The organism is Pseudomonas extremorientalis, assembly GCF_024584605.1.
Taxonomy (GTDB): Bacteria; Pseudomonadota; Gammaproteobacteria; order Pseudomonadales; family Pseudomonadaceae; genus Aquipseudomonas; species Aquipseudomonas extremorientalis.
This window is the reverse complement of sequence record NZ_CP089519.1, coordinates 1372457-1428134: the sequence shown is the minus strand read 5'-3', so window position 1 is coordinate 1428134 and position 55678 is coordinate 1372457. Positions and strand designations below refer to the sequence as shown.

The 55678-nt window shown below is 59.3% G+C and carries 64 protein-coding genes (2 of these 64 cut by a window edge); 28 read left to right on the top strand and 36 right to left on the bottom strand.

Annotated features, from left to right (window positions below):
- From LUU92_RS06250 to tsaA, 3 genes are all read left to right on the top strand, one after another.
- Positions 1–624: the 3' portion of an rRNA pseudouridine synthase gene (locus tag LUU92_RS06250; RefSeq protein WP_222541088.1), read on the top strand. The gene continues 87 nt to the left of window position 1, outside the view; 624 of the gene's 711 nt are visible here — the last part of the coding sequence; its start codon lies beyond the left edge, outside the window; its stop codon occupies positions 622–624.
- Positions 625–691: 67 nt separating this feature from the next.
- A complete protein-coding gene (locus tag LUU92_RS06245) occupies positions 692–1153 on the top strand; it encodes a YehS family protein (protein ID WP_010212675.1) in 462 nt (153 codons plus the stop codon).
- Positions 1154–1156: 3 nt separating this feature from the next.
- On the top strand, positions 1157–1852 hold the full coding sequence (gene tsaA / locus LUU92_RS06240; protein ID WP_071488748.1) for a tRNA (N6-threonylcarbamoyladenosine(37)-N6)-methyltransferase TrmO: 696 nt from the start codon (positions 1157–1159) through the stop codon (positions 1850–1852).
- 146 nt (positions 1853–1998) lie between these two features.
- Here the strand turns inward: tsaA and fpr are convergent, their stop codons facing one another.
- Positions 1999–2778, bottom strand: a complete 780-nt coding sequence (fpr, locus tag LUU92_RS06235; RefSeq protein ID WP_003189055.1) for a ferredoxin-NADP reductase — start codon at positions 2776–2778, stop codon at positions 1999–2001.
- 123 nt (positions 2779–2901) lie between these two features.
- Between fpr and LUU92_RS06230 the strand changes: the two genes are divergently transcribed.
- Complete coding sequence (locus LUU92_RS06230) at positions 2902–3828, top strand: LysR family transcriptional regulator (RefSeq protein ID WP_010212678.1); 927 nt, start codon at positions 2902–2904, stop codon at positions 3826–3828.
- Positions 3829–3831: 3 nt separating this feature from the next.
- On the opposite strand, the gene LUU92_RS06225 is transcribed toward LUU92_RS06230, so the two are convergent.
- The 3 genes from LUU92_RS06225 to LUU92_RS06215 form a co-directional block, all read right to left on the bottom strand.
- Complete coding sequence (locus LUU92_RS06225; RefSeq protein WP_058423756.1) at positions 3832–4194, bottom strand: diacylglycerol kinase; 363 nt, start codon at positions 4192–4194, stop codon at positions 3832–3834.
- Positions 4195–4269: 75 nt separating this feature from the next.
- Positions 4270–4920 (bottom strand): response regulator transcription factor ErdR, encoded by a 651-nt coding sequence (gene erdR, locus LUU92_RS06220; protein ID WP_071488746.1) that lies wholly within the window; start codon positions 4918–4920, stop codon positions 4270–4272.
- A gap of 138 nt (positions 4921–5058) precedes the next feature.
- Positions 5059–5778, bottom strand: coding sequence for a tRNA-uridine aminocarboxypropyltransferase (locus LUU92_RS06215; protein WP_071488745.1), 720 nt, complete (start codon positions 5776–5778; stop codon positions 5059–5061).
- Positions 5779–5957: 179 nt separating this feature from the next.
- Between LUU92_RS06215 and LUU92_RS06210 the strand changes: the two genes are divergently transcribed.
- Together LUU92_RS06210 and LUU92_RS06205 are read left to right on the top strand one after the other, a co-directional pair.
- Entirely contained in the window at positions 5958–6398 is a 441-nt protein-coding gene (locus tag LUU92_RS06210) for a PA3611 family quorum-sensing-regulated virulence factor (protein ID WP_071488744.1), read from the top strand.
- A gap of 290 nt (positions 6399–6688) precedes the next feature.
- On the top strand, positions 6689–7801 hold the full coding sequence (locus LUU92_RS06205) for an LOG family protein (protein WP_257103311.1): 1113 nt from the start codon (positions 6689–6691) through the stop codon (positions 7799–7801).
- A gap of 219 nt (positions 7802–8020) precedes the next feature.
- On the opposite strand, the gene recX is transcribed toward LUU92_RS06205, so the two are convergent.
- The 24 genes from recX to LUU92_RS06085 form a co-directional block, all read right to left on the bottom strand.
- Entirely contained in the window at positions 8021–8488 is a 468-nt protein-coding gene (gene recX / locus LUU92_RS06200; protein ID WP_093119393.1) for a recombination regulator RecX, read from the bottom strand.
- 8 nt (positions 8489–8496) lie between these two features.
- Positions 8497–9555 (bottom strand): recombinase RecA, encoded by a 1059-nt coding sequence (gene recA, locus LUU92_RS06195; RefSeq protein ID WP_003189042.1) that lies wholly within the window; start codon positions 9553–9555, stop codon positions 8497–8499.
- 84 nt (positions 9556–9639) lie between these two features.
- A complete protein-coding gene (locus tag LUU92_RS06190; protein ID WP_257103310.1) occupies positions 9640–10140 on the bottom strand; it encodes a CinA family protein in 501 nt (166 codons plus the stop codon).
- 81 nt (positions 10141–10221) lie between these two features.
- Positions 10222–10683 (bottom strand): lysis system i-spanin subunit Rz, encoded by a 462-nt coding sequence (locus tag LUU92_RS06185; RefSeq protein WP_257103309.1) that lies wholly within the window; start codon positions 10681–10683, stop codon positions 10222–10224.
- Positions 10671–11228 (bottom strand): glycoside hydrolase family 19 protein, encoded by a 558-nt coding sequence (locus LUU92_RS06180; protein WP_257103308.1) that lies wholly within the window; start codon positions 11226–11228, stop codon positions 10671–10673. Before LUU92_RS06180 ends, LUU92_RS06185 begins: the two co-directional genes overlap by 13 nt.
- A gap of 55 nt (positions 11229–11283) precedes the next feature.
- Complete coding sequence (locus tag LUU92_RS06175) at positions 11284–12291, bottom strand: phage late control D family tail protein (protein ID WP_257103307.1); 1008 nt, start codon at positions 12289–12291, stop codon at positions 11284–11286.
- Positions 12292–12300: 9 nt separating this feature from the next.
- On the bottom strand, positions 12301–12513 hold the full coding sequence (locus tag LUU92_RS06170) for a tail protein X (protein ID WP_071488737.1): 213 nt from the start codon (positions 12511–12513) through the stop codon (positions 12301–12303).
- Positions 12506–12889, bottom strand: coding sequence for a phage tail protein (locus LUU92_RS06165; protein ID WP_071488736.1), 384 nt, complete (start codon positions 12887–12889; stop codon positions 12506–12508). Before LUU92_RS06165 ends, LUU92_RS06170 begins: the two co-directional genes overlap by 8 nt.
- Complete coding sequence (locus tag LUU92_RS06160; protein ID WP_257103306.1) at positions 12889–14460, bottom strand: glycine zipper domain-containing protein; 1572 nt, start codon at positions 14458–14460, stop codon at positions 12889–12891. Before LUU92_RS06160 ends, LUU92_RS06165 begins: the two co-directional genes overlap by 1 nt.
- A 5-nt stretch (positions 14461–14465) precedes the next feature.
- On the bottom strand, positions 14466–14591 hold the full coding sequence (locus LUU92_RS06155) for a hypothetical protein (protein ID WP_017844653.1): 126 nt from the start codon (positions 14589–14591) through the stop codon (positions 14466–14468).
- Positions 14588–15160 (bottom strand): phage tail assembly protein, encoded by a 573-nt coding sequence (locus LUU92_RS06150; RefSeq protein WP_214496544.1) that lies wholly within the window; start codon positions 15158–15160, stop codon positions 14588–14590. Before LUU92_RS06150 ends, LUU92_RS06155 begins: the two co-directional genes overlap by 4 nt.
- Positions 15161–15211: 51 nt before the next feature.
- Entirely contained in the window at positions 15212–15718 is a 507-nt protein-coding gene (locus tag LUU92_RS06145) for a phage major tail tube protein (protein WP_071488733.1), read from the bottom strand.
- A complete protein-coding gene (locus LUU92_RS06140; protein ID WP_257103305.1) occupies positions 15718–16884 on the bottom strand; it encodes a phage tail sheath protein in 1167 nt (388 codons plus the stop codon). The genes LUU92_RS06145 and LUU92_RS06140 overlap by 1 nt, the downstream gene beginning before the upstream one ends.
- Positions 16885–16886: 2 nt before the next feature.
- A complete protein-coding gene (locus tag LUU92_RS06135; RefSeq protein WP_175486651.1) occupies positions 16887–17060 on the bottom strand; it encodes a hypothetical protein in 174 nt (57 codons plus the stop codon).
- 83 nt (positions 17061–17143) lie between these two features.
- A complete protein-coding gene (locus LUU92_RS06130) occupies positions 17144–17401 on the bottom strand; it encodes a phage tail assembly chaperone (RefSeq protein WP_093119414.1) in 258 nt (85 codons plus the stop codon).
- On the bottom strand, positions 17402–18019 hold the full coding sequence (locus LUU92_RS06125; RefSeq protein ID WP_093119416.1) for a hypothetical protein: 618 nt from the start codon (positions 18017–18019) through the stop codon (positions 17402–17404).
- Positions 18020–18082: 63 nt separating this feature from the next.
- Positions 18083–18616, bottom strand: coding sequence for a hypothetical protein (locus tag LUU92_RS06120; protein WP_093119418.1), 534 nt, complete (start codon positions 18614–18616; stop codon positions 18083–18085).
- Positions 18613–19251 (bottom strand): phage tail protein I, encoded by a 639-nt coding sequence (locus LUU92_RS06115; protein ID WP_257103304.1) that lies wholly within the window; start codon positions 19249–19251, stop codon positions 18613–18615. Before LUU92_RS06115 ends, LUU92_RS06120 begins: the two co-directional genes overlap by 4 nt.
- Positions 19251–20246, bottom strand: coding sequence for a baseplate J/gp47 family protein (locus LUU92_RS06110; protein WP_257103303.1), 996 nt, complete (start codon positions 20244–20246; stop codon positions 19251–19253). Before LUU92_RS06110 ends, LUU92_RS06115 begins: the two co-directional genes overlap by 1 nt.
- Entirely contained in the window at positions 20243–20575 is a 333-nt protein-coding gene (locus tag LUU92_RS06105) for a phage baseplate protein (protein ID WP_071488728.1), read from the bottom strand. Before LUU92_RS06105 ends, LUU92_RS06110 begins: the two co-directional genes overlap by 4 nt.
- Positions 20576–20587: 12 nt before the next feature.
- The gene (locus tag LUU92_RS06100; protein ID WP_257103302.1) at positions 20588–21196 is read right to left on the bottom strand and encodes a phage baseplate assembly protein V; all 609 of its coding nucleotides are present in this window, start codon (positions 21194–21196) and stop codon (positions 20588–20590) included.
- A gap of 3 nt (positions 21197–21199) precedes the next feature.
- Positions 21200–21715, bottom strand: coding sequence for a hypothetical protein (locus tag LUU92_RS06095; RefSeq protein ID WP_071488726.1), 516 nt, complete (start codon positions 21713–21715; stop codon positions 21200–21202).
- Between the two features lie 21 nt (positions 21716–21736).
- Positions 21737–22081, bottom strand: coding sequence for a phage holin family protein (locus LUU92_RS06090; RefSeq protein ID WP_071488725.1), 345 nt, complete (start codon positions 22079–22081; stop codon positions 21737–21739).
- A 603-nt stretch (positions 22082–22684) separates the two neighbouring features.
- Complete coding sequence (locus LUU92_RS06085) at positions 22685–23419, bottom strand: LexA family transcriptional regulator (RefSeq protein ID WP_071488724.1); 735 nt, start codon at positions 23417–23419, stop codon at positions 22685–22687.
- A 125-nt stretch (positions 23420–23544) separates the two neighbouring features.
- On the opposite strand from LUU92_RS06085, the gene LUU92_RS06080 reads away from it, so the two are divergent.
- The 3 genes from LUU92_RS06080 to fdxA all read left to right on the top strand — a co-directional run bounded on the left by LUU92_RS06080 (position 23545) and on the right by fdxA (position 27727).
- Complete coding sequence (locus LUU92_RS06080) at positions 23545–24474, top strand: AraC family transcriptional regulator (protein ID WP_197678248.1); 930 nt, start codon at positions 23545–23547, stop codon at positions 24472–24474.
- A 195-nt stretch (positions 24475–24669) separates the two neighbouring features.
- Positions 24670–27261 (top strand): DNA mismatch repair protein MutS, encoded by a 2592-nt coding sequence (gene mutS, locus LUU92_RS06075; RefSeq protein ID WP_257103301.1) that lies wholly within the window; start codon positions 24670–24672, stop codon positions 27259–27261.
- 142 nt (positions 27262–27403) lie between these two features.
- A complete protein-coding gene (gene fdxA / locus LUU92_RS06070; protein ID WP_071488721.1) occupies positions 27404–27727 on the top strand; it encodes a ferredoxin FdxA in 324 nt (107 codons plus the stop codon).
- A gap of 494 nt (positions 27728–28221) precedes the next feature.
- Here the strand turns inward: fdxA and apbC are convergent, their stop codons facing one another.
- Complete coding sequence (apbC, locus tag LUU92_RS06065) at positions 28222–29316, bottom strand: iron-sulfur cluster carrier protein ApbC (RefSeq protein WP_071488720.1); 1095 nt, start codon at positions 29314–29316, stop codon at positions 28222–28224.
- Positions 29317–29487: 171 nt separating this feature from the next.
- On the opposite strand from apbC, the gene metG reads away from it, so the two are divergent.
- The 4 genes from metG to LUU92_RS06045 all read left to right on the top strand — a co-directional run bounded on the left by metG (position 29488) and on the right by LUU92_RS06045 (position 33605).
- Positions 29488–31539, top strand: coding sequence for a methionine--tRNA ligase (gene metG, locus LUU92_RS06060; protein WP_071488719.1), 2052 nt, complete (start codon positions 29488–29490; stop codon positions 31537–31539).
- Between the two features lie 121 nt (positions 31540–31660).
- Positions 31661–32617 (top strand): electron transport complex subunit RsxB, encoded by a 957-nt coding sequence (gene rsxB, locus LUU92_RS06055; RefSeq protein ID WP_257103300.1) that lies wholly within the window; start codon positions 31661–31663, stop codon positions 32615–32617.
- Between the two features lie 62 nt (positions 32618–32679).
- Positions 32680–33318 carry an endonuclease III gene (gene nth / locus LUU92_RS06050; protein ID WP_071488717.1) on the top strand — a complete coding sequence of 213 codons (639 nt, stop codon included), beginning with the start codon at positions 32680–32682 and terminating at the stop codon, positions 33316–33318.
- A gap of 107 nt (positions 33319–33425) precedes the next feature.
- The gene (locus LUU92_RS06045) at positions 33426–33605 is read left to right on the top strand and encodes a PA3496 family putative envelope integrity protein (RefSeq protein ID WP_071488716.1); all 180 of its coding nucleotides are present in this window, start codon (positions 33426–33428) and stop codon (positions 33603–33605) included.
- A gap of 84 nt (positions 33606–33689) precedes the next feature.
- On the opposite strand, the gene LUU92_RS06040 is transcribed toward LUU92_RS06045, so the two are convergent.
- The 3 genes from LUU92_RS06040 to LUU92_RS06030 all read right to left on the bottom strand — a co-directional run bounded on the left by LUU92_RS06040 (position 33690) and on the right by LUU92_RS06030 (position 37200).
- Positions 33690–34322, bottom strand: coding sequence for a response regulator transcription factor (locus LUU92_RS06040; RefSeq protein WP_058423776.1), 633 nt, complete (start codon positions 34320–34322; stop codon positions 33690–33692).
- 622 nt (positions 34323–34944) lie between these two features.
- Positions 34945–36162 carry an argininosuccinate synthase gene (locus tag LUU92_RS06035; protein WP_010212738.1) on the bottom strand — a complete coding sequence of 406 codons (1218 nt, stop codon included), beginning with the start codon at positions 36160–36162 and terminating at the stop codon, positions 34945–34947.
- Positions 36163–36291: 129 nt separating this feature from the next.
- Positions 36292–37200: a flagellar protein MotY gene (locus LUU92_RS06030; protein ID WP_071488715.1), complete on the bottom strand. Its 909-nt coding sequence runs from the start codon at positions 37198–37200 to the stop codon at positions 36292–36294.
- A 156-nt stretch (positions 37201–37356) separates the two neighbouring features.
- On the opposite strand from LUU92_RS06030, the gene pyrC reads away from it, so the two are divergent.
- Complete coding sequence (gene pyrC / locus LUU92_RS06025) at positions 37357–38403, top strand: dihydroorotase (protein WP_071488714.1); 1047 nt, start codon at positions 37357–37359, stop codon at positions 38401–38403.
- The gene (rnt, locus tag LUU92_RS06020) at positions 38400–39071 is read left to right on the top strand and encodes a ribonuclease T (RefSeq protein ID WP_010564138.1); all 672 of its coding nucleotides are present in this window, start codon (positions 38400–38402) and stop codon (positions 39069–39071) included. Before pyrC ends, rnt begins: the two co-directional genes overlap by 4 nt.
- 64 nt (positions 39072–39135) lie before the next feature.
- Here rnt and LUU92_RS06015 read toward each other — a convergent pair whose 3' ends face one another.
- Positions 39136–39738 (bottom strand): peroxiredoxin, encoded by a 603-nt coding sequence (locus LUU92_RS06015; protein WP_003172097.1) that lies wholly within the window; start codon positions 39736–39738, stop codon positions 39136–39138.
- Between the two features lie 244 nt (positions 39739–39982).
- Between LUU92_RS06015 and LUU92_RS06010 the strand changes: the two genes are divergently transcribed.
- Positions 39983–40201 (top strand): bacterioferritin-associated ferredoxin, encoded by a 219-nt coding sequence (locus LUU92_RS06010; protein ID WP_083351544.1) that lies wholly within the window; start codon positions 39983–39985, stop codon positions 40199–40201.
- Between the two features lie 201 nt (positions 40202–40402).
- Positions 40403–40873, top strand: a complete 471-nt coding sequence (gene bfr / locus LUU92_RS06005) for a bacterioferritin (protein WP_071488713.1) — start codon at positions 40403–40405, stop codon at positions 40871–40873.
- Between the two features lie 69 nt (positions 40874–40942).
- Here the strand turns inward: bfr and grxD are convergent, their stop codons facing one another.
- Both grxD and LUU92_RS05995 read right to left on the bottom strand, forming a co-directional pair.
- Positions 40943–41281 carry a Grx4 family monothiol glutaredoxin gene (gene grxD / locus LUU92_RS06000; protein WP_016970749.1) on the bottom strand — a complete coding sequence of 113 codons (339 nt, stop codon included), beginning with the start codon at positions 41279–41281 and terminating at the stop codon, positions 40943–40945.
- 77 nt (positions 41282–41358) lie between these two features.
- On the bottom strand, positions 41359–43467 hold the full coding sequence (locus LUU92_RS05995; RefSeq protein ID WP_071488712.1) for a molybdopterin oxidoreductase family protein: 2109 nt from the start codon (positions 43465–43467) through the stop codon (positions 41359–41361).
- 435 nt (positions 43468–43902) lie between these two features.
- Between LUU92_RS05995 and argF the strand changes: the two genes are divergently transcribed.
- Both argF and LUU92_RS05985 read left to right on the top strand, forming a co-directional pair.
- The gene (gene argF / locus LUU92_RS05990) at positions 43903–44823 is read left to right on the top strand and encodes an ornithine carbamoyltransferase (RefSeq protein ID WP_010212747.1); all 921 of its coding nucleotides are present in this window, start codon (positions 43903–43905) and stop codon (positions 44821–44823) included.
- Complete coding sequence (locus tag LUU92_RS05985) at positions 44820–45926, top strand: ABC transporter ATP-binding protein (protein WP_071488711.1); 1107 nt, start codon at positions 44820–44822, stop codon at positions 45924–45926. Before argF ends, LUU92_RS05985 begins: the two co-directional genes overlap by 4 nt.
- Positions 45927–45933: 7 nt before the next feature.
- Here LUU92_RS05985 and ybaK read toward each other — a convergent pair whose 3' ends face one another.
- Positions 45934–46404 carry a Cys-tRNA(Pro) deacylase gene (gene ybaK / locus LUU92_RS05980; RefSeq protein WP_071488710.1) on the bottom strand — a complete coding sequence of 157 codons (471 nt, stop codon included), beginning with the start codon at positions 46402–46404 and terminating at the stop codon, positions 45934–45936.
- 329 nt (positions 46405–46733) lie between these two features.
- On the opposite strand from ybaK, the gene LUU92_RS05975 reads away from it, so the two are divergent.
- From LUU92_RS05975 to aauS, 9 genes are all read left to right on the top strand, one after another.
- A complete protein-coding gene (locus LUU92_RS05975) occupies positions 46734–47591 on the top strand; it encodes an MIP/aquaporin family protein (protein WP_071488709.1) in 858 nt (285 codons plus the stop codon).
- Positions 47592–47669: 78 nt separating this feature from the next.
- Entirely contained in the window at positions 47670–49175 is a 1506-nt protein-coding gene (gene glpK, locus LUU92_RS05970) for a glycerol kinase GlpK (RefSeq protein ID WP_071488708.1), read from the top strand.
- Positions 49176–49258: 83 nt separating this feature from the next.
- On the top strand, positions 49259–50014 hold the full coding sequence (locus LUU92_RS05965) for a DeoR/GlpR family transcriptional regulator (RefSeq protein ID WP_034118315.1): 756 nt from the start codon (positions 49259–49261) through the stop codon (positions 50012–50014).
- Between the two features lie 269 nt (positions 50015–50283).
- Positions 50284–51822: a glycerol-3-phosphate dehydrogenase gene (glpD, locus tag LUU92_RS05960; protein WP_257103299.1), complete on the top strand. Its 1539-nt coding sequence runs from the start codon at positions 50284–50286 to the stop codon at positions 51820–51822.
- Between the two features lie 324 nt (positions 51823–52146).
- On the top strand, positions 52147–53073 hold the full coding sequence (locus LUU92_RS05955) for a glutamate/aspartate ABC transporter substrate-binding protein (RefSeq protein WP_071488706.1): 927 nt from the start codon (positions 52147–52149) through the stop codon (positions 53071–53073).
- A 193-nt stretch (positions 53074–53266) separates the two neighbouring features.
- Positions 53267–54013 (top strand): amino acid ABC transporter permease, encoded by a 747-nt coding sequence (locus LUU92_RS05950; RefSeq protein WP_071488705.1) that lies wholly within the window; start codon positions 53267–53269, stop codon positions 54011–54013.
- Positions 54013–54684, top strand: coding sequence for an amino acid ABC transporter permease (locus tag LUU92_RS05945; protein WP_071488704.1), 672 nt, complete (start codon positions 54013–54015; stop codon positions 54682–54684). Before LUU92_RS05950 ends, LUU92_RS05945 begins: the two co-directional genes overlap by 1 nt.
- Complete coding sequence (locus LUU92_RS05940) at positions 54681–55415, top strand: amino acid ABC transporter ATP-binding protein (protein WP_071488703.1); 735 nt, start codon at positions 54681–54683, stop codon at positions 55413–55415. Before LUU92_RS05945 ends, LUU92_RS05940 begins: the two co-directional genes overlap by 4 nt.
- A gap of 217 nt (positions 55416–55632) precedes the next feature.
- Positions 55633–55678 carry the start of a two-component sensor histidine kinase AauS gene (gene aauS, locus LUU92_RS05935; RefSeq protein WP_257103298.1) on the top strand. It continues 1856 nt past the right edge of the window, so the window shows 46 of its 1902 coding nt (coding positions 1–46); its start codon is at positions 55633–55635; the stop codon falls past the right edge of the window.

The window sequence follows — 55678 nt, the reverse complement described above, 5'->3', positions numbered from 1 at the left end:
TGGGTCTCGGTGGACGGTGAAGTGATCGACGAACCGCAGTTCAAGGTCACCACCCAGAAGGTCGAACTCGACCCCGAGGCCAAGGCCACCGCGCCCGAGCCGGTGACCATCCTGCTGCACGCCCCGGTCGGCGTGGATGCCGAAACGGCCATGGCGTCGATCAGCGCCGAAACGCTCTCGGAAGAACACCGCTTCGGCAAGCGCCCGCTCAAGGGCCACTTCCTGCGCCTGACCGCCAGTGCCGACCTGCAGACCAAGGCCAGCGGCCTGCTGGTGTTCACCCAGGACTGGAAGATCCTGCGCAAGTTGACCGCCGATGCCGCCAAGATCGAGCAGGAATACGTGGTGGAGGTTGAAGGCGACATGGTTGCCCACGGCCTCAACCGCCTGAACCACGGCCTGACCTATAAAGGCAAGGAACTGCCGGCCGTCAAAGCCAGCTGGCAGAACGAAAACCGCCTGCGCTTTGCGATGAAAAACCCGCAACCGGGAGTGATCGCACTGTTCTGCGAAGCGGTTGGCCTGAAAGTCATCGCCATTCGCCGTATCCGCATCGGTGGCGTGTCCATCGGCAAGGTGCCAGTCGGCCAATGGCGTTACCTGTCCGGCAAAGAGAAGTTCTAAGCCGCCGCACTTTTTCCGACACCGCCTGACTGGCGGTGTCCTCAGTTGAATACCAGGATTGCCCACCATGATTCACAACGACGTACTGCGCAGCGTGCGCTACATGCTCGACATCAGCGACAACAAGATGGTCGAGATCATCAAGCTCGGCGGCATGGACGTGACCAAGGACGACCTGCTCACCTACCTCAAGAAGGACGAGGAAGAAGGCTTCGTGTTCTGCCCGGACGAAGTCATGGCGCATTTCCTCGATGGGCTGGTGATCTTCAAGCGCGGCAAGGACGAAAGCCGTCCGCCGCAGCCGATCGAAACCCCAGTGACCAACAACATCATCCTCAAGAAACTGCGTGTGGCCTTCGAACTGAAGGAAGACGACATGCACGCCATCCTCAAGGCCGCCGAGTTCCCGGTGTCCAAGCCGGAACTGAGCGCGCTGTTCCGCAAGTTCGGCCACACCAACTACCGTCCATGCGGCGACCAGTTGCTGCGTAACTTCCTCAAGGGCCTGACCCTGCGGGTTCGTGCGTAAGCCATGAGTTACCAGGTCTCGCCCGTCGGGTTCGTGCGTTCCTGTTTCAAGGAGAAGTTCGCCATTCCGCGCCAACCGCAGTTGGCGCCAGCCGCCCGTGGCGTATTGGAGCTAGTGGCGCCGTTCGACAGCGGCGAGGCGGTGCAGGGCCTGGAGCAGGTCAGTCATGTGTGGTTGCTGTTTCTGTTCCACCAGGCCCTGGAAGACAAGCCTCGCCTGAAAGTGCGCCCTCCGCGCCTGGGCGGTAACACGTCCATGGGCGTGTTTGCCACCCGAGCCACGCACCGCCCGAATGGCATTGGCCAATCAGTGGTGAAGCTGGACAAGGTGGAACCGGGACGCCTGTGGATTTCCGGGATCGATTTGCTGGATGGCACGCCGATCCTGGATATCAAGCCGTATGTGCCGTATGCCGACATTGTCGACACGGCCACCAACAGCATCGCCAGCGCAGCGCCGCAGTTGATCCCCGTGCAGTGGCTGAAGACTGCGCTGCAGCAGGCACAAGGGCATGCTCAGCGCCTTGGCGAGCCCCTGGTGGAACTGATTGATCAGTGCCTGGCGCAGGATCCACGACCGGCGTATCAGGTGCCGGGACCGGAGCGCGAATACGGGGCGCAGTTCTGGGATGTGGATGTGCGTTGGCACTATCCCGAGGCGGGGGTGATTTGTGTGTTGGAAGTGCTACCGGCTGGATAAACCGAAAACCCAATGTGGGAGGGGGCTTGCCCCCGATAACAGTGTGTCAGCTACAGATGTATCAACTGACACGCACTCATCGGGGGCAAGCCCCCTCCCACATTTGGATCTTCTGTGTGGCCCAGTCAGCATATGGCCCGGCTATCTTACTTCTCGACGAACGCGCGCTCGATCAGGTAATCACCCGGCTCACGCATGCGTGGCGAAACCTTCAGGCCGAAGCTGTTCAGCACTTCGCTGGTTTCATCCAACATGCTTGGGCTGCCGCACAGCATGGCGCGGTCGTCCTCGGGGTTGATCGGGGGCAGGCCAATGTCGCTGAACAGCTTGCCGCTGCGCATCAGGTCGGTCAGGCGGCCTTCGTTCTCGAACGGCTCGCGGGTCACGGTCGGGTAATAGATCAGCTTGTCACGCAAGGCCTCGCCGAAGAATTCGTTCTGCGGCAGGTGCTCGGTGATGAATTCGCGGTAGGCGACTTCGTTGACGTAACGCACGCCGTGGCACAGGATCACCTTTTCGAAACGCTCGTAGGTTTCCGGGTCCTGGATCACGCTCATGAAGGGAGCAAGGCCGGTACCGGTGCTGAGCAGGTACAGGTGTTTGCCTGGCTTCAAATCGTCAAGCACCAGGGTGCCTGTCGGTTTTTTGCTGATGATGATCTCGTCGCCTTCCTTCAGGTGTTGCAATTGGGAAGTCAGCGGGCCATCAGGCACCTTGATGCTGAAGAACTCCAGGTGCTCTTCCCAGTTCGGGCTCGCAATGGAGTAGGCGCGCATGAGCGGGCGGCCGTTGGGCTGTTGCAGGCCGATCATCACGAACTGACCGTTCTCGAAGCGCAGGCCCGGATCGCGGGTGCACTTGAAGCTGAACAGAGTGTCGTTCCAGTGATGAACACTGAGGACACGCTCGTGGTTCATGTTGCTCATGTACGGGGGACTCCTGGAAATGGGTCTGCGCCAAATGTAGTTGCGCAATTGCACAGCATTCTAATGGCGGCGACAATATCTGTTAACTGGATTATTAAGATAAGGGTTATCGGTTATATCGATATGCGATTTACTCTCCGTCAACTGCAAGTCTTCGTCGCCGTCGCCCAGCAGGAAAGCGTCTCCCGCGCTGCTGGCCTTCTGGCCTTATCTCAATCCGCCGCCAGCACTTCCATTACCGAGCTGGAGCGTCAATCCAGCTGCCAATTGTTCGACCGTGCAGGCAAACGCCTGAGCCTCAACGCGCTCGGTCATCAACTGTTGCCCCAGGCGGTAGCGCTGCTGGACCAGGCCAAGGAGATCGAAGATCTGCTCAACGGCAAGTCCGGCTTCGGCTCCCTGGCGGTCGGCGCCACCCTGACCATCGGCAACTACCTGGCCACCCTGCTGATCGGCAGCTTCATGCAGCAGCACCCCGAGAGCCAGGTGAAACTGCATGTGCAGAACACTGCCCATATCGTGCACCAGGTTGCGCATTACGAAATTGACCTGGGTCTAATCGAAGGCGACTGCAGCCACCCGGATATCGAGGTGCAAACCTGGGTGGAAGATGAACTGGTGGTGTTTTGCGCGCCGCAGCATCACCTGGCCAAGCGTGGTGTGGCGAGCATGGATGAGTTGACCCACGAGGCGTGGATCCTGCGGGAGCAAGGCTCGGGCACACGCTTGACCTTCGACCAAGCCATGCGCCATCACCGCAGCGCGCTGAATATCCGCCTGGAGCTGGAACACACCGAGGCGATCAAGCGTGCGGTGGAATCAGGACTGGGGATTGGCTGCATTTCGCGGCTGGCGCTGCGCGACGCGTTTCGCCGCGGCAGCCTGGTGCCGGTGGAAACCCCGGACCTGGACTTGGCCCGGCAGTTCTACTTCATCTGGCATAAACAGAAGTACCAGACCTCGGCCATGCGCGAGTTCCTGGAGTTGTGCCGCGCCTTCACCGCCGGGGTTCAGCGCAGCGACGAGATCGTGCTGCCGAGCATTGCCTGAGGCTCAGATCAGGATGACGGCCCACACCAGGGTGATCATGGTCAGGGCCACGAATTGCGCAGCGCTGCCCATGTCCTTGGCGTTTTTCGACAGTGGGTGGCGGTCCAGGGAGATGCGGTCGATCGCCGCCTCTACCGCTGAGTTGAGCAACTCGACGATCAACGCCAGCAGGCACACGGCGATCAACAACGCTCGCTCGACCCGGCTGACATTCAGGAAGAAGCTCACCGGGATCAGGATCACGTTGAGCAACACCAACTGACGGAACGCCGCCTCGCCGGTGAACGCTGCGCGCAGGCCATCCAGGGAATATCCCCCAGCATTGAAGATACGTTTGATACCGGTTTGACCCTTGAAAGGCGACATAGATGTAGGCAACTGAACCAAAGAAGTGGGGAAACTAGATCACGCAAAGTCAAAATAGCGTGAATCGGTAACAAGCTAGTGCTGCGAAATTGACTCAAGTTGTTGCAAGAGCAGCGCCGCCTGGGTGCGTGTACGTACGCCCAACTTGCGGAAAATCGCCGTCACATGCGCCTTGATCGTCGCTTCCGAGACGCTCAGCTCATAGGCAATCTGCTTGTTCAACAGGCCTTCGCAGACCATGGTGAGCACCCGGAACTGCTGGGGCGTCAGGCTGGCAAGGCCATCACGGGCAGCCTTGGCTTCGTCGGACACGTTGATTTGTTCAAAAGCCTGCGGCGGCCAGGACACATCGCCATCCAACACTGTGCGCACGGCTTTCTGGATATCTTCCATCGCACTGGACTTGGGAATGAAACCGCTCGCGCCGAACTCCTTGGAGCGCACAACCACGTCGGCTTCTTCCTGGGCCGAGACCATCACTACGGGGATCTGCGGGTATTGGCCGCGCAACAGCACCAGCCCGGAGAAACCGTAGGCGCCCGGCATGTTCAGGTCGAGCAGCACCAAGTCCCAGTCGGACTTTTCGGTGAGGCGGGCTTCCAACTCGGCAATGCTGGCCACTTCAACCAGGCGCACGTCCGGGCCGAGGCCCAGGGTCACGGCCTGGTGCAACGCACTGCGAAACAGCGGGTGGTCATCGGCTATCAGGATTTCGTATGTGGCCATTGATTAAATGATCCTGTTTTCAGGGGTGCCCTGATCGGCGCCCAGCATGCCCAGCGTAGCCTGGAGGGTCAAGCACTACGCCCGTGGGCATTTTAGCGGGTTGCGGGTGCGTGGTGCCATCATGCAAACGTCGTCTGGTTATGCCGTCGGAATATAGGGCGCAAGGCGCGTATGCACAGTGTCCGCAGGATCCAGCGGCATCTGGAACTTGGCGGCCAGGTAATGGGTGCTGAAGACATCCAGATAGGCGTCCAGGACTTCACTGGCTGCCAGATCATCGGCCAACTCAAGGCACAGGGCAGCGACTTCAGCGGTACAGAAATGGTCGTCGCGCTTGGAGCGGCGCAATTTGTAGCGCGACAGTTGTTCCGGCGCCAGGCTGAGTACCGGCAAATGCTCCAGGTAGGGGCTTTTGCGGAACATCTTGCGCGCTTCACTCCAGGTGCCGTCCAACAGGATGAACAGCGGGCGCTTGCCCTCCTCCACCTTCACTTCACTCACAACGCGCTCGGGCACGACGAATTCGCCGGGGAACACGATATAGGGCTGCCAATGCGGATCGGCCAGCAAGGTGAGCAGTTCAGGGTCGACCTCAGTGCGCGACCAGGCGAATGCCGTGGTGTCCTGGATGACATCGGCGATCAACCAACCGGTGTTGCTGGGTTTCATCGGCTCAACGTCATGCATCAGCAGGCACATGGCGGAGCGCGCTTCGACCTTGGGCCGCCAGGCGCATAGGCAGTATTCGGGGATGACTCGGCAGCCAGGGCAGCGTTCGGCACGCGAGCCACGATTGAGGAACGGCCGCACAGCACGGGCCAGGCGCTGGGTGCGCAGGCGGGAAACGGCGTGGCTCATCGGCTGTGCCGTAGGGACGGGTAAATCGACACGGTGAAAACTCGTGGAAGGCGGAAGTGGCCGCAGTTTACCAGCGATACGCCTGGCTGTAGTGGCAACGGCTCACCTATAATTGCGCGCCACTGAACGCACAGCGCAGTGGCTGGTCTATGCACCAGTAACCGAATCAGGAGAGTTTCATGCTGCGTTCCATGCTGCGTCTTGTCGCCCCATCCGTCGCCCTCGCGCTGGTATTGCCCGTGTGCGCCCAGGCGGCCTCGCTGCTGGAGGCCCAAATGAACCGGAAGCTGCAAAGCGTCGCGGCCGAAAGCAACAAGGACCTGCCCCGGGAAATCGACGAAAAAACCCTGGAAGTGGCCTACACCGTGGAAGGCATGCAACTGATCGATCACCTGAGCGTCCTGCCTGACCGCGCCGAACAAATGCGCGCCAACCCCAAGGCGGTGTATTTCCAGCTGGGCCAGAGCGTGTGCCTGAACAAGGGCTACCGCGAGCTGATGGCCAAGGGCGCAGTGATGCGTTACGAAATCACCGAGAACAAGACCAACCGTCCTGTGGCCTCGGTGAAATTCATCGAAGCGGATTGCCCGGCACCGGCGGCAGCAAAGAAGAAAAAGTAACAGCATGGCCTTCGCGCGCTGCCGTCCGGTGGCGCGTACTCCCCCGCTTCAACGTCCTGCCAACGGCTAAACTCCCTGATAAGTGACCAATAAGCGGTTGCCAGCCAAGGGTTTTGCGGCCCATGATCAAGTCATCCCGACCATTCATTCACAGCACTTTTCATGCTGTTCTGTAATATTTTCAGGGCAAAAGAAGGTTGCCCCCTGCGGCAAGCAACGACACATGCAGTGTCGTCGCCTCCGGCGAACGGCTCGTCGGCCACCCGGGCCCTGCAATAAGGAGAAGTTGAATGCCTTACGAACCGAATGAGCGCCTGCTTCGGCACTTTGAAGAAAACGGTGCTGACCTCACGCAGCAGGTCGACGCTCAACTCCAGCTGATCGCTCCCAACAGCCCGAATATTCCCCTGTATCGCGACATGATCCTCACCGTGCTGCGCATGGCCCAGGACGACCGCAATCGCTGGAACGCCAAGATCACCCTGCAAGCCATCCGTGAACTGGACAATGCCTTCCGCGTGCTCGAACAGTTCAAGGGCCGCCGCAAAGTGACGGTATTCGGCTCGGCCCGTACTCCGGTGGAAAGCCCGCTGTACGCCCTGGCCCGCGAAGTCGGCGCTGCGCTGGCACGCTCTGACTTGATGGTGATCACCGGCGGTGGTGGCGGCATCATGGCGGCAGCCCATGAAGGTGCGGGCCTGGAGCACAGCCTGGGGTTCAACATCACCCTGCCGTTTGAACAGCATGCCAACCCGACCATTGATGGCACCGAGAACCTGCTGTCCTTCCACTTCTTCTTTACCCGCAAGCTGTTCTTCGTCAAGGAGGCCGATGCGCTGGTACTGTGCCCAGGCGGTTTCGGCACCCTGGATGAAGCGCTGGAAGTACTGACCCTGATCCAGACTGGCAAGAGCCCATTGGTGCCGGTGGTGTTGCTGGACGCGCCCGGTGGCGGGTTCTGGCAAGGCGCCCTGGACTTTATCCGCAGTCAGTTGGAAGCCAACCGCTACATCCTGCCTACCGATCTCAAGCTGATACGCCTGGTGTACAGCGCCGAAGAGGCCGTGGAAGAGATCAACCAATTTTATGCCAACTTCCACTCCACCCGCTGGTTGAAGCGTGAGTTTGTGGTGCGTATGCATCACCCTCTCAGCGATGGGGCATTGGCCCATTTGCAGACTGAATTTGCCAGCCTGCGGTTGAGCGGAGAGTTTCAACAGCTCGCGTACACCGGCGAGGAACATGATGAGCCACGGTTCAGCCATTTGACGCGGCTGGTGTTCAACTTCAATGGCCGCGATCAGGGCCGGCTGCGGGAGTTGGTGGATTACATCAACCTGCCGGAGAACTGGGCGCAGGCTCAGGGGAAGGCGCAGCAGCGGGTTGCGCCGGAGCCGGCGTGATTTTTGAGGGCAAAAAAAAGACCCACTATTTTCATAGTGGGTCTTTTTGGTGGTGTTTCAGGTGGAGTGGAGGCGAGGCATTTGGGGCTGCTGCGCAGCCCAACGCGGGGCAAGCCCGCTCGCCACAACAAGCCCGCTCGCCACAACAAACCCGCTCACTACAACAAGCCAGCTCGCCATAGAAGTCTGCTCATTAATGCGGCCAGCACAGCAAGGTGTTCAGTCGTCCATATCCCGACCACTCAACAAGCGGCTGATCATTTCCATCGAAAACCCGCGATAACTCAGGAAGCGCCCCTGTTTCGCACGCTCCCTGGCATCAATCGGAAGATGGCCCGCGAACTTGCGTCGCCAGGTGTCTTCCAACTGCGCCTGCCAACTGATGCCGCACTCCCGTAGCGCAAGGTCGATATCTGCTCGTTGCAGGCCACGCTGGCTCAGTTCTTCACGAATGCGTGCCGGGCCGTAACCAGAACGCGCCCGGTAGGAAACAAAGCTTTCAAGGTAACGGGATTCGGAAAGCAGCCCCTCTTCCGTCAAGCGGTCGAGGGCGGTTTCGATCATCTCGGGCTCCGCGCCGCGCTGACGCAGTTTACGCGTCAGCTCGACTCGACCATGCTCGCGGCGAGCGAGCAGGTCCATTGCGGTGCGCCGAACGGCGACGAGTGTATCCAGTACAACGGTCATCGTTTGCTTCAGATATCAGTGTCAGCTTCTTCCACTTCTTCAACCGGCTCGCGGTTGGCGGCAGCTTTCACGTCTGGCGCTGCGGTCAGCAGCTTGTCGCGAATCTGCTTTTCAAGCGTGGCGGCGATGTCCGGGTTATCCGCCAGGAACTTGGCCGAGTTGGCCTTGCCTTGGCCGATCTTGCTGCCGTTGTAGGCATACCAGGCACCGGATTTCTCGACAAAACCGTGCAGTACGCCCAAGTCGATCATCTCGCCGTTCAGGTAGATACCCTTGCCGTAGAGAATCTGGAACTCGGCCTGACGGAAAGGCGGGGCCACTTTGTTCTTCACGACTTTGACGCGGGTTTCGCTACCCACAACCTCGTCACCTTCTTTCACCGCGCCGGTACGGCGGATGTCCAGACGGACCGAAGCGTAGAACTTCAGCGCGTTACCACCGGTGGTGGTTTCCGGGCTGCCGAACATCACGCCGATCTTCATGCGGATCTGGTTGATGAAGATCACCAGGCAGTTGGCGTTCTTGATGTTACCGGTGATTTTACGCAGCGCCTGGGACATCAGACGGGCTTGCAGGCCCACGTGCATGTCACCCATCTCGCCTTCGATTTCAGCCTTGGGTACCAGGGCTGCCACGGAGTCGACCACGATCACGTCGATGGCGTTGGAGCGCACCAGCATGTCGGTGATTTCCAGGGCCTGCTCACCGGTGTCCGGCTGGGAGACCAGCAGGTCGTCGACGTTGACGCCCAGCTTGCCGGCGTATTCAGGATCCAGGGCGTGCTCGGCATCGACGAAGGCGCAGGTGGCGCCCATTTTCTGTGCCTGGGCAATCACCGACAGGGTCAGGGTGGTTTTACCGGAAGATTCAGGACCGTAGATTTCAACGATACGGCCTTTTGGCAGGCCGCCAATGCCGAGTGCGATGTCCAGACCCAGAGAGCCAGTGGAAATAGCCGGGATCGCCTGACGGTCGTGATCGCCCATACGCATTACGGCACCCTTGCCGAATTGACGTTCGATCTGACCCAGGGCCGCAGCCAAGGCTTTCTTCTTGTTGTCGTCCATTAAAGTCCTCACGTAATCAATAAGGCCTGGTCGGCCAACACCTGTATAAGTAGACAGTATTGTTCCACAAAGATCCGGGATCGCCTACCCCTGATTTTCTATTTCTGCTGCAGCTCGTCGCAACAAGCCCTCTAGAGCGGCCTTAACCGTTTGTCGGCGGACCTCATCGCGGTTGCCGGTGAAGTGCTCAAGCTCGGCCGTGACCTCTTCCGCCACGCCAAACGCCAGCCATACCGTGCCGACCGGTTTGTCTGGCGAACCACCGTCCGGCCCTGCCACGCCACTGACGGCGACAGCAAACCGCGCCAGGCTTTTTTCCTGGGCGCCACGAACCATTGCTTCCACCACTTCCTGGCTGACCGCCCCGACTTTTGCAAACAATGTCTCCGGCACATTCAGCTGCCGGGTCTTCTGCCGATTGGAATAGGTGACATAACCCGCCTCGAACCAGGCCGAGCTCCCCGGAATCCGCGTGATGGCCTCCGCGATACCGCCGCCGGTGCACGACTCAGCGGTGGTGACGTGAGCGTTGAGCACCTGCAGGCGGCGGCCCAGTTCGGCAGCCAGTTGAGTGATTTCCTTCACGGTCGTCTCCAGTCGTGGGCGGGGGTTCGCCTACCCTACAGGAGACAATCTCACACGCAAGTGACGGACTGTCTCAAGACACTAACGGGCGACGGCTCGCACATACGCCTGGCAGGCACGCAAGGCAATCAGGGCGCTGTCGCCGTCGTCGGTGATGCGGATAATTCGCTGAGCATGCGCTGGGTCAAGTCGGGCTCGCGGGGCTGCATGAACCACGCTGCCGGCGGCGGTGGCGGCCGGCATTGGGCAGCCACTGGAAGCGTCGAGAAGGACTGACAGCCGCACATCAGCAGTAGCCAGGCGGTCACGCAAAGCTGCTTGAGTACGTTGGGCATCGCTCAACTCCCGGACATGTTGTTGGTCGATGGCACTGAGCTGTTGCTCAAGGGCCAGCCGTCTGTCTTGTTCGGCCTGCTGTAGATGCAGGGCTTTCTGGGTCTGTGCGGCCGACAAGCGTTCAATCTGTGCCCCGTACCGCCACGCCTGCACCTGCCAGACAACGGCCACCAGCACGCATACGCCAATCGCAACTAAGAAACGCATAACACCGCCTTCGCCCGCGCCCACAGCTGCAAACGATCCTCCAGGCCATTGAGCCCGCCGTTGATGCGCCGGGTGATGGTGGTGAACTGGTCCTTGTCAGCGAGTTCATTCAAGCCATTGCTTTGCCAGAACCAGGCGGCGGATTCAGCAGCCCACTGGGGCTGCTCCAGCAACATCGGCTCGCGCAATAAACGATCATCACCAAACAATGCCTGGCTGCAGGCCTGGTAGTTACGGCGCCCCGTCACCTGGATCAGCCCCCGGCCCCGGTACTTCTGGCCGTCGCCGTCCGCTTCAGGAGTATTGCCCAGGCGCGCCGCCAGGATGCCAGTGTCGTACTTGCTCAGGTATTGATCGCTGCCCAGTTCGCGCACGTAGCGCAGTTGCCCGGACTCGTGGCCGACTTGGGCGAGGAAGGCGGCGATGCGTTGTGGCGTGTTGATTTGACGGTGGAGCATGGCGCAGTTCAGCGCAGTAATGAAAACTCCCGCCTTGATGCGGGAGTTCGGTAGGATAGTTACGAGTTGCTGCTCAGACAGGACCATATTGTCTCCACATCAGAAACCTCAAACGAAGCATGAGGGGTGTCAATGGCGCGGTTTATTCCGCGGGGGACAAACCGCTCGCGCTGATCGTGCAGCGATAGCTGTCTTTGCGCTTGCCACTGGCCGTCACGGTATTGATCGACCAACGCCCCTGCATGAAGCCTGGCCATGACTCATCCAGCAGCAACAAGCCTTCAGCAGCGAATGCGGGGTTTCCAGGGCAAATCACCTCGATCTTCAGCCCTTCACGTCTCACACGGCGCATCTCGCCTTCAGCAGCGGAACGGGCTTCGGCTTCGTTCTGGTAACGCTGCGTAACCTCTTTAAACGGCTCGATACCCACCTGCACCACGTTTTTCTTACCGGCCGCCGCATCCCACCAGGACGCTTGTGCGCCGTCATATTTGGCGCGACTGCCCTCGGACATCTTGGCGCTGATAAAAGCACGCTCACCCGGGCGATTGTCACGCGTCAGCGACAGCCGCACATCCGGCAGGGTCTTGCCCGACAACGACGTGAGCTGGCCTTTTCGGCCCAGCACATAAAACTCATCGACCGGCTTGGCCACGGCATCAAAACGTCTGGCCAAGCGTGTCAGCAACGCCATGTCACTTTCGTTGGTCTGGTCAATGTGCGGAATCTGCTTGCCTTCGAGGTCAGGCGCCACCCGTGGTGAATAACCGTAGCGCGCCGTCAATTGACGGAACAGCGCGCCCAGGGTGATCGGCCCGTGACTGGCGGTGCGACGTTGCTTGAACCCGTCCACGTCAAACGGTGCCGCCGTGGCCTCCAATGCCAGGCGCATGGGAAACAGTGAAGGTGTGCGCTTGGTGATCTTGAACGTTCCCTTGTCCACCAGGCCGGTTTCCAGATACCCCACGCGCAGACCGATTTTCCCACCCAGGTCGGGCAGGCCATCAAGGCCCTCGATATCGAGGGTTAACTTGAGATGGTCTGAGACAAGACCGGCCGTATCACTATGCTCCCACTCCAACAGGCGTTCGTTGAGCAGCGCGGCATTGGCTCCGTAGATTTCCACCACTGGCGTATATCCAAGTGTCATGGTCGCTCCTTAGTCCCAGGCCGAAACGGGCTGCTTCGCAATGGGCTGCCTGTCCAGTTCCGGCACAATCACACTGACACCTGCCGGCAGTACTGCGCCCTGCTCGGCCAACCCTGGGTTCAACCGCCACAGCACTTCCTCGGCGGCATCGTCACAGCGGCCAAGCTCGCGGTACAGCAACAGGTTCACCGAATCACCAGCAATACTTCGCACCCTACGCATTGACGAACTCCTCCAATACCAGCGACCAATTGATAACCATGGCGGTGCCATCGTCGATCACATTGGATTGTTTTTCGCTCACCGATTTGATCGTCCACAGCCCCCAGCTGAGGCCTACGCCATCGACCAGCGGCAATGGCGCACGCAGGGCTTGCAACGCACGCAGCTCATCCAGGCGTGCCATGCCGGTTGCCCGTGCGGCCTTACCGCCGAAGGTCAGCGTTTCAAGCTCTTGGCCGACCTGGCTGGACTTGGGTTTGCCGGCAATAATCGGCAGGCCGACCCATCCACCTGTGCTGGCGCGGTCCAGGGTGTCGTAGGCGAATCCACGAGACAGCCCGAAAATAAACGTGCCCAATGCCATCTGTTGCCGCATCACACCCCTCCAATATCGGTCAGTGCCGAATCACGTCGCGACCCCAGCAGGTCGCTCATCGACAGCGGCGAAAATTGCGCTTCGATCTGTTGCACCACCAACTCCGCCAGCTGTTGATAGCTGGCCTGCTCCGTTGCATTGATGGTGATCTGCGGGGCGAACGTGACTTGACGGTTGTCGGCCTGGGCATTGTCCAGGCGCTTGCTGACGTCGGCGGGCGCGGGCAGGCGGTCGCTTGAACCGAGCAGCTTGTCACCGAGCCAACTGCCAGCCTCACTGCCCAACAAACCACCGATTGCACCACCGACCGCTGTACCGACACCGGGAAAAATCATGGTGCCGATGGCCGCACCGGCAGAGGCCCCGGCCCAGGCGCCACCGGCGGCACTGAGCCCGGCGCCGACGGCTTTGGCGTCACCGTTGCGCACGCCCTCAACCACATCCATAGCGGTGTCCACATACCGCATCGGGCCGAGACGACGGGCACCGACCGACTCCAGCCGGGTCATGGTGCCGGCCAACCGCGAAGTCGAGGCTTGAGGCAAAGGGGGCGCCTGCGCAGCGTGCAACGCAGGCGGCGTGGGCAACATCGCCTTACCCAATCGATCGGATGCATCACGCAGCCAATTACCGAGCCTGCCGCCTTTTTTACCCGAGCCCTTGCCGGGGGCTTTACCGGAAGTGCTTTGCTTACGCTCACGCTCGTAGCCCGGTGGCAGAATAATGCTGGGGCGCGTGGAGCCGCTCTGCGACTCGCCAGGGCAGCAGCAACCTTTACCCTTGTCCTTTTCTTTATCGTAACCGCCGTCCTTGAACAACGTGCCAACCCCGGGCAACTTGCCCAGCGTCATATCAACCAAATTGCCCGTCACCCGCTCTTTAATCGTCTCGCCCACGCCCGAAAAAAATTCGGAAACCACTGGTGAAACGACCGACGACATCACCGTTTCAGCAGTCTTGAGCGATTCAGCGGCGACCGGTGAATCGCCGGCCCAAGTATTGACGGTGTCCAACACGCCGGTTTTGGCCCGCAGCCATGTGTCTTCTCCCAGGACCGGCACGGGTTCAAGCGTCCTGGTCAACCGCTCCGCGCTTTTGGTCGACTCTTCGCGCAAGACCGTTATGGATTTTTCCGGGGGGCGTTTCGATCCAAATGCAAGGCTGGTATTCGCCTGCTGAAGAGCCGCGACCGGGTCGAGGCGCTCCATATTGCGCACTGTCAAGGCTTCGCGGGTCAGGCGCCGATCATCCACCTTGCTCGACTTGAACTCCGTGGCGCTGCCCGGCTCAGTCCGCCTGTCAGTTCTGGACGGGTTAATGTCCACGGCTTCAAGCCGTGATACTGAGACGCGCAGCGCATCTACGCTGCTGCGCAGTAGCCCAAGGGACAATGACAGACCAACGAGCTGCACGCTTGCGGTAGTCAGCGCCACGCTCATCGGGTGTATCGGTGCCGTCTCACCAAGGCGCTCAGGTGCCAAGGCGCCTGAGTTGACCATGGCGGCGTCCTTGCCGACGACCGCCTGGCCATCCTTGGCCGCGGCATACGCCAGCGAATACTTGTTCTGCATCCCGCTTACTCCTGTTTGACGCCAAGGCGAGTTATCGCGATGTCGTAGCGGCGCAATGCTTTTCCGGCGTCCCAGTCGAGGATCTCGGCCTCATTGACTGAGTAAATCAGCGGCACCACATCGAGGATCACTTCGATGTCGCGCTCCGAAAGAAGTCCGCCGGTTGATTTAAAAAATCGTCGATACGCTCCTGCAATTCGGTCCAGTCAGGCACGGTCAGGCCGGCCAGGTCAGGAATCATCAGGCCGGCGCAGTGCGCGGTGATGAACTCGGCGCGCTCTTTGTTGGTGGCGAGTTTCTTCATCACCTTGGTAGCGCGCAGCGCGGGCATTTCCAGGGGCAGTTCGATGAGGTTTCGGCCGGCTGCGTCGAGGGGCAACAGCAGTTGGACGGGTTGGTCGTGGGTCGAGTCCGCTTGTTCGCCGAGAAAGAACGACGCAGGACGCGTCGACATCTCGTGTACGTACTGGGCAATGCTCACGTAATCCGGGCGCTTGAGTTGGTCGAGTTCTTTTTCCGACAGGCCGGTGGCGAGTTTCGCCAGTTCGAAAAACTGGTCGTCCTCGTCATCACCGGCCCGGGCCAGCGCGTCTTTTTGCGCGGCGTAGTACAACGGTTTGAGTTGCACCTGCTCGATTATCGCGCCGGTATCGGCGGTGATCGGGGACAGCAGGACATGCAGCGGTGGCATCCAGGCCATGAGACAGCTCCTTGGTGAAGTATGAGGGCGAGCACGCCCGCCCCCGGGGCATTACGGCATCAGCACGGCGCGGCGCGCATCGCCGAGGATGTCGACGCCGTTGAGCACGAACTTCTGGGTGCGTACATCGATGTCGATGACCGGAATACCGTTTTCCAGGCGGTTGTAAGTGCGGCAGGACAGCTCCAGGGTGGTGAGTGCCTTATCGCCCATCTTCAGCTTCGCTTCGGACAGGGATTTGAGCTTGCCGCCAACGGTGTGGTAGGTGAAGTAGGTCTTGCCATCCTGATCCTGGCCGGCTTCGCGCACGTTGAGCAGGATGTCATCACCCAGGCGTACGCCCAGCGCGAGCATGATCTCCGGGCCGGCACCTTGCAGCACCAGCGTGGCGCCGAGCACCTTGCCGCTCTTGGCCATTTCCTCGGCGATAAAACGCCCGCCGGACATGGGCTCCATGTCGAACTCGATCTTCGGCGGAGTGAACTCCTCCACCGTCGCGGATAACGGCAGGCCTTGAAGGGTGGCCGCGATGGCCTGTCTGACTCGGTTGGTAAACATTAGAGAACGTCCTCCAGGAACTGCTCGATGATTTCATCGCGGGCATTGAGTTGATAAATCATGTGTTCATTCGGCGCGTAGCGGCCGTAGTCGATGACGATGAACCAGGTGCCGTTCTTGTACTTCTCGACACTGTTCAATTCCGGATGCAGGTACACGCTGCCACCAGGGATGGTTTCGTCGGCGACCAAGGTTTGCAGCCAGTCGTTGATGCGCTTGACCTCCTGATCCATGAAGGACTTGGTGAGGTTCTTGGCCATGGCTTTCTGGCCGGCCTTGACCAGCTTGCGGCTGATCGCATCTTCCAGGCCGACGTAGCTGATGAACTTGCCGGTGATGGAGCGGTTACCCAGCAGCGAGAAACCGCCGAGGATGGTACGGGCGTAGTAGCTCACGCCGTAGCGGTTGAGCAGGTCGCCTTCGGTGGAGGTGTCGAGGATGTTGTACTCGACCACGCGGGAAACGTCCTCGGCGAACGTCACCTGGTTGCCTGGACTTTCCCACTGCTTGACCTTGGCCAGCGCAGCGATGGCCAGGGACGATGGCGCGAGGAACACGTTTTTCTTGGCCGCCTTGGAGTACACCGACGGCATGTTGTGCACCAGAAGGCAGCGGTCAAAACCGAGATCGGCGCCGCCCAGTTCACCGCTGTAGGTCACTTGGTCGGCGACGCTTGCGTCTTTGCCATCCAACACCACGCGGGCTTTGATGCGTTTGCCGAACGAGGCGAACTCACCGGCCACGGCCTTGGTGCCGGTGAAGCCGGGGGCACCGATGATGGTCAAGTCTTCCGGTACGCTGGCCAATGCGGCCAGGCCCAGCTTGCGGCCGGTGACTGGCTCATCGCCGCCGATCACGTTGTTGATGGTCTCAGCCGGGGTCGCCCCCTCCTCCACGATCACTACGTAGACCGGCACCTTGACCACTTTTAGGATCTGGTACACGGCGTGGAACAGCGTGCCCGACTCCGTGCCGGTCGGGTCCAGCAGCGCCTGGGTGGTGAAACTGTTGATGCGGAACGGCGCATTCTTCGGGATCGACGCATGGGCCTTCGGCGCAGTGCCGACCAGGCCGATCACGTTGTCACCCAGGCCACCCATGGCCTCGGGGGATTCGGTGGCATTCACGGTGATGCCGTTGTGCTCGAAGTTCAAAACCTCAGCCATGGTTAGTCAGCCTTCTTTGGGGTGGAGTTGAGGACGCTGGTCAGTTCCAGGCGGCCGGCGGTGCGCAGGGCGGATGCTTCGACGTCCAGCAGCTCCAGTTCCTCGCCGACGGTGGACCAATGGCCGCCTCCGGTGGGGAAAGGGATGAGGACGGTGTAGGTTTGGCGGTTTTGCATAGGGACAAATCTCCGGGTGGAAAACGCCAAAGCCCCTGCGGGAGGGGCTTTGGGAGGCGAAAAAAAACCGCTTTCGCGGTAGGTTATTTAAGGAATATTGGCAGGTCCGGCCATACCACCTTATAAGGGTCGCCGGAGTCTTGGGGAACATCACGCACGGCCTGACGATACAGCGCGAGCTCACTTCGTTGCGCATCCGTGAGTGGACTATCTACGGCCTGCATTGCTTCTGTTGCGTTCAGCAACTGTCGACGACAGGTACGAATGGACGCCCACTCGGCGAGGGCGATAGACTCAGGATTAGGTTTGTATTGAGATCCCACTTCAATTGTTTCGCTCATTTAAAACTCCACCTTATCTGTCAGTGACAGTTTCGACTTAAGACTCCCCACTGCAAACAACCCTCCGATACCGACCTGCATTGTATCGATACGAATGGTTGTCACATAAATGCTTGGAAACTTCAAGCGCATAATCACATTACCAGTCGAATCGGTGTAAATTCCTGGAGACATGTTCCCGAAAACGGCTTTGTTCAATACTGCCCTTTGAGGCGAGTAGCAGTAGCCCACAATAGTCTCGTCTACGATAGTTGCACTGCCGTAGCTGTAACCACGAATATTAAACCAAAACATTTGATCGTGAGTATTGATATTCACCGGCAGTTTGAAGTGCATGTAAATATTATCCGACGTGCCTAGATCAACGACGGAAAATCCGCCAGATGCACCTGTATTTTGGGGCCCACCGGTACCCCACACGCCGCCTTGGAACACGTTAAGTTGGACCGAACCTGATGCCCCTACCAACCCAACCATATCTTTTTTGCTGCGGAATTCATCAAACTCTGCACGCGCCACATCCATCCGTGTGTCAATTTGAGAAATCTTCCCGTTGACGACAGCTGTCAAACTATCTGTTGCAGTGACCAACTCACCTATTTTCTGCTCAATGCCCATATTGAACCTCTTAATTATTAATCGTCCCGAATAGTGCCAACGCAAACAGCCTTCAGATTATTGTTAACCGTTATTTTCCAGAGCCATCACTCGAAATAACACACCGACGTGCCTGGCCATATTATTCACAGTGGCGGCTGCTAAAACTGCCAACTCTTCCGTAAGCAACAAGTTAAAGTTGTCACTCCCCACCACAATCGTCACACTGTTCGCTGGCAATGGCGAAATATCCAGCGTGAATTTTTGCAGTACTCGCGCTGCCGCCGCTTTATACGTCAACAACTTCCCTGCCACGGAATACACCGCCAGCAAAGTCCCGCTGGCGAGATAAAACCCGAACTCGCCGATTTCATATTCGGCCTCGCCATCAAACAGTGCGGCCATCCTGAGTTGCCGGTCGCCCAAGTCCTCGTAATCCACAATGGCGACCCGTTGGCGCTCATCGCGCAAGGCTATTTCCGAGCCGTCAGGGCTGTAGCGGCCGGTACCGGCGCCAATGTGGGTGATTTCGCCTTTCAAGCCCTGGTTCTTTGCCTGCAGCACTTCATCCAAACCTTTGGAGGTGAAGCGCACCAGGCGCGTAATGTCATCTGTCATGGCTGCGCCCTGAGGTCGTAGTCGTTAATGGTGTAGTGACGGGTGGCCCCGACACTGTTAAGCCGAGCAGCCAACGCCAACTCCGGTAGTGCGCTGGTCAGAGAAAACTCACCATCACTCAACGAAGCATGTGCGACTTGAGTGAACGCAAGGCGCCCTTGGGTTTCGAGAACGATGGTGATCGTTGCCAGGTCCCGCTCACTCTGCGCTGCATTGATGCGGCGGATCAGGCGGTTGTGGTCACCACTGGACCAACTGCGCCCGATGATGGCCTGCACATCAAAGGTGTAAGGCAAGCCCAAGGGTCGCTGCTGATACCAGGCACTGATGTTGGGAGTGAATCCCAGTGACTCCACCGCGTGAACGAGCGCCTTCGGTGTCCCCGCCTGACGCTGTATCTGCCAGGACAAGGCCACAGTCAGGCGTTTTTCCGACTCGCTGGCGTCAGCATCCCATTCACTGACGCCGCGGTCGGCGGCCAGATAAGGAAGAAACTCGCTGGGCGTTTGCAGCGGACTCATCAAGGCCGGAAATGGCGGACTCACTCGATCCAGCAGCCTGCCAAACCCCAGGTCCAGCGCCCTTTCCAGCGGTGAGCTGTTGACCGGCAACAGGCTCGCTTTGGGTTCATCCATCATAGCGTGCGCACCTCCACCTCGACGCCCGTGCAATACGGGGCCTGGAACGCGGTGCTGATGATCGGCTCCAGCGGCTCAAGGATCTGCAGTTGCGCCGCGCCAGCGCTGTGGATGGCGTAGTCGATCCAGCTTGGGTCGACCCGACCTTCCAGGCGATGGCAGGAGTCGGCGTAGGTTTGCAGCAGTTTCTGTGCAGCAACCTGGGTCAAGCCAGAATCCGGGCCGGCGTTGATCTTGGCGATCACGCGGATTTTGTAGCGCTGGATCTGTGCTCCCTGGACGGTGACCAGATCGGTTTCCGGCCTTACATCGGGCCGTGCGAAATGTCGCCGCACGCCGTCAAGCAAATCGGCGGAAGCGGTGCCATCACCCTCCCTGGAAAGCACGGTGACCATCACCTCGCCGGGCGCGGTGCGTCGAGCGTTGCCGTCCTTGACCTGGGCCGCATAGCCGTCCGGGTCAAAGGTGTAGCTGACGGTCACTACGCCCGGCGTGGCGCTTTGCACCTTGACCGATGGCCGCTCGCCCAGGGTGAACACCTCACGCCGGTACTGCATGCGCGAACCCGCCGCCGGGGCGTGGGGCGCCAGGTAGTAACGCAGGCGGGCGTCGTCGTCGCTTTCCAGAATCGGCGGCACCGGCGGGAAAGCAGCCGGGTCACCTGGGTCGAGGACCTGGCGCTCCAGCCCCATATCAGCCAGGCGTGCGTCCAGGTTGCTGCCGGTGGCCCACCAGGCCAACATCTGCTTGATGCGGGCGTTGTACTTGCGTTCGTGGGTTTGCAGGCGCACGCAAAATGCTTCCAGGGCCAGGGTCAGCAGTTCGCTTTCATTGTCGAGGCTGATCTTGAGTTTGGCCGCGCTTTGCGGGGCGCGAGTGGCGACGTAATCAACCACGAAGGCCTTGAACTCGGCCAGCAATGGTTCGAACTCATCGACCGCGATGATGGCCGGTTCGGCCAGTTGGTTCTGGCCAGGGATCAACATGCTCATGTCACGACCTCGAAGGATTGCTGGCGGTTTTTCCAGGTGCCGGCAAAACGCAGCAACAAACCGGCGCCCTGACGGGTAGCGACGATGATCTGGGGCTGAAAGTCGGCGATACCGTTCTGGGGGTTATAGAACGCCTGGGCGGCGTGGCTCTGGGCGAGGATCAGCAGATCGTCACCGAGGTTCTGCCCGAGCAGTTGCGGGATCAGCGAGCCGTACAACGGGCGCTTCTGGCGAGTGCCCACGGGAGTGGTCAGCGCTCGGGTGGCGCGCTGCACGAATTGCAACCAGTCATCGACGGCTGCCCCGGTGTCACGGTCGATTCCAATCATGGGATGTCCTTATCAGGGGCTGATGACCCGGCCTTGATGGTCCACCACCGGGCCGGTGAAGTGCGCGCCGCCGGCATCCAGCGACAGGCTGGTACCGCCGACTTGCAGCGTGATGCTCTGGCTGCTCATCGTCAGGCTGGCGGCGCCGACCTTGACGTAGACCTGTTCGCGAGAACCGATAAACGTGGTTGGGCCGTTGACCCAATTGAAGGTGTGGCTGGCGTCGTCGTAGTCGCTCTGGGTGCCGTCCTGATAACGCCGCCGGGTCAGCGTCGGAACACTGGAAACCGGCGGAAAACGATCGCTGTTCAAGCCGAACAAGGCCACCGACTGCGCCCCACCCTCGCCGCCGCCATAGTTGAGCAACAAGCATTGCTCGCCCACTGAGGGGATACGGGTTTCGGTCTGCGCCCCGGCGCTGGGGTTGAAAAACTTGATCGCCGGACTGAGTAAGTCCCCGTGGCTGATCGTGCAGGTATTGCTGGCGGCGTCGACCTCCTGGCACACGCCAATTCGGCAGAAGCTTTCTGCGCGTCGATAGAGATCTTCAAGCTGGGCTTCCATTTCGGCCAGGCGCTCGACGATCGGCCCCAGTTGCATGCGTAGCAATGCATCGAACATGGGCTACTCCTGCAACGGGCGGTATTGGTCGGGATCATCGATGTTCGTGACTTCCCAGGTGCAGGCAAACAGCGGCTTGCCTGTGGGATCTTCGAGCAGCGACGGGCCAAGATAGAGGGTTTGGATGAATGAAACAGTCCAGGTGTCGTAGTCCGTTTCCGCGCTGGTAAGCACGGAAGGTGCCGCGACAATCGCAGTGGGCAGGTCACATTGATCGGGCGGCAGGCCCCAGCGGTTATCCAGGGCCAAGTCCATCAGTTGGCTGGCCAGGTCGCAGGCGTCAAAGGGCGTCGAGCCACTGACGACCGTGACCTTGAGTGAAACCGACAAGGCATGCGCCTTGCGCCCGGCAAGGGAGCGAACACCCGGGCCATTGCGCTCCACGCTGATCAAAATGCCGGTTTTGTCGCCCGTCTCGGAGAAGTCATGGTGATTACCGACCCGTAGTTGTGGGAACGCGCGCTTCAGCGCGTCCCCAATCGCCACAGGCAGTTGGGAAGGTTTTTCGAGAAGTGTCATCTGCTTGCATCCTTGCAGCGCTTACTGCTGATCCGGGCGAGAGTTCGGGGCCTGGTTGACCCCGATGCGCTTGGCCGCCCAGCGTTCATAAAGGCCGATGGCCACGTCCGCACCGGCCATGGCGGTGAGGCAACCAATGGCCCCGGCGGTCCAGATCGACATGCCGGCGGCGTAGCACAGCATCAAGGCCGAGACCCCGCAGACCATGCACGCCCCGGACCGCAGGGCCAGGCGCCGGATCAACGACCAACCGCGGGCGCCCTCCTTGTCGGCGCGCCACATTTCGCCGGACACCCCGCCGATCAGGGCCAGTACGATCACCAGCCAGATAGGCATTTCCGCTAACGCTTGCTGCTCGTTTGTCATGTCACGCCTCCTGGCTGAGCACTACCGGCGCCGGGCCGGCTCTTGGGTAAATCCATTTCGTAGGTAGGCATTCCAAAAAGCCCGGTTGCCCGGGCTTTTCAGTAATGCGGTCCATATTCGATCTTTCGGCGCTACTGGCGCGGTACGGATCTTTCCTCGATGTTTTTCCGACCACGATCCCTGTCTGCCGGATAACTGCTTCTGGTGCTTTACGCTGCACACCCGGGTCAGTTGCCAACCCTCTGAACCGTTATGAGGCCGGTTCATCGCTGCCTGTGTTGGTTATGCTTTGAAACTAAAGAGCGTCGGCATCCTTGCCGGTATTGCCTGGCATCCCTGCCATCGCTCAGATGGCGTCCTTGCCGGTGTTGCGTGCCTTCCTTGTCTTTCCTGGCAGCATCCTTGCCGCCTCCACCAGGCCTTGTTTGGCTGGCTTGAGATGAAGAATAGATATGTATGCATATACAGTCAATGCACAAATGCATTTATTTTTAGCGGATAAATGCATTGACGCATTTATAGCCTTATAGGACGGGGGTTTGGCGATTTTCTGCAGACGGAAAAAAGCCCGCTCGTTGGCGGGCTTTGTCTTACGCGGGAAGGTTAACGGGCGTACATACCCCACCAAAACACATGACCCAGGATGCTGATCTGCTCATCCTGGATATCCTGGAAGCTGTAGTCTTCATCCGGGTGCTCATCGCGGTTGAAACTGCGCAGGCGGATCCCGGAAGGCAGGCGATAGAGCTGTTTCACGCGCAATTGGCCGTTGTGATTGATGGCATACAAGTCACCATCGACGATATCGCCGATGCCACTCTTGCCCGCGTTCACCCCGACCGTCGCACCGTCGCGCAGCACCGGCAACATGCTGTTGCCGCGCACCGTCACGCACTTGGCCTGGTCGAACTGCACACCGTTATGCCGCAGGCTGCGCTTGCCGAACCGCAGGCTGGCCTTCTCGCTTTCCTCGATGACGAATCTTCCTGATCCAGCAGCCAATTCAACCTCGCGCAGAAAGGGGATCGACACCTCGTCATCATTGACGGGCGTGTCGTCGTCCCACAGGCTTATGTCCTTGAGTTCCGAATGCATCGGGTCGCGCGCGTCATCGCGCAAAGCGCCCATCGCCGCGCGCCCGCGCAGGTAATCGGTGCTGACACGGAAGTACTCGGCAATACGGGAGATGTGCTTGTCCGACGGATCAACGATCTTGCCGCTGAGGATCCGGGACAGCGTGGATTGTGGCACGCCGGTGCGCCGGTAAAGCTCCGTGGGGGAGATCCGGTCGCGGTCCAGCAATTCTCTTAAGACGATAGAAACGTTGCGTTTTTGCATAACGAGGATAGTGACGGGAGTTTTTTGGCTTGGCAAATGCTAATTTGCATTTTTTATGCATACTATCACGCACTATGACAACCAAATCCTCCGTCCACGCATCCCGCGCCGAGTACGCCCGACGCATGAACCGCGTACTCAACTACATCGATACCCACCTGGATACCCCCTTGGAGGGTGCCCGGTTGGCCGATATCGCCAACTTTTCGCGCTTCCATTTTCATCGGATTTTCGCGGCGTGGATGGGCGAGACATTGGGCAGCTATGTCCGCCGGCGGCGACTGGAGAAGGCAGCGTTCCGCCTGTCCTGCGGCAACCACGAAACCGTACTCGAAACAGCATTGGCCAGCGGTTTCAACTCGGGCGAAGCATTCGCACGGGCCTTCAAACTACAGTTTGGCTGCACGCCATCCGAGTGGCGCACCAACACACCGCAGCGACTGGCAGCACAGGCGGCAGCCATCGGCCCGCGGCCGGGTGCGCAGCAGAGCAATCCTGATCAGGTCTTCGGCAATGCCCATCAGGCACATGAGCGTACGTTCGACGACGCTGGGCTCTCTTCTCCTTCAACGAAAGAGCCCACCATGGACGTACGCATCATTGATTTACCCAAGGTACGCGTTGCCTACCAACGCCTGATCGGCCCCTATGGCCCCGCAATCGGCCATTTCTGGCGCGGGACCATGGCGCCGTGGATGCACTCCAATGGCCTCGGCGATGAACGGTGTTACGGCATAGGGTATGACGATCCATCCATCACGCCCCCGAACAAGTGCCGCTACGATGCTTGCGTTGAAGTGCCAGCCTCTTTTTTAACCAGCGCCCAGGCAGACATTCAGACCCTGCCGGGCGGCCGCTATGCCGTAGCGAGCTTCAAAGGGAAAACAGAAAAAATAGCCGATGCCTGGATGTGGCTGACGCGAGAATGGATGCCTTCCAGCGGTCTGCAATGCGATGACCGACCATGTTTCGAGATGTTCTTTGCGGCAACCGCAACCGATTCGGACACCGGTGAGTTCATCTGCGACATCTGCATCCCTGTGCGGTCGCTGTAATACAAAGGCATCAAAGATACCGGCGGCGCGTTTACTTGCAGTTAAGTAAATGCACCGCCGGCTTTTGCGTTTTACCTATCCGTTTGCGACCTGCGAAGCTCCGACCTCACATGTTAACCTTGCGCCCATCGCAAAATCGCAGGGCGGAATGCCCCACATTTGCCCCACTCCTTTCAACGAATTTGCCTACGACCAATGAGTAAAACCACTTCAGACCTGTCCTCCCACACCCCGATGATGCAGCAGTACTGGCGCCTCAAGAACCAGCACCCTGATCAGTTGATGTTCTACCGCATGGGCGACTTCTACGAGATCTTCTACGAAGACGCGAAGAAGGCCGCCAAGCTGCTGGACATCACCCTGACCGCGCGCGGGCAATCGGCGGGGCAGTCGATTCCGATGTGTGGGATTCCTTACCATTCGTTGGAGGGTTACCTGGTCAAGCTGGTGAAGCTGGGCGAGTCGGTGGTGATCTGTGAGCAGATCGGCGACCCGGCGACCAGCAAGGGGCCGGTTGAACGCCAGGTGGTGCGAATTATTACGCCGGGAACGGTGAGTGATGAGGCGCTGCTGGATGAGCGTCGCGATAACCTGATTGCCGCCGTGTTGGGCGATGAGCGTCTGTTTGGCCTGTCGGTACTGGATATCACCAGCGGCAACTTCAGCGTGTTGGAGATCAAGGGCTGGGAGAACCTGCTGGCGGAGCTGGAACGCATCAACCCAGTGGAGCTGTTGATCCCGGATGATTGGCCAAAGGATCTGCCGGCAGAAAAACGTCGTGGGGCCAAGCGCCGTGCGCCGTGGGATTTCGAGCGTGATTCGGCGCTGAAAAGTCTGTGCCAGCAGTTCTCCGTACAGGACCTCAAAGGCTTCGGGTGCGAGACCCTGACCCTGGCCATCGGCGCCGCCGGTTGCCTGCTTGGTTACGCCAAGGAAACCCAGCGCACCGCCCTGCCGCACTTGCGCAGCCTGCGTCATGAGCGTCTGGACGATACCGTGGTGCTCGATGGCGCCAGCCGTCGCAACCTGGAGTTGGACACCAACCTGGCCGGTGGTCGCGATAACACCTTGCAATCGGTGGTCGATCGCTGCCAGACGGCCATGGGCAGCCGCCTGCTGACCCGCTGGCTGAACCGTCCGCTGCGGGACCTGACTGTGCTGCAAGCACGCCAGACGTCCATTACCTGCCTGCTGGACGGCTATCGCTTTGAAAAGCTGCAGCCACAGTTGAAGGAAATCGGCGATATCGAGCGCATCCTGGCGCGGATCGGCCTGCGTAACGCACGACCCCGTGACCTGGCGCGCCTGCGCGATGCCCTCGGTGCCCTGCCGCAACTGCAGGTGGCGATGACCGAGCTGGATACGCCGCACCTGCAACAGCTTGCAACTACAGCCGGGACTTACCCGGAGCTGGCGGCCTTGCTGGAAAAAGCCATCATCGACAACCCGCCGGCGATCATCCGTGATGGCGGCGTACTCAAGACCGGTTACGACAGCGAGCTGGACGAACTGCAGTCCCTGAGCGAAAACGCCGGGCAGTTCCTGATCGACCTGGAAGCCCGCGAAAAAGCCCGCACCGGTCTGGCCAACCTGAAAGTCGGCTACAACCGTGTGCATGGCTACTTTATTGAGTTGCCCAGCAAGCAGGCCGAATCGGCGCCGATCGATTATCAACGTCGCCAGACCCTCAAAGGCGCCGAACGGTTTATCACCCCGGAGCTGAAAGAATTCGAAGACAAGGCACTGTCGGCCAAGAGCCGCGCCCTGGCTCGAGAGAAGATGCTCTATGAGAATCTGCTGGAGGACTTGATCAGCCAATTGGCACCGCTGCAGGACACTGCCGCAGCGCTGGCCGAACTGGACGTGCTGAGCAACCTCGCCGAGCGTGCGCTGAACCTTGATCTGAACTGCCCGCGTTTTGTCAGCGAGCCGTGCCTGCGCATCGTGCAAGGTCGTCACCCGGTTGTAGAACAGGTGCTGACCACGCCGTTCGTTGCCAACGACCTGTCCCTGGACGACGATACCCGTATGTTGGTGATCACCGGTCCGAACATGGGCGGTAAATCCACCTACATGCGTCAGACCGCTTTGATCGTGCTGTTGGCGCATATCGGCAGCTTTGTGCCGGCGGCCAGTTGCGAGCTGTCCCTGGTGGACCGCATTTTTACCCGCATCGGTTCCAGCGATGACCTGGCCGGTGGGCGCTCGACCTTTATGGTGGAAATGAGCGAAACCGCCAACATCCTGCATAACGCTACCGAACGCAGCCTGGTGCTGATGGACGAAGTGGGTCGCGGCACCAGCACCTTCGACGGTTTGTCCCTGGCCTGGGCGGCAGCCGAACGCCTGGCGCACCTGCGTGCCTACACGCTGTTTGCCACGCACTATTTCGAGCTGACGGTGTTGCCGGAAAGCGAGCCGCTGGTAGCCAACGTGCACCTGAACGCCACCGAGCACAACGAGCGCATCGTGTTCCTGCACCACGTGCTGCCAGGGCCCGCCAGCCAGAGCTACGGCCTGGCCGTGGCGCAACTGGCGGGGGTGCCGAACGATGTGATCACCCGCGCTCGCGAGCACCTCAGCCGTCTGGAAACCACGGCCCTGCCCCATGAGACGGTGGTCGCCAGCCCAGCCAAAGCCGCCAGCAAACCGGCTGCGCCGCACCAGAGCGACATGTTTGCCAGCCTGCCCCATCCGGTGCTGGATGAATTGGCTAAGCTTGACTTGGACGGCTTGACGCCGCGAAAAGCGCTCGAAATGTTATATGCACTGCAAGTTCGGATATAACGCACACGCTTGCAAGCTGGTAGACTCTCGCGCGGTTTGGGATGCTGCAGGCTATTAGCCTGGCCTGCAGACTATCGCTCCCAAACCTCGCGAGCCCTGCCACAAAGGGTTTCGCTGCCGCCGCCTGAGGAGAAAATTAGAAATGACCTTCGTCGTTACCGACAACTGCATCAAGTGCAAGTACACCGACTGCGTCGAAGTGTGTCCGGTGGACTGCTTCTACGAAGGCCCGAACTTCCTGGTTATCCACCCGGATGAGTGCATCGATTGCGCCCTGTGTGAACCTGAATGCCCGGCCGTCGCTATTTTCTCCGAGGATGAAGTCCCGGCGGAGATGCAGGAATTCATTCAGTTGAACGTCGAGCTGGCGGAAGTCTGGCCGAACATCACTGAGCGCAAAGATCCGATGCCGGATGCAGCGGAGTGGGATGGCAAAAAAGGTAAGATTGCACACCTCGAACGCTGATAGCGTCGCCCCATCCAAAAGGCCCCTTGCGGGCCTTTTTGCGTTTCTAGGTGGCCGGTTTCTCTTTCCTACAGGCAAAAAAAAGGGGCGGTATGACCCGCCCACATTTTTTCCCTAGTCCCTGTATTCCTTTTCATCATCCTGATGAATCGCATCCTGCGACGTTCCTTCAACCATCGTTCCTTGATGGCCGTGCCAATCCGTGGACACAGGGCTGATCTTAAAGAGTTCCAAAGGAAGTTCAACGGGATCCTACCCATGAACTGACATGCAATCGCCCTGAACACGGAATAATTAATTGTTAAATTTCAATTGGTTAGAAAAAAGCTTCGAAGAAAACCGACGTCCGTGGAAGGTAAAAAAACCAAACACTTACGAAAAAGTAAGCAAATGCTTACACGACCAACTGCGTGATTGAGAAACAAACACACCTTGACCATCTTCCAGACATGAAAAAGCCCCGACACGTCGGGGCTTTTTTCCCTTCAACCGCCTCAGTCGTCGCTGACGGTGATGGTCGGCATGGCTGGCGTGGCTGCTTCCTGCAGGACGATCCGCGCACCTACATGACGCGCCAGCTCCTGATAGATCATGGCGATCTGGCTGTCCGGTTCAGCCACGACGGTAGGCTTGCCACCATCCGCCTGCTCGCGGATGAGCATCGACAGCGGCAACGAGGCCAACAGTTCCACGCCGTACTGAGTGGCCAGCTTCTCGCCGCCGCCTTCGCCGAACAGATGCTCGGCATGACCACAGTTGGAGCAGATGTGCACCGCCATGTTCTCCACGACGCCCAGCACCGGGATGTTGACCTTGCGGAACATCTCTACACCTTTCTTCGCGTCGAGCAGCGCCAGGTCCTGGGGCGTGGTAACAATCACCGAGCCGGCCACCGGGACTTTTTGCGCCAGGGTCAACTGGATATCGCCGGTGCCTGGCGGCATATCGATCACCAAGTAGTCCAGGTCGCCCCAGGCGGTCTGGGTAACCAGCTGCAGCAAAGCGCCGGAGACCATCGGACCGCGCCAGACCATCGGCGTGTTGTCATCAGTGAGGAAGGCCATGGACATCACTTCCACGCCCAGGGACTCGATCGGCACGAACCACTTCTGGTCCTTGACCTTCGGCCGTGTGCCTTCGGCGATGCCGAACATCACGCCCTGGCTCGGGCCGTAGATATCCGCATCGAGAATGCCCACGCGCGCACCTTCGCGGGCCAGGGCCAGGGCCAGGTTGGCCGCCGTGGTGGATTTACCCACGCCGCCCTTGCCGGACGCCACGGCCACTACGTTCTTGACGTTGGCCAGGCCAGGGATCTGTGCCTGGGCCTTGTGCGCGGCAATCACACATTGGATGTCGACCTTGGCCGAGCGCACGCCGTCGAGACCTTCAATGGCCATTTGCAGCATCTGCGCCCAACCGCTCTTGAACAGACCGGCTGCATAGCCCAGTTCCAATTGGACCGACACCTGGTCACCCTGGACGTCGATGGCGCGTACACAGCCGGCACTGACCGGGTCCTGGTTCAAATAAGGGTCGGTGTACTGGCGAAGCACGGCTTCCACCGCTGCGCGATTGACGGCGCTCATGGGCTACTCCCGAAAAAGACTGACTGAAACAGGCGGCTATCCTAACCGTTCCAGCGGCGTTACGGCATGCTTTCGCAGGTTGGGAAGATTCTGAAACAGCGCCACGGGGTGAAATATATTTCCCGGCGCTTTATAGTGGCCGACCTCCGTTTCATCAAGTAGCCGAGCCCCATGTCCGAGCCACGCAAGATCCTCGTCACCAGCGCCCTGCCCTATGCCAATGGTTCCATCCATCTTGGCCATATGCTTGAGTACATCCAGACCGATATGTGGGTGCGCTTCCAGAAGCATCGCGGCAACCAATGCATTTATGTCTGCGCGGACGACGCCCACGGTTCGGCCATCATGTTGCGCGCCGAAAAGGAAGGCATCACCCCGGAACAACTGATCGCCAACGTGCAGGCTGAACACAGCGCCGACTTTGCCGAGTTCCTGGTGGATTTCGACAACTTCCACTCGACCCACTCCGAAGAAAACCGTGAACTGTCGAGCCAGATCTACCTGCGGCTCAAGGAAGCCGGGCATATCGACCAGCGTTCGGTGACCCAGTATTTCGACCCGGAAAAGAAAATGTTCCTGGCCGACCGTTTCATCAAGGGCACCTGCCCGAAATGCGGCACTGAAGACCAGTACGGCGACAACTGTGAAAAGTGCGGCGCAACCTATGCACCCACTGACCTGAAGGATCCCAAGTCGGCGATCTCCGGTGCTACCCCGGTGCTCAAGGATTCCCAGCACTTCTTCTTCAAGCTTCCGGATTTCCAGCAGATGCTGCAAACCTGGACCCGCAGCGGCACCCTGCAGGATGCCGTGGCCAACAAACTCTCCGAATGGCTCGACAGCGGCCTGCAGCAGTGGGACATCTCCCGGGATGCGCCGTACTTCGGCTTCGAGATCCCGGGCGAGCCGGGCAAATACTTCTATGTGTGGCTGGATGCGCCGATCGGTTACATGGCCAGCTTCAAGAACCTTTGCGACCGCACGCCGGAGTTGGACTTCGACACGTTCTGGAGCAAGGATTCCAGCGCCGAGCTGTACCACTTCATCGGCAAGGACATCGTCAACTTCCACGCCCTGTTCTGGCCGGCGATGCTCGAAGGTTCGGGCTACCGCAAGCCAACCGGCATTGCCGTACACGGCTACCTGACGGTCAACGGCCAGAAAATGTCCAAGTCCCGTGGCACTTTTATCAAGGCACGCACCTACCTGGACCATCTGTCCCCGGAATACCTGCGCTACTACTACGCGTCCAAACTGGGCCGTGGCGTCGACGACCTGGACCTGAACCTGGAAGACTTCGTACAGAAGGTCAACTCGGACCTGGTCGGTAAAGTCGTCAACATCGCCAGCCGTTGCGCCGGGTTTATCCACAAGGGCAACGCGGGTGTACTGGTAGCCGAGAACGCTGCGCCGGAACTCACCGACGCCTTCCTGGCCGCCGCGCCGAGTATTGCCGACGCCTATGAAGCCCGCGACTTCGCCCGTGCCATGCGCGAGATCATGGGCCTGGCCGACCGCGCCAACGCCTGGATCGCCGACAAGGCACCATGGTCGCTGAACAAGCAGGAAGGCAAGCAGGCGGAAGTCCAGGCGATATGCGCCACAGGCATCAACCTGTTCCGCCAGTTGGTGATCTTCCTCAAACCCGTGCTGCCACTGCTGGCCGCCGACGCCGAGGCGTTCCTCAACGTGGCGCCGCTGACCTGGAACGATCACGCCACCCTGCTCGGCAATCATCAGTTGAACGAGTTCAAGCCACTGATGACCCGTATCGACCCGGTGAAAGTCCAGGCCATGACCGACGCTTCGAAAGAAGACCTGGTCGCCAGCCAGACCGACACTGGCGAATCGACGCCGGCGGGTAATGGCGAGCTGGCCAAGGATCCGATTTCCGCGGAAATCGACTTCGACGCTTTTGCTGCAGTGGACCTGCGTGTCGCGCTGATCGTCAAGGCCGAAGCCGTGGAGGGCGCCGACAAGTTGCTGCGCCTGACACTGGACCTCGGCGGCGAGCAACGTAACGTGTTCTCCGGGATCAAGAGCGCTTACCCGGACCCGTCCAAACTCGATGGCCGCCTGACCATGATGATCGCCAACCTCAAGCCTCGGAAAATGAAGTTCGGCGTGTCTGAAGGCATGGTAATGGCGGCCGGCCCTGGTGGCGAAGAGATCTACCTGCTCAGCCCTGACAGTGGTGCCAAGCCGGGTCAGCGCATCAAATAAGCTACCTTGTATGGGCATGTTGTGGTGAAGGAGCTTGTTGTGGCGAGCGGGCATGCCCCGCTCACCACAACAAATCCCTGCCCTCCCATTAAACCCAGTTTGCTATGCCTGTGATCACAGCATGAACCTCATTCAACGCATCGACGCACTGCTGCCGCAGACCCAATGCGGCAAGTGCGGGCACCCGGGTTGCAAGCCTTACGCCGAGGGCATCACCCGTGGCGAGGCGATCAACAAGTGCCCGCCCGGTGGCCAGGAAACCATCGCCGACGTTGCACGGTTGCTGCAGGTGCCGGTGCTGGATCTGGACGCCAGTCGCGGGGAAGCACCCGCCCAGGTTGCCTACATCCGCGAAGCTGAGTGCATCGGTTGCACCAAGTGCATCCAGGCCTGCCCAGTAGACGCAATCGTCGGCGCCGCCAAGCTGATGCACACCGTCATCATGGATGAATGCACCGGTTGCGACCTCTGCGTCGCGCCCTGCCCCGTCGACTGCATTGAAATGCACCCGACAACCACTGTATTGCCGATTGTCGGTGGCCTGGCGACAAATGATCAGCAACGCCATGAACGCCACCTCAAGCGCGACCGGGCAAGGCGGCGGTATGAGCAACGCAATGCGCGCCTGCAACGGGAGGAAGCGCAAAAACTCGCTGAACGCCAAGCCCGGACCAAGCGCTCCGTGCCGGTTTTACCTGTGCAAGCCGATACGGCACAGGATGTCGCGATCAAGAAAGCTAAAATCGCTGTCGCAATGAGCCGGGCCCAATTGCACAAATCCTTGAAGGCGTTTGGTCACCCTCCGACCTTTGAACAGCAGTCGCAGTTGATCATCCTGCAACGGCAATTCGAAGCGGCGGAACAAGCGCTGGCTGCCTTGGAGGTGGGTGTCATACCGAAAGCAGCGACGTCATCCAGCAACACTGCTGATCTGAAACGCGCCAAAATCCAGCTGACGATGCGTCGAGCGGAACTGAAGAAAGCCCAGGACCTGAACATCGAACCTCGGCAACTCGCCGAGGCGCAACGCAAGCTGGAGGACGCGCAGCGCCAAATGGATGCGCTCAACAACGCCTGATCTGCAAACCGGGTGTGTGTTGATACAATCCCGCCGACCTTCTGCAAGGAACCCACCGCCCCATGAACGCCGCAAAACGCCTGGAAATATTCCGCAGGCTTCACGAAGACAATCCAGAACCCAAGACCGAACTGGCCTACACCTCGCCGTTCGAGTTGCTGATTGCGGTGATCCTGTCGGCCCAATCCACCGACGTCGGCGTCAATAAGGCCACGGCCAAGCTGTATCCCGTGGCGAACACACCAGAGGCGATCTATGCCCTGGGTGTGGAAGGATTGTCTGAGTACATCAAGACCATCGGCCTCTATAACAGCAAAGCCAAAAACGTTATCGAGACCTGCCGCCTGCTGGTGGAACTGCATGGCGGTGAAGTGCCACAAACCCGTGAAGCCTTGGAAGCCCTGCCAGGAGTCGGTCGTAAAACTGCCAATGTGGTGCTCAACACCGCGTTCAGGCAACTGACGATGGCGGTGGACACCCATATCTTCCGGGTCAGCAACAGAACCGGCATTGCCCGTGGGAAGAACGTGGTTGAGGTCGAAAAGCAGTTGATGAAGTTTGTACCCAAGCCCTATCTACTGGACTCTCACCACTGGCTGATCCTTCATGGACGCTACGTTTGCCAGGCCCGCAGGCCGCGTTGCGGCAGCTGTCGTATCGAAGACCTGTGCGAATACAAGGACAAGACGTCCGACGATTGAGGGATCATTGGTTTTCTCGACCAGCCGATTGAAAAAATCTTTTTTACCCGATCATGGATTATCGTTATAAGGAGCGCCAACGGCAGTCCTAGCCCGGAGTGAACCTTATGAGCACTGGCAAAGAACAACTGGAAGTGGAAGACGACCTTGTTGAGTCGGATGATGATGGGGCAGAAGCACCCGTTGAGGTAGCCAAGACCAATTTGAGCAAACGCCGCACCATCGACAATCTTCTGGAAGAACGACGCTTGCAAAAACAGCTGGCAGATTACGACTTCGATCTGTGATAGAACTGTCGACGGCCGGAAGCCTCCCTTACGGAGGCTTTTTTCTGCCGGTCACCCAGACAATGTGCGCTGCAGTGCCCTCCTCTATACCAAGCCGTTGCGCTGGGCCAGTTCGATCAGGTCCACAAGGGAGCGGGCGTTGAGTTTGAGCAGCAAACGTGTCTTGTAGGTGCTGACGGTCTTGTTGCTGAGGAACATGCCGTCGGCAATCTCCTTGTTGGTTCGGCCCCGGGCCAACTGCTGCAATACCATCATTTCCCGACCCGACAGACGCTCGACCATATCGGCCTCGCTGGCATTGCCCATGGTGGAGCGTACCGAGTTGAGTGCCTGGTTGGGGAAGTAGCTGTAGCCCGACAGCACCGCCTTGATCGCACTCAGCAACTCGGTCAGGTCCTGTTGCTTGCACACGTAGCCGGCAGCCCCCGCCTGCATGCAACGCATGGAAAAATGGCCAGGGGCCTGTGACGTCAGCACCAGCACCTTGAAAGGCACGGATTGCTTGGTAGAAGACAGCCGGCAAATAACTTCCAGCCCGTCAAGTTTGGGAATCCCGATATCCAGTATGACAATGTCCGGCATATGCTCCCGTGCAAGTTGCAATGCATCGACACCGTTATCGGTCTCGGCAACGACCTCATAACCATGACGTTCCATTAGCATACGCACAGCAAGACGAATGACGGGATGATCATCCACGATCAGCACTTTATTCATGAGAAAGTCCAATTTCGCTGTTCGAATTATTTAGAGCAAGCACAATAGCCTAGTCGTTTCCTGGTTGGCATAGCGTTCCCCCCCGAGCAACAGCAAGCAGAGACCCACCCCACAGCGATAAAGGAATCGCCCTACAAAAAAACGCTAACTCAGATGTATCCAGTTTTATAGATCCTTTCAGACCTTTCCGGGGACTTACATATTTTGAGTGAAATATCCATGGAGTATCTGGGGGTGGGTAAACGTGCCGCACACAACTCTCAGGAAATGCCCCTTCCCTCTGCACTCCACTCAGGAATCCCGACAAGAAATGTCCGACTGTTTTAGTTCCATTCAACATATTCTCTTACATCCTTAATTCCTACAGCGTATTCCGCGCTTTATACGTTTACCTCACTTTCATGAGTGAATCTTCTGTAAGACCAGTTCCTAGGCAGGTGTAAAAAAATCATTCGCCCTACAAACTTTCAACAACAGCACCCTCGAAGGCGCATTTGAAAATGCGTCGACTGAAAAATATCAACAAATGTTTAACCATCTATAAACATCGCAATTCCACACAAAATCCATAGGCAAAAAAATGGCCCCTGAATAAGGGGCCATTCTTAAAACCGGCTGAGACTTAGAACAACGAGCGACCTTTGTTGGCCGCAATGCGCATGCGCAGTGCGTTCAACTTGATAAAGCCTGCTGCGTCCGCCTGGTTGTAGGCGCCGCCATCTTCTTCGAAGGTAGCGATGTTGGCGTCGAACAGCGACTCATCAGACTTGCGACCGGTGACGATCACGTTGCCCTTGTACAGCTTCAGGCGCACAACGCCGTTCACATGCACCTGGGAAGCATCGATCATCTGTTGCAGCATCAGACGCTCAGGGCTCCACCAGTAGCCGGTGTAGATCAGGCTGGCGTACTTGGGCATCAGCTCGTCTTTGAGGTGAGCCACTTCGCGGTCCAGGGTGATGGATTCGATGGCCCGGTGGGCGCGCAGCATGATGGTGCCGCCTGGGGTTTCGTAGCAACCACGGGACTTCATGCCCACGTAGCGGTTCTCGACGATGTCGAGACGGCCAATACCGTGTTCGCCACCGATACGGTTCAAGGTCGCCAGCACAGTGGCCGGGGTCATTTCGACGCCGTCCAGCGCGACGATGTCGCCATTGCGGTAGGTCAGTTCCAGGTATTGCGGCTTGTCTGGAGCGTTCTCCGGGGAGACGGTCCATTTCCACATGTCTTCTTCGTGCTCGGTCCAGGTGTCTTCCAGCACGCCGCCTTCATAGGAGATGTGCAGCAGGTTGGCATCCATCGAGTACGGGGACTTCTTCTTGCCGTGACGCTCGATCGGGATCGCGTGCTTTTCAGCGTAATCCATCAGTTTTTCACGGGACAGCAGGTCCCATTCACGCCAAGGGGCGATCACTTTCACGCCTGGCTTGAGTGCATAGGCGCCCAGTTCGAAACGCACCTGGTCGTTACCCTTGCCGGTAGCACCATGGGAAATGGCGTCGGCGCCGGTTTCGTTGGCGATTTCGATCAGGCGCTTGGCGATCAGCGGACGTGCGATGGAAGTACCCAGCAGGTACTCGCCTTCGTAGACGGTGTTGGCGCGAAACATCGGGAAGACGAAATCGCGGACGAACTCTTCGCGCAGGTCGTCAATGTAGATCTCTTTCACGCCCATGGCTTGCGCCTTGGCACGTGCAGGTTCGACCTCTTCGCCCTGACCCAGGTCAGCGGTGAAGGTCACCACTTCACAGTTATAAGTATCCTGCAGCCACTTGAGGATCACCGAAGTGTCCAGGCCGCCGGAATACGCGAGAACGACCTTGTTTACGTCGGCCATGCCATCACTCCACGGGGTTGTACGGAAAGGCGTCGATTCTACCGACCAAAACCGTGGATTTACAGGGGCGCGACAGCAAATGAAGATAAAGCGACAGATTATGTCGAACGGGCGACCGATGGTCGCACCTTAAGACGTGTGTGCAGGGTTACTTGCGCCAGTGGCTTGGGGCGCCGGCTTCTCGGGGGCTGCCACGCGTTCAAGCTGGATATTCACACGACGATTGCGTGCCCGGTTGGCCGCATTGGTGTTGGGCGCAAGGGGGTAGCTTTCGCCATGGAAGCGCAGGGTGATCTGCGACTCCTGGATACCGTTGGCCTTGAAGTAGTCCATCACCGCCAAGCCACGGCGGCGAGAGACGTCGCGATTGGTCAGGCGGTTGCCGCTGTTGTCCGAATGGCCATTCAACTCGATATGGTTGACCGTCGGGTCGGCTTTCATGAATGCAAGAATCACGTCGAGTTTCTTCTTGGCGGCTGCGTCCAACTCGATACCGCCCCCCGGGAATCCGACTTCGGTCTGTTTGACCTGATCGTAATTCATCGGCAACAGCTTGGCGGTGCACAGCTGGTAGTCGTTATAAGCCTTATTGAATTTCACCGGCAACAAGCGGATTTCGGAGTAGCCGCCTTCACGGCCGTAGTGGCGGACCGTCGGGCTGCGCCCTTCCAGCAGTCCGGTGAACAGGCGACCGGCCTGGGCCTGCGAGCTATTGAACAACACATCGCCACTACCGGCACGCACGGCGCCGAGGTTGATATCGCCTCGGCCTGGCTGCCAAGGGGCGGCGGCAGCCAACAAGGTGGCCGAGCCTGTGCCCAGCGAACCGTTATAGGCTTTCAGACGAAATATTGCCTGCTCACCCGCCCGGCGCACGAACTCACCCGAACCGAAGTCTGTGATCGGCTGGGTCAGACGGCACTCGAACTGGTCGCCCTCTACCTTCCACTCAATGTTCTCCAGACGTGTCTGGAACGTGAGGGCCATCGCGGGCAGGCTGGCGAACACACTGAGCAGGGCTAGGTAATGCTGGCGCACGGGAGGCTCCACTGGTTTCTACAACACTTCAAAGCGTCATACATCGATAAGGCATACAAAAGGCTATCGGTTGCATCCTGCAAAACTTGATAGCGAGTGCCTGATAGAGTCTTTTCCGGTAGCATTCCCCCCAGATTGACCCGCCTGGAATCCCCAATGTCCGACCGCCTGACCCTGCTGCGTCCCGACGACTGGCATATTCATCTTCGCGATGGTGCTGCGTTACCCCACACCGTGGCCGATGTAGCGCGTACCTTTGGCCGCGCCATCATCATGCCTAACCTGGTTCCTCCGGTACGTAACGCCGAGCAAGCCGATGCCTACCGCCAGCGTATCCTCGCTGCACGGCCGGCCGGCAGCCGGTTCGAACCGCTGATGGTGCTGTACCTTACCGACCGCACCCAGCCCGAAGAAATTCGCGAGGCCAAGGCCAGTGGGTTTGTGCACGCCGCCAAACTGTACCCGGCCGGCGCCACCACCAACTCCGATTCCGGCGTGACCAGTATCGACAAGATCCTGCCGGCCATCGAAGCCATGGCCGACGTCGGCATGCCGCTGCTGATCCACGGTGAAGTCACCCGTGGCGATGTGGACGTGTTCGATCGCGAGAAGATCTTCATCGACGAACACATGCGTCGTGTGGTGGAGCTGTTCCCGACCCTCAAGGTCGTGTTCGAGCACATCACCACTGCCGATGCAGTGCAGTTCGTCACCGAGGCCTCGGCCAACGTTGGTGCGACCATCACCGCGCATCACCTGCTGTATAACCGCAACCACATGCTGGTAGGCGGGATTCGGCCGCACTTCTATTGCCTGCCGATCCTCAAGCGCAACACGCACCAGGTGGCCTTGCTGGATGCGGCGACCAGCGGCAATCCGAAGTTTTTCCTCGGCACCGACTCCGCGCCTCACGCCCAGCACGCCAAAGAAGCCGCGTGCGGTTGTGCCGGCTGCTACACCGCCTATGCCGCCATCGAGCTATACGCTGAAGCGTTCGAACAGCGCAACGCCCTGGACAAGCTCGAAGGGTTCGCCAGCCTCAATGGCCCGCGTTTCTACGGCCTGCCGGCGAATACCGATCGCATTACCCTGGTTCGTGAAGACTGGACCGCCCCTGCCAGCCTGCCGTTTGGCGAGCTGACTGTCATCCCGCTGCGCGCCGGTGAAACACTGCGCTGGCGCCTGCTGGAGGAAAGCAAGTGAGTGAAGACCATTACGATGACGAACACGAGCACAGCGGTGGCGGATCCCGTCATCCGATGGCCGAGCGGTTCCGCGGCTATCTGCCGGTTGTCATCGACGTAGAAACCGGTGGTTTCAACTGCGCCACCGATGCGCTGCTGGAAATCGCCGCGACGACTATCGGCATGGACGAACAGGGTTTTGTGTTCCCGGAACACACCCACTTCTTCCGCGTCGAGCCGTTCGAAGGCGCCAATATCGAAGCGGCTGCCTTGGAGTTCACCGGGATCAAGCTCGATCACCCATTGCGCATGGCAGTAAGTGAAGAAGCGGCACTGACCGATATCTTCCGTGGCGTGCGCAAGGCATTGAAGGCCAATGGCTGCAAGCGCGCGATCCTGGTCGGCCACAACAGCAGCTTTGACCTGGGCTTTCTGAATGCCGCCGTGGCGCGGTTGGACATGAAGCGCAACCCGTTTCACCCGTTCTCCAGCTTTGACACCGCTACTCTCGCCGGGCTGGCGTATGGCCAGACCGTGCTGGCCAAAGCCTGCCAGGCAGCCGGCATCGACTTTGACGGTCGTGAGGCTCATTCGGCCCGCTACGACACAGAGAAGACGGCCGAGCTGTTCTGCGGCATCGTCAACCGCTGGAAACAGATGGGCGGCTGGGAAGACTTCAACGACTGAAGTGGAATCCCGCGCATAAAAAAACCGGCCTTCTCAGGCCGGTTTTTTTTGCCGCAAACGTGGCTTACAGCTTGCCAGCGTTCTCGGTCAGGTAAGCCGCAACACCTTCCGGCGAAGCGTTCATGCCTTTGTCGCCTTTTTTCCAGTTGGCAGGGCAGACTTCGCCGTGCTCTTCGTGGAATTGCAGGGCGTCGACCAGACGGATCAGCTCTTCCATGTTACGACCCAGTGGCAGGTCGTTGATGATCTGGGAGCGAACCACGCCTTTGTCGTCGATCAGGAACGCGCCACGGAAGGCCACGCCGCCTTCGGACTCAACGTCGTAGGCCTTGGCGATGTCGTGCTTCATATCGGCAGCCATGGTGTATTTCACTTTGCCGATGCCGCCATCATTGATGGCGGTGTTGCGCCAGGCGTTGTGGGTGAAATGGGAATCGATGGAAACGGCTACCACTTCAACGTTGCGCGCCTTGAAATCGTCCATGCGGTGGTCCAGAGCGATCAGCTCCGACGGGCAGACGAAGGTGAAGTCCAGCGGGTAGAAGAACACCAGGCCGTATTTGCCTTTGATGGCTTCAGACAGTTTGAAGCTGTCTACGATTTCGCCATTGCCGAGGACGGCAGGTACGTCGAAATCCGGGGCTTGTTTGCCGACGAGTACGCTCATTGGTTATCTCCTGATGTAAGGGTGACGATTGAAGTAAAAGGACCGGCCTTGAGTCTGCCGTTTATAAGCGACAGCCCTGTGACGCAGTCACGCTTCGTGAAGACCGACCATCATACACTGAAAAAACCGTTCGTCAGTGCGGGCACGGTGCCAGTGAATACCCTACGATTCTACTTTGACAATCATTCTCGTTAACATTAAGATCCACCGCACTTAAGCCTTAAACCCGCGATGGTTCTCCCTTATGTATGTGTGCCTCTGTACTGGCGTCACCGACGGAAAAATCCGCGAAGCAATCTATGAAGGTTGCTGCAGCTACAAGGAAGTGCGTGAAGCCACCGGCGTTGCCAGCCAGTGTGGCAAATGTGCTTGCCTCGCCAAGCAAGTGGTACGGGAAACCCTGACACAGCTGCAGACCGCTCAGACCGCGCTCCCCTATTCAGCAGAATTTACACACGCCTGATTAGGCATGTTTTAAAGAACCGGACTTAGTGTCCGGTTTTTTTATGCCCGCAATTCAATAAGTTAGCGCTAAGACGCGGAACACAAACATTCTTATTCCGATTAATTTTCATTTATTATTCAATAACTTAGGTTTGACACTAGGGATTTCGCCGCTCAAACTCCGCTTTATACACAGCGATTACAGGGCAGGACCCCAGTCATGAAAGGCGACATCTCAGTCATCCAGCAACTCAACAAATCCCTTGCCAATGAACTGGTCGCGATCAATCAGTACTTTCTGCATGCACGCATGTATGACGATTGGGGCCTGGAAAAGCTGGGCAAGCGCGAATACAAAGAATCGATCAAGGCCATGAAGGACGCGGACGCGCTGATCAAGCGCATCCTGTTCCTGGAAGGCCTGCCGAACGTGCAGGACCTGGGCAAGCTGAGCATCGGCGAACACACCCAGGAAATGATAAGCAGCGACCTGGGTTTCGAACGCAAGAGCCACAGCGACCTCAAGGCCGCCATTGCTCACTGTGAAACCAAAGGTGACTTCGGCAGCCGCGAACTGCTGGAAGACATCCTGGAAGACCAGGAAGAGCACATCGACTGGCTGGAAACCCAACTGGGCCTGATCGATAAAGTCAGCCTGGAAAACTACCTGCAGTCGCAGATGGGCGAGTAACCCCGCTTCCTGTAGAAGCAAAAAAGCCCCGCTCTCTCTCGAGAAGCGGGGCTTTTTATTGCAGGCCAATCACGCGTCGGTCTTGGCCGCCGCATTTGCCGCTGCTTCTTTGATCAGCGTTTGCAACGAACCATCAGCCGCCATCTCAACGATGATGTCGCTGCCGCCGACCAGTTCACCGGCAACCCACAGTTGTGGGAAGGTCGGCCAGTTGGCGTACTTCGGCAGGTTGGCGCGGATTTCAGGGTTTTGCAGGATATCCACGTAAGCGAATTTCTCGCCGCACGCCATGATGGCCTGGGAAGCTTTCGCGGAGAAACCGCACTGAGGAGCATTAGGCGCGCCCTTCATGTAAAGCAGAATGGTGTTGTTGGCAATCTGCTCTTTGATCGTTTCGATGATATCCATGGAACACCTCGGCTGGAACTTTGCGACTCACAGGTCGGCACGGTGGCGCATTGTAACGCAAAATTCCAGCGTGGTGCTCAGGCGGCTGCTACCTGCACCGGAACGCCATTGAGTGCGGCATTGCCCGACAACTCATCCAACTGCCGCTCGTCGGTCAAATCGTTGGCGCTCGCCCCCGGCTGTCCGCTGGCGATTGTCATCTGCACGCCTGGACGGCCATGGCCCCAACCATGCGGAAGGCTGACTACGCCGGGCATCATGTCCAGGCTGGCCAGGACTTCCACTTCAATCATGCCGATGCGCGAACTCACGCGCACGCGCTGCCCATCGCTCAACTGCCGACTGGCCAGATCATCCGGGTGCATGAGCAATTGATGACGTGGCTTGCCCTTCACCAGCCGATGGTAGTTGTGCATCCAGGAATTATTGCTGCGCACGTGACGGCGGCCGATCAACAGCAGTTCATCGGCCACTGGCAACGGCTGCGCGGCAAAACGCGCCAGGTCGGCAAGGATCACCCCCGGCGCCGCCTGCACCTTGCCATCAACGGTTTTCAAGCGTGCCGCAAGATTGGGCTGCAGCGGCCCCAAGTCCACACCATGAGGATGGTCCGCCAGCACGGCCACCGACAACTTGTGGCTGGACGCATCACCGTACACCCCGGCACGCAGCCCGAAGTCGATCATCTGCGCAGGCGGCATGGTCGGCTTGAGCACCGCGCCCGTCTGTGCGGCAAAGGCCTTGGCCAGGCCGACAAAGATCTCCCAGTCATGCAGCGCGCCCGCAGGCTTGGGCAGGATTGCGCGATTGAAGCGGGTGACATTGCGCACCGCGAACATATTGAAGGTGGTGTCGTAGTGATCATTCTCCAGCGCCGACGTGGACGGCAGGATCAGGTCGGCATAGCGCGTGGTTTCGTTGATATAAAGGTCGATGCTGACCATGAACTCCAATCCGTCGAGGGCTTGTTCCAACTGCCGGCCGTTGGGCGTCGACAACACCGGGTTGCCCGCCACCGTCACCAACGCACGGATTTGTCCTTCCCCTTCGGTGAGCATTTCTTCGGCCAATGCTGACACCGGAAGCTCGCCGCCATACTCCGGGCGCCCGGAAACCCGGCTTTGCCAACGATTGAAATGCCCACCACCAGTCGATGCAACCAGATCCACCGCCGGCGTAGTGCACAGCGCCCCTCCCACGCGGTCCAGGTTGCCGGTCACCAGGTTGATCAGTTGCACCAGCCAATGGCACAGCGTGCCGAACGCCTGGGTCGATACCCCCATGCGTCCGTAACACACCGCCTTGTCGGCGGCAGCAAAGTCCCGCGCCAACTGGCGGATCTGTTCGGCAGGCACCGCACACTGACGGCTCATGGCCTCGGCGGTAAAGCCGGCGATGGCGCGACGAACCTCCTCAAGGCCTTCCACCGGCAAATGGCTGGTGCGGGTCAGGTTCTCGCTAAACAACGTGTTGAGCACTCCGAACAGCAATGCCGCATCACCACCCGGGCGCACGAACAGATGCTGGTCGGCCATCGCCGCCGTCTCGCTGCGCCGTGGGTCGACCACCACCACTCTGCCGCCCCGGGCCTGGATCGCCTTGAGGCGCTTCTCCACATCAGGCACGGTCATGATGCTGCCGTTGGACGCCAGTGGGTTGCCGCCCAGAATCAACATGAAGTCGGTGTGATCTATATCCGGGATTGGCAATAGCAGGCCATGGCCGTACATGAGGTAGCTGGTGAGGTGATGGGGTAACTGGTCTACCGAGGTGGCGGAAAACCGATTGCGCGTCTTCAACTGGCCCAGGAAGTAATTGCTGTGGGTCATCAGTCCGTAGTTGTGCACGCTGGGATTGCCCTGATACACCGCCACTGCATTCTGCCCATGCCGCGCCTGAATCCCTGAGAGCCGCTCGGCTACAAGCGCAAAGGCGTCTTCCCAGGCAATCGGCTGCCATTCACAGCCCACCCGCAGCATCGGCTGGTGCAGGCGGTCGGGGTCATTCTGGATATCCTGCAGCGCCACAGCCTTGGGGCAGATATGCCCGCGACTGAATGTATCCAGCGGATCCCCTTTGATCGAGGTGATCGCCAGGCTGCCGTCGTCGGCCTGGGTGGTTTCCAGGGTCAGGCCACAAATGGCTTCACACAGATGGCAGGCACGGTGGTGGAGAGTCTTGGTCATGGCCAGTCTCTTTTATAGGGGCTTTGATCCCACTATGGGCCGGGAGCGGCAGGCGCGCCAGCAACGTTCGCCACGTGAATCGACCAGCATCAGGCCCGGCCATGAGCAAGCGTGAGCAAATGTTTCAAAACCCGCCCCATAGCCTCTGAAACCGACCCAGCCTGGTCTGCGCCCGCCTCCGCGCATTGCAAAAGGTCTCGGCGCCAGTGTACAAATGGCCCGCTGCTGTCTGGAATTCATCTTCAAAAGCGCTTCGGCGCCCTGCTTGAACACCCTTAAAAACCGTAGCCCTATTGGTAAGACGCGACATTTAATTATAAGATCGCGCCTTCCCCTATTTCGTCGCCCCGTGCGGCTTTCGCCGCAGGTCTCGCCCGTTGTCACAACAAACAAGGCTTTGAGTATCTGCGGTCTGTTGCAAAAAGGTAGTTAATGATGAGCGCAAGGCACTTTCTCTCCCTGATGGATTGCACGCCCGAAGAGCTGGTCAGCGTGATCCGTCGAGGCATTGAGCTTAAAGACCTGCGTAACCGCGGCGTACTGTTCGAGCCTTTGAAAAACCGCGTGCTCGGCATGATCTTCGAGAAGTCGTCGACCCGCACCCGTGTGTCGTTCGAAGCCGGCATGATCCAACTCGGTGGCCAGGCTATCTTCCTGTCCTCGCGCGACACCCAGCTGGGCCGTGGCGAGCCGATCGCCGACAGCGCGAAAGTGATGTCGAGCATGCTCGATGCCGTGATGATCCGTACCTTTGCCCACAGCACCGTGACCGAATTTTCCGCCAACTCCCGTGTACCGGTGATCAACGGCCTGTCCGATGACCTGCACCCGTGCCAACTGCTGGCCGACATGCAAACCTTCCTTGAACACCGTGGCTCGATCCAGGGCAAGACCGTGGCCTGGATCGGCGACGGCAACAACATGTGCAACAGCTATATAGAAGCGGCCATCCAATTCGACTTCCAACTGCGCGTGGCCTGCCCGGAAGGCTACGAGCCTGACGCGCGCTTCCTGGCACAAGCCGGCGACCGCGTGACCCTGGTCCGCGATCCGCGTGACGCGGTGATCGGCGCCCACCTGGTGAGCACCGACGTGTGGACCTCCATGGGCCAGGAAGACGAAACCGCCAAGCGCCTGGCCCTGTTCGCCCCGTATCAGGTGACCCGCGCCTTGCTCGACCTGGCCGCGCCCGATGTCCTGTTCATGCATTGCCTGCCGGCCCACCGTGGTGAAGAGATCAGCACCGACCTGCTCGACGACCCTCGCTCGGTCGCCTGGGACCAGGCTGAAAACCGCCTGCATGCACAAAAGGCCCTGCTCGAATTCCTCGTGCCACCGTCGTACCACCACGCATGAGCCATCCATTACTGCTGAACCTGCGCAACCTGGCATGCGGCTATCAAGATCAACGGGTGGTACAGAACCTCAACCTGCACCTCAATGCGGGCGACATCGGTTGCCTGCTGGGCTCCTCGGGTTGCGGCAAGACCACCACCCTACGAGCGATTGCCGGGTTTGAGCCGGTGCACGAAGGTGAAATCAGCCTGGCCGGCGAAGTGATCTCCAGTGCCGGGTTCACCTTGGCTCCCGAGAAACGTCGCATCGGCATGGTGTTCCAGGACTACGCGCTGTTTCCTCACCTGAGCGTGGCCGACAACATTGCTTTCGGTATTCGCAAGCACCCGCAAAAAGACCGGGTGGTTGCCGAGTTGCTGGAGCTGGTAAACCTGAAGAACCTGGGCAAGCGCTTCCCTCATGAGCTATCCGGCGGCCAGCAACAACGCGTCGCCCTCGCCCGAGCCTTGGCGCCAGAACCGGCCTTGCTGTTGCTGGATGAGCCTTTCTCCAACCTCGATGGCGAGTTGCGACGCAAGCTCAGCCACGAAGTGCGCGACATCCTCAAGGCACGCGGCACCAGCGCGATCCTGGTGACCCATGACCAGGAAGAAGCCTTCGCCGTCAGCGACCAGGTTGGCGTGTTCAAAGAAGGCCGTCTCGAGCAGTGGGACACGCCCTACAACCTTTATCACGAACCGCAGACACCTTACGTCGCCAGCTTTATCGGCCAGGGTTACTTCATCCGTGGTCAATTGAGCTCGCCGGAATCGGTCAGCACCGAACTGGGTGAGCTGCGCGGCAACCGCGCCTACACCTGGCCTACCGGCGGTGCGGTGGATGTGTTGCTGCGTCCGGATGACATCGTCTACGCGCCGGACAGCGGGTTGAAAGCGCGGATCGTCGGCAAGACGTTCCTCGGCGCATCGACGCTGTACCGCCTGCAACTGCCGACCGGCGCGCAGCTGGAATCGATTTTTCCGAGCCATGCCGATCATCAGGTCGGTGCGGATGTGGGCATTCGGGTGGCCGCCGAACACCTGGTGTTGTTCCAGGCGTCCGGCAGCACGGCCGCACACCTCCCTCCAGTCGAATCCGGCGTACGGCGTTACAGCCCGGTATAAAGCCTCGTCATACCCGGCCAATTTCCGCAAACTTGGCCTGGGTATGCTCAGCCAGCACCGCCGCCGGCAGCTCAACCTCCAAACCCCTCCTCCCCGCGCTCACAAAAATCGTCGCGAACGGCTGCGCCGTCACATCGATAAACGTGCGCAGACGCTTTTTCTGACCCAGCGGGCTGATGCCGCCCAACAGATAGCCAGTGGAGCGTTGCGCGGCCGCCGGGTCGGCCATTTCGACTTTCTTGACGCCTGCCGCGTGTGCCAGGGCCTTCAGATCCAGACTTCCGACGACCGGCACCACTGCCACCAGTAATTCGCCCTTCTCGCTGCTGGCCAGCAAGGTCTTGAACACCTGCGCCGGGTCCAGGCCCAACTTTTCCGCGGCCTCCAGCCCATAGGACGCCGCCTTTGGGTCATGTTCGTAACTGTGGACTCGATGTTCGGCGCGAACTTTTTTCAACAGGTCCAATGCGGGCGTCATGGTATCTCCGAGGCATGGCAAACAGATGGCCAATTCTAGGCCAAGCCCACGTAAAACGCTCTAGTCCGCCCACTCTTGCGGTACACACGCAATGTGACAAGCGTGATCATTCACCAGACCAATAGTTTGAAAGTGACTGACAGTTCACTTTCGACCTTTGACAGCCGTCATTCTTGTCTATATTTTTTCGTTTCCGAATGCTGTAGGAATACACCCGCAGCGTTCAAAGCAGTAAGCCATGGTCGGGATGGGGATCCCTGCCAAGGTGAAAATCGCGCAACAGCCCGTTGAGGTTGTGCGCCAGACAAGAACAACAACTGAGGTTTTCCATGACAACTGCTCTTCAACAGCCTTCACTTTCGAGCCAATGCATGGCCGAATTCCTGGGGACTGCGCTTCTGATCTTCTTCGGTACAGGATGTGTCGCTGCGCTCAAGGTCGCGGGTGCCAGCTTTGGCTTGTGGGAGATCAGTATCATCTGGGGGGTCGGCGTCAGCATGGCGATCTACCTGAGCGCCGGTATTTCCGGAGCCCACCTCAACCCGGCTGTCAGCATCGCGCTGTGCATTTTCGCCGACTTCGAAAAGCGCAAACTGCCCTTCTACATTCTCGCCCAGATCGCCGGCGCCTTCTGCTCGGCGGCCTTGGTGTACACGCTCTACAGCAACCTGTTTTTCGATTACGAACAAACCCACCATATGGTGCGCGGCTCCCAGGCCAGCCTGGAATTGGCGTCGGTGTTCTCCACTTACCCCCATGCGCTGCTGAGCACCGCCCAGGCGTTCCTGGTGGAAATGGTCATCACCGCCATCCTGATGGGCGTGATCATGGCCCTCACCGATGACAACAACGGCCTGCCACGCGGCCCGTTGGCGCCCCTGCTGATCGGCCTGCTGATCGCAGTGATCGGCAGCGCCATGGGCCCGTTGACCGGCTTTGCGATGAACCCGGCGCGGGATTTCGGGCCCAAGCTGATGACCTTTTTTGCGGGTTGGGGTGAAATGGCCTTCACTGGCGGCCGCGATATTCCTTACTTCCTCGTACCGATTTTCGCGCCGATTGTCGGCGCATGCCTCGGCGCCGCGGCCTATCGCGGGCTGATTGCCCGTCACCTGCCGAGCGCCGCACCTGCTATAGCTGAAGCAACACCTGACACGGCTGTCAACGGCAAGACCCGTATTTCCTGATAGCGCCAGCCTGAACGTACCTGCCCTTTTTACGGCCCAGGCTGATTACCGACTTTCTTATTTTCCAAGGCATTCGACATGACCGATATTCAGAATAAGAACTACATCATCGCCCTTGACCAAGGCACCACCAGTTCCCGGGCGATCATCTTCGATCGTGACGCCAACGTGGTCTGCACCGCCCAGCGCGAATTCGCCCAGCATTACCCGCAGGCGGGCTGGGTCGAACACGACCCGATGGAAATCTTCGCCACCCAGAGCGCCGTGATGGTCGAGGCCCTGGCTCAAGCGGGCCTGCACCACGACCAGGTCGCCGCCATCGGTATCACCAACCAGCGTGAAACCACCGTGGTGTGGGACAAAGTCACCGGTCGCCCGATCTACAACGCGATCGTCTGGCAGTGCCGCCGCAGCACCGAGATCTGCCAGCAGCTCAAGCGCGACGGCCACGAGCAATACATCGGCGACACCACCGGCCTGGTCACCGACCCGTACTTCTCCGGCACCAAGCTCAAGTGGATCCTCGACAACGTCGAAGGCAGCCGCGAGCGTGCGCGCAACGGCGAGTTGCTGTTCGGCACCGTCGACAGCTGGCTGATCTGGAAATTTACCGGCGGCAAGACCCACGTCACCGACTACACCAACGCTTCGCGCACCATGCTCTTCAACATCCACACCCTGGAGTGGGATGCGAAGATGCTGGAGATCCTCGACGTGCCGCGCGAAATGCTGCCGGAAGTGAAGTCCTCCTCGGAAATCTACGGCCGTACCAAAAGCGGCATCGCCATCGGCGGTATCGCCGGCGACCAACAGGCCGCCCTGTTCGGCCAGATGTGCGTCGAAGCCGGCCAGGCCAAGAACACCTACGGCACCGGCTGCTTCCTGCTGATGAACACCGGCGACAAAGCGGTGAAGTCCAAGCACGGCATGCTCACCACCATCGCCTGCGGTCCGCGTGGCGAAGTGGCCTACGCCCTGGAAGGTGCTGTATTCAACGGCGGTTCCACCGTGCAGTGGCTGCGTGATGAGCTGAAAATCATCAACGATGCCCACGACACCGAATACTTTGCCGGCAAGGTCAAGGACAGCAACGGCGTGTACCTGGTACCCGCGTTTACCGGCCTGGGCGCGCCCTACTGGGACCCGTATGCCCGTGGCGCACTGTTCGGCCTGACCCGTGGCGTACGCGTGGATCACATCATTCGTGCAGCGCTGGAGTCGATTGCCTACCAGACCCGCGACGTGCTCGACGCCATGCAACAGGACTCCGGCGAACGCCTCAAGGCCCTGCGTGTGGACGGCGGCGCGGTGGCCAACAACTTCCTGATGCAATTCCAGGCCGACATCCTCGGCACCCAGGTCGAGCGCCCACAAATGCGTGAAACCACCGCACTCGGCGCCGCCTACCTGGCCGGCCTGGCATGCGGCTTCTGGGGCAGCTTGGACGAGTTGCGCGGCAAGGCGGTGATCGAACGCGAATTCGAACCGCAGCTGGACGAAGCCGCCAAGGAAAAACTCTACGCCGGCTGGCAAAAAGCTGTCAGCCGCACCCGTGATTGGGAGCCTCACGAAGGCGCTGAATAAGCCAACGTCGGGTTGTAACTGGCAGGGAGCGGATTCCTGCGTCATCATGGGCCACTTTTGTATGGCAGCCCAAAGGACGCCCCATGAATCTGCCTCCCCGCCAACAACAAATCCTCGAACTGGTCCGCGAACGCGGCTATGTCAGTATCGAGGAAATGGCGCAGCTCTTCGTTGTTACCCCGCAAACCATCCGCCGCGATATCAACCAACTGGCGGACGCTAATCTGCTGCGCCGCTACCACGGCGGCGCGGCCTATGACTCCAGCGTCGAAAACACCGCCTACGCCATGCGGGCCGACCAGATGCGCGACGAGAAACAGCGCATCGGCGAAGCCATCGCCGCGCAGATCCCCGATCACGCCTCGTTGTTCATCAATATCGGCACCACCACCGAATCCATCGCCCGTGCGTTACTCAACCACAACCATCTGAAAATCATCACCAACAACCTCAACGTCGCCACCATGCTCAGTGCCAAGGACGACTTCGACGTGCTGCTGACCGGCGGCAATGTGCGGCGTGACGGGGGCGTGGTCGGTCAGGCGAGTGTCGATTTCATCAACCAGTTCAAGGTCGACTTTGCCTTGGTGGGCATCAGTGGTATCGATGAAGATGGCAGCTTGCTCGACTTTGACTACCAGGAAGTCCGGGTTTCCCAGGCGATCATCGCCAATGCGCGCCAGGTGATCCTGGCGGCGGACTCCAGCAAGTTCGGGCGCAATGCCATGATTCGCCTGGGGCCGATCAGCCTGGTGGATTGCCTGGTGACGGATCAGCAGCCGGTGCCAGCGTTGGTGCAGTTGCTCAATGACCACAAGGTTCGTCTGGAAGTGGTGTAGCGTCTGCACTGACGCCATCCGGGGCAAGCCCCCTCCCACAGGTTGATCACATTCCAATGTGGGAGGGGGCTTGCCCCCGATAGCTATTGACCAGACCACCCATTTCTCCAGCCAGCACTGGCTCATGTTCACAAATTTTCCTTTGCCCGCCCTTCGATGAGTTTTTTCAATCGAACTCAGGTGGCTGCGCGCGCGTTTATCAGCTACCATTTTCGCAAATGAACATTAATGTTCGAATTCCAATACGAAAAAGATCGCGAGGCCAGCCGATGAACCCTTCTACCTTGCCTGCTCCACCGCTTGCCGAAGTCTATGATGTTGCCGTTATCGGCGGCGGGATCAATGGCGTCGGTATTGCAGCAGACGCAGCCGGTCGCGGTTTGTCGGTATTCCTTTGCGAAAAGGACGACCTGGCCAGCCACACCTCCTCCGCCAGCAGCAAGCTGATCCACGGCGGCCTGCGCTACCTCGAACATTACGAATTCCGCCTGGTGCGCGAAGCCCTGGCCGAACGTGAAGTGCTGCTGGCCAAGGCCCCGCACATCGTCAAGCAGATGCGCTTCGTGCTGCCGCACCGCCCGCACCTGCGTCCGGCGTGGATGATCCGCGCCGGCCTGTTTCTGTACGACCACTTGGGCAAGCGTGAAAAACTGGCCGGTTCGAAAAGCCTCAAGTTCGGCGCCGACAGCCCGCTGAAAAGCGAAATCACCCAAGGTTTCGAATACTCCGACTGCTGGGTCGATGACGCCCGCCTCGTGGTGCTCAACGCTATGGCCGCCCGCGAAAAAGGCGCGCACATCCACACCCAGACCCGTTGCATCAGCGCCCACCGCAGCAATGGCATGTGGGAAATGAACATGGAGCGCGCCGACGGCAGCCTGTTTTCGATCCGCGCCCGGGCCCTGGTGAACGCTGCCGGCCCGTGGGTCGCCAAGTTCATCAAGGACGACCTGAAGCTGGATTCGCCCTACGGCATCCGCCTGATCCAGGGCAGCCACCTGATCGTGCCGAAACTGTATGAAGGCGCCCACGCGCATATCCTGCAGAACGAAGACCAGCGCATCGTCTTCACCATTCCGTACCTGAACCACCTGACCATCATCGGCACCACCGACCGCGAATACACCGGCGATCCGGCAAAAGTGGCGATCACCGAAGGTGAAACCGACTACATGCTGAAAGTGGTCAACGCGCACTTCAAGAAGCAACTGAGCCGCGATGACATCGTGCACACCTACTCCGGCGTACGCCCGCTGTGCAACGACGAATCGGACAACCCGTCGGCCATCACCCGTGACTACACCCTGGCACTGTCCGGTGGCACGGGCGAAGCGCCGATCCTGTCGGTGTTCGGCGGCAAGCTGACCACCTATCGCAAACTCGCTGAATCGGCCATGGTGCAACTGGCACCGTACTTCACCCAGATGCGCCCGAGCTGGACCGCCACCGCCAGCCTGCCGGGCGGTGAAAACATGACGACGCCAGAAGCCCTGGCCGAAGCGATTCGCAGCAAGTTCGACTGGATACCGAGCGAGATCGCCCGCCGTTGGTCCACCACCTACGGCAGCCGCACCTGGCGCCTGCTGGAAGGTGTGCAGTCGCTGGCCGACCTGGGTGACCACCTGGGCGGTGGCCTGTACACCCGCGAAGTCGATTACCTTTGCGCCGAAGAGTGGGCCACCCAGCCCCAGGACGTGCTGTGGCGCCGTACCAAGCTCGGCCTGTTCACCACCCCGGAAGAACAGGACAACGTGCAACGTTACCTGTCCAAGGTCGAGCAGACCCGTGCAAAGATTGAAGCGGCCTGATCAGGTCGCCCCGCAAAGCCCCTGCGCCGGACGGCCCAGGGGCTTTTTTATGCAAGATAAATCCCACACGCCCTATTCGGTTTCCCGAACGCCATACCACCGCCTATTCGGATTGCCGGATCACGGCATGATAAATTCCTCGAAACAAAAATTTAATACCCTTATAAATCAAATAGATAACCTTTTATTCGAGGTATGGCACGACTCATGCTCTACACTCCCTGACGATTGCCTGAGACGCCTCAGGAGCCGTCACGGGCATTCGCTGTACAAGAGAGCCGTCTAGCCGGCTTCATAAAAAAAACAAATGTCGAGGAAGTATTGATGCGCATCGTTCCCCATATCCTGGGCGCAGCTATCGCTGCTGCTCTGATCAGCACTCCAGTTTTCGCCGCCGAACTCACCGGCACACTGAAGAAAATCAACGACTCCGGCACCATCACCCTCGCTCACCGCGACAGCTCCATTCCGTTTTCCTACATCGCGGATGGCTCGGGCAAACCTGTGGGCTACTCCCACGACATTCAGCTGGCTATCGTTGAAACCCTGAAAAAAGACCTGAACAAGCCCGACCTGAAGGCCAAGTACAACCTGGTCACTTCGCAAACCCGTATTCCGCTGATCCAGAACGGCACCGCGGACCTCGAGTGCGGTTCCACCACCAACAACGCCGAACGCGCCCAGCAAGTTGATTTCACCGTCAACATCTTCGAAATCGGCACCCGTCTGCTGGTCAAGAAAGACAAGGATGGCAAGCCGAGCTACGCCGACTTCGCCGACCTGAAAGGCAAGAACGTCGTGACCACCGCTGGCACCACGTCCGAGCGCATCATCAAGGCGATGAACGCCGACAAGCAGATGGGCATGAACGTCATCTCCGCCAAAGACCACGGCGAATCCTTCCAGATGCTGGAAAGCGGCCGCGCCGTAGCGTTCATGATGGACGACGCCCTGCTGGCCGGTGAAGAAGCCAAGGCCAAGAAGCCGGACGACTGGGTCATCACCGGTACTCCACAGTCCTTTGAGGCCTACGCCTGTATGGTTCGCAAAGGCGACCCGGACTTCAAGAAGGCTGTAGATGACGCCATCGTTGCCCTGTACAAATCCGGCGAAATCAACAAGATCTACAGCAAATGGTTCGAGAGCCCGATCCCACCAAAAGGCCTGAACCTGAACTTCCCGATGAGCGACAAGGTGAAGGAGCTGATCGCCAACCCAAGCGACAAACCAGCCCCTGACGTAAAAATCTGATACCTGACTAAGCTTATCTCCTGAGGGAGCCAACCTCCCTCAGGCGTCTGTTACTACCTGCTGGCTTTATTGTGGAACACTCGACCTGGCGGTTTTCGAGCCGATCGCGTGTGCCTGGCGTTCATCGCCAGGCGGGAAAGGATCTTCCCCAAGCGGGTGCTTGTACATCGATCGATCTCGAGGGGAGACCCTAATGAATTACAACTGGGACTGGGGCGTGTTCTTCAAGTCCACTGGCGTGGGCAGCGAGACTTATCTCGACTGGTACATCGCCGGCTTGGGCTGGACCATCGCCATCGCTGTCGTGGCATGGATTATCGCCTTGCTGCTGGGGTCCATTCTGGGCGTCATGCGCACCGTGCCAAACCGCATCGTAGCGGGCATCGCGACCTGCTACGTGGAACTGTTTCGTAACGTGCCGCTGCTGGTTCAGCTGTTCATCTGGTACTTCCTGGTACCCGACATGCTGCCGCAGAACCTGCAGGACTGGTACAAACAGGACCTCAACCCGACCACCTCCGCCTACCTGAGCGTTGTCGTGTGCCTGGGCCTGTTCACCGCCGCCCGAGTGTGCGAGCAAGTGCGTACCGGCATCCAGGCGCTGCCACGCGGCCAGGAATCCGCTGCACGCGCCATGGGCTTCAAGCTGCCGCAGATCTACTGGAACGTGCTGCTGCCCCAGGCCTACCGGATCATCATTCCGCCGCTTACCTCGGAATTCCTCAACGTCTTCAAGAACTCCTCCGTGGCGTCCCTGATCGGCCTGATGGAACTGCTGGCGCAAACCAAGCAGACCGCCGAGTTCTCGGCCAACCTGTTTGAAGCCTTCACCCTGGCCACGCTGATCTACTTCACCCTGAACATGAGCCTGATGTTGCTGATGCGCGTGGTCGAGAAGAAAGTCGCAGTGCCCGGCCTGATCTCCGTGGGGGGTAAATAATGGACTTCGATTTCAGCGGCATCATCCCCGCCATCCCGGGCCTGTGGAACGGCATGGTCATGACCCTGCAGTTGATGGTCATGGGCGTGGTCGGCGGTATCGCGCTGGGTACGGTCCTGGCGCTGATGCGCCTGTCGTCCAGCAAACTGCTGTCGCGCGTTGCCGGCGCTTATGTGAACTACTTCCGCTCGATCCCTCTGCTGCTGGTGATCACCTGGTTCTACCTGGCGGTGCCGTTCGTATTGCGCTGGATCACCGGCGAAGACACCCCGATCGGCGCATTCACCTCCTGCGTCGTGGCGTTCATGATGTTCGAAGCCGCGTACTTCTGTGAAATCGTGCGGGCCGGCGTGCAGTCGATCCCCAAGGGCCAGATGGCGGCTGCACAGGCCATGGGCATGACCTACGGCCAGACGATGCGCCTGATCATCCTGCCCCAGGCGTTCCGCAAGATGACCCCGTTGCTGCTGCAACAGTCGATCATCCTGTTCCAGGACACCTCGCTGGTCTACACCGTGGGCCTGGTGGATTTCCTCAACTCCGCCCGTTCCAATGGCGACATCATCGGCCGCTCCAATGAGTTCCTGGTTTTCGCCGGTGTCGTCTACTTCATCATCAGCTTTTCCGCCTCGCTGCTGGTCAAGCGTCTGCAAAAAAGGTTTGCCGTATGATCTCTATCAAGAACATCAACAAGTGGTATGGCGACTTCCAGGTGCTGACCGATTGCAGCACCGAGGTTAAAAAAGGCGAAGTGATCGTGGTGTGCGGGCCGTCCGGCTCGGGTAAATCCACCCTGATCAAGTGCGTCAACGCGCTGGAACCGTTCCAGAAGGGCGACATCGTGGTCGACGGCACTTCCATCGCCGACCCGAAGACCAACCTGCCGCAGCTGCGCTCGCGCGTCGGCATGGTGTTCCAGCACTTCGAACTGTTCCCGCACCTGACCATCACCGAAAACCTGACCATCGCGCAGATCAAGGTGCTGGGCCGCAGCAAGGAAGAAGCCACCAAGAAAGGCCTGCAACTGCTCGAGCGCGTCGGCCTGTCGGCACATGCGCACAAGCACCCGGGCCAGCTCTCCGGCGGCCAGCAACAACGTGTGGCGATTGCCCGCGCACTGGCCATGGACCCGATCGTCATGCTGTTCGACGAACCGACCTCGGCGCTGGACCCGGAAATGGTCAACGAAGTGCTCGACGTGATGGTGCAACTGGCCCAGGAAGGCATGACCATGATGTGCGTGACCCACGAAATGGGCTTCGCCCGCAAAGTGGCCGACCGCGTGATCTTCATGGACGCCGGCAAGATCATCGAAGACTGCCCGAAAGAAGAGTTCTTCGGCGACATCAGCGCCCGCTCCGAACGCGCGCAGCACTTCCTCGAGAAAATCCTGCAGCACTAAGAAGCAACTCGCTGCTCTGTCTGTGAAGACGGGCTTGTTGTGGCGAGCGGGCTTGCCCCGCGTCGGGCTGCGCAGCAGCCCCGGTACTGAAAAATGCCGTGTATCAGGCATCTCTCAGTACCTGATTTTGGGGCTGCTGCGCAGCCCGACGCGGGGCAAGCCCGCTCGCCACAGAATAAGCACCATCAGCACAACTGGTTGACCCAAGGCATCTGTGATGAAATGCGACCCCAACCAATTTCGCGCCGCACCGCCATCACTTG

Bases quoted from the DNA above. Each gene is read 5' to 3' on its own strand.
- LUU92_RS06120 (WP_093119418.1), bottom strand. From the start codon at position 18,616: ATGACAGATGACATTACGCGCCTGGTGCGCTTCACCTCCAAAGGTTTG.
- glpK (WP_071488708.1), top strand. From the start codon at position 47,670: ATGACCGATATTCAGAATAAGAACTACATCATCGCCCTTGACCAAGGC.
- LUU92_RS06015 (WP_003172097.1), bottom strand. From the start codon at position 39,738: ATGAGCGTACTCGTCGGCAAACAAGCCCCGGATTTCGACGTACCTGCC.
- LUU92_RS05950 (WP_071488705.1), top strand. From the start codon at position 53,267: ATGAATTACAACTGGGACTGGGGCGTGTTCTTCAAGTCCACTGGCGTG.
- LUU92_RS06095 (WP_071488726.1), bottom strand. From the start codon at position 21,715: ATGACACTTCTCGAAAAACCTTCCCAACTGCCTGTGGCGATTGGGGAC.
- bfr (WP_071488713.1), top strand. From the start codon at position 40,403: ATGAAAGGCGACATCTCAGTCATCCAGCAACTCAACAAATCCCTTGCC.
- LUU92_RS06105 (WP_071488728.1), bottom strand. From the start codon at position 20,575: ATGATTGGAATCGACCGTGACACCGGGGCAGCCGTCGATGACTGGTTG.
- LUU92_RS05945 (WP_071488704.1), top strand. From the start codon at position 54,013: ATGGACTTCGATTTCAGCGGCATCATCCCCGCCATCCCGGGCCTGTGG.
- argF (WP_010212747.1), top strand. From the start codon at position 43,903: ATGAGCGCAAGGCACTTTCTCTCCCTGATGGATTGCACGCCCGAAGAG.
- ybaK (WP_071488710.1), bottom strand. From the start codon at position 46,404: ATGACGCCCGCATTGGACCTGTTGAAAAAAGTTCGCGCCGAACATCGA.
- LUU92_RS06180 (WP_257103308.1), bottom strand. From the start codon at position 11,228: ATGGTCCTGTCTGAGCAGCAACTCGTAACTATCCTACCGAACTCCCGC.
- LUU92_RS06145 (WP_071488733.1), bottom strand. From the start codon at position 15,718: ATGTTTACCAACCGAGTCAGACAGGCCATCGCGGCCACCCTTCAAGGC.
- LUU92_RS05995 (WP_071488712.1), bottom strand. From the start codon at position 43,467: ATGACCAAGACTCTCCACCACCGTGCCTGCCATCTGTGTGAAGCCATT.
- LUU92_RS05955 (WP_071488706.1), top strand. From the start codon at position 52,147: ATGCGCATCGTTCCCCATATCCTGGGCGCAGCTATCGCTGCTGCTCTG.
- fpr (WP_003189055.1), bottom strand. From the start codon at position 2,778: ATGAGCAACATGAACCACGAGCGTGTCCTCAGTGTTCATCACTGGAAC.
- erdR (WP_071488746.1), bottom strand. From the start codon at position 4,920: ATGGCCACATACGAAATCCTGATAGCCGATGACCACCCGCTGTTTCGC.
- LUU92_RS06115 (WP_257103304.1), bottom strand. From the start codon at position 19,251: ATGGATGAACCCAAAGCGAGCCTGTTGCCGGTCAACAGCTCACCGCTG.
- fdxA (WP_071488721.1), top strand. From the start codon at position 27,404: ATGACCTTCGTCGTTACCGACAACTGCATCAAGTGCAAGTACACCGAC.
- LUU92_RS05965 (WP_034118315.1), top strand. From the start codon at position 49,259: ATGAATCTGCCTCCCCGCCAACAACAAATCCTCGAACTGGTCCGCGAA.
- LUU92_RS06205 (WP_257103311.1), top strand. From the start codon at position 6,689: ATGCCTTACGAACCGAATGAGCGCCTGCTTCGGCACTTTGAAGAAAAC.
- LUU92_RS06110 (WP_257103303.1), bottom strand. From the start codon at position 20,246: ATGAGCATGTTGATCCCTGGCCAGAACCAACTGGCCGAACCGGCCATC.
- recA (WP_003189042.1), bottom strand. From the start codon at position 9,555: ATGGACGACAACAAGAAGAAAGCCTTGGCTGCGGCCCTGGGTCAGATC.
- LUU92_RS06080 (WP_197678248.1), top strand. From the start codon at position 23,545: ATGAACCGCGTACTCAACTACATCGATACCCACCTGGATACCCCCTTG.
- LUU92_RS05985 (WP_071488711.1), top strand. From the start codon at position 44,820: ATGAGCCATCCATTACTGCTGAACCTGCGCAACCTGGCATGCGGCTAT.
- LUU92_RS06140 (WP_257103305.1), bottom strand. From the start codon at position 16,884: ATGGCTGAGGTTTTGAACTTCGAGCACAACGGCATCACCGTGAATGCC.
- LUU92_RS06165 (WP_071488736.1), bottom strand. From the start codon at position 12,889: ATGCGGCAACAGATGGCATTGGGCACGTTTATTTTCGGGCTGTCTCGT.
- glpD (WP_257103299.1), top strand. From the start codon at position 50,284: ATGAACCCTTCTACCTTGCCTGCTCCACCGCTTGCCGAAGTCTATGAT.
- LUU92_RS06035 (WP_010212738.1), bottom strand. From the start codon at position 36,162: ATGGCCGACGTAAACAAGGTCGTTCTCGCGTATTCCGGCGGCCTGGAC.
- apbC (WP_071488720.1), bottom strand. From the start codon at position 29,316: ATGAGCGCCGTCAATCGCGCAGCGGTGGAAGCCGTGCTTCGCCAGTAC.
- LUU92_RS06245 (WP_010212675.1), top strand. From the start codon at position 692: ATGATTCACAACGACGTACTGCGCAGCGTGCGCTACATGCTCGACATC.
- LUU92_RS06215 (WP_071488745.1), bottom strand. From the start codon at position 5,778: ATGAGCCACGCCGTTTCCCGCCTGCGCACCCAGCGCCTGGCCCGTGCT.
- nth (WP_071488717.1), top strand. From the start codon at position 32,680: ATGAACGCCGCAAAACGCCTGGAAATATTCCGCAGGCTTCACGAAGAC.
- pyrC (WP_071488714.1), top strand. From the start codon at position 37,357: ATGTCCGACCGCCTGACCCTGCTGCGTCCCGACGACTGGCATATTCAT.
- metG (WP_071488719.1), top strand. From the start codon at position 29,488: ATGTCCGAGCCACGCAAGATCCTCGTCACCAGCGCCCTGCCCTATGCC.
- recX (WP_093119393.1), bottom strand. From the start codon at position 8,488: ATGACCGTTGTACTGGATACACTCGTCGCCGTTCGGCGCACCGCAATG.
- LUU92_RS06185 (WP_257103309.1), bottom strand. From the start codon at position 10,683: ATGCGTTTCTTAGTTGCGATTGGCGTATGCGTGCTGGTGGCCGTTGTC.
- tsaA (WP_071488748.1), top strand. From the start codon at position 1,157: ATGAGTTACCAGGTCTCGCCCGTCGGGTTCGTGCGTTCCTGTTTCAAG.
- LUU92_RS06170 (WP_071488737.1), bottom strand. From the start codon at position 12,513: ATGCGTAGGGTGCGAAGTATTGCTGGTGATTCGGTGAACCTGTTGCTG.
- LUU92_RS06175 (WP_257103307.1), bottom strand. From the start codon at position 12,291: ATGACACTTGGATATACGCCAGTGGTGGAAATCTACGGAGCCAATGCC.
- LUU92_RS06225 (WP_058423756.1), bottom strand. From the start codon at position 4,194: ATGTCGCCTTTCAAGGGTCAAACCGGTATCAAACGTATCTTCAATGCT.
- LUU92_RS06125 (WP_093119416.1), bottom strand. From the start codon at position 18,019: ATGGGCATTGAGCAGAAAATAGGTGAGTTGGTCACTGCAACAGATAGT.
- LUU92_RS05940 (WP_071488703.1), top strand. From the start codon at position 54,681: ATGATCTCTATCAAGAACATCAACAAGTGGTATGGCGACTTCCAGGTG.
- LUU92_RS06160 (WP_257103306.1), bottom strand. From the start codon at position 14,460: ATGCAGAACAAGTATTCGCTGGCGTATGCCGCGGCCAAGGATGGCCAG.
- LUU92_RS06130 (WP_093119414.1), bottom strand. From the start codon at position 17,401: ATGAGCGAAACAATTGAAGTGGGATCTCAATACAAACCTAATCCTGAG.
- LUU92_RS06150 (WP_214496544.1), bottom strand. From the start codon at position 15,160: ATGGCCTGGATGCCACCGCTGCATGTCCTGCTGTCCCCGATCACCGCC.
- LUU92_RS06230 (WP_010212678.1), top strand. From the start codon at position 2,902: ATGCGATTTACTCTCCGTCAACTGCAAGTCTTCGTCGCCGTCGCCCAG.
- mutS (WP_257103301.1), top strand. From the start codon at position 24,670: ATGAGTAAAACCACTTCAGACCTGTCCTCCCACACCCCGATGATGCAG.
- LUU92_RS06085 (WP_071488724.1), bottom strand. From the start codon at position 23,419: ATGCAAAAACGCAACGTTTCTATCGTCTTAAGAGAATTGCTGGACCGC.
- rsxB (WP_257103300.1), top strand. From the start codon at position 31,661: ATGAACCTCATTCAACGCATCGACGCACTGCTGCCGCAGACCCAATGC.
- LUU92_RS06135 (WP_175486651.1), bottom strand. From the start codon at position 17,060: ATGCAAAACCGCCAAACCTACACCGTCCTCATCCCTTTCCCCACCGGA.
- LUU92_RS06090 (WP_071488725.1), bottom strand. From the start codon at position 22,081: ATGACAAACGAGCAGCAAGCGTTAGCGGAAATGCCTATCTGGCTGGTG.
- LUU92_RS06100 (WP_257103302.1), bottom strand. From the start codon at position 21,196: ATGTTCGATGCATTGCTACGCATGCAACTGGGGCCGATCGTCGAGCGC.
- LUU92_RS06210 (WP_071488744.1), top strand. From the start codon at position 5,958: ATGCTGCGTTCCATGCTGCGTCTTGTCGCCCCATCCGTCGCCCTCGCG.
- LUU92_RS06045 (WP_071488716.1), top strand. From the start codon at position 33,426: ATGAGCACTGGCAAAGAACAACTGGAAGTGGAAGACGACCTTGTTGAG.
- LUU92_RS05975 (WP_071488709.1), top strand. From the start codon at position 46,734: ATGACAACTGCTCTTCAACAGCCTTCACTTTCGAGCCAATGCATGGCC.
- LUU92_RS06010 (WP_083351544.1), top strand. From the start codon at position 39,983: ATGTATGTGTGCCTCTGTACTGGCGTCACCGACGGAAAAATCCGCGAA.
- LUU92_RS06040 (WP_058423776.1), bottom strand. From the start codon at position 34,322: ATGAATAAAGTGCTGATCGTGGATGATCATCCCGTCATTCGTCTTGCT.
- grxD (WP_016970749.1), bottom strand. From the start codon at position 41,281: ATGGATATCATCGAAACGATCAAAGAGCAGATTGCCAACAACACCATT.